This is a genomic window from Micromonospora sp. NPDC047730 (assembly GCF_043204765.1).
Lineage (GTDB): Bacteria > Actinomycetota > Actinomycetes > Mycobacteriales > Micromonosporaceae > Micromonospora.
In genome coordinates this window covers 316897-372434 of record NZ_JBIDCU010000005.1, presented here as the reverse complement: position 1 = coordinate 372434, position 55538 = coordinate 316897, and the positions used below count along the sequence as shown (strand labels likewise).

Annotated in this window: 53 protein-coding genes, 1 tRNA gene and 1 riboswitch (1 of these 55 running past the window's edge); of the genes, 20 read left to right on the top strand and 34 right to left on the bottom strand. The window is 74.3% G+C overall.

Annotated elements, in window-relative coordinates; all coding sequences use genetic code 11:
- On the bottom strand, window positions 1-436 hold the 5' portion of the coding sequence (locus tag ACGF5G_RS15805) for a sensor histidine kinase (RefSeq protein WP_393263329.1). 380 nt of this gene lie to the left of the window's left edge; the window shows 436 of its 816 coding nt (coding positions 1-436); it begins with the start codon at window positions 434-436; its stop codon lies beyond the left edge, outside the window.
- A 143-nt stretch (window positions 437-579) separates the two neighbouring features.
- Here ACGF5G_RS15805 and ACGF5G_RS15800 point away from each other — a divergent pair, with 143 nt between their 5' ends.
- The gene (locus ACGF5G_RS15800) at window positions 580-1272 is read left to right on the top strand and encodes an ABC transporter ATP-binding protein (RefSeq protein ID WP_393263193.1); all 693 of its coding nucleotides are present in this window, start codon (window positions 580-582) and stop codon (window positions 1270-1272) included.
- A complete protein-coding gene (locus ACGF5G_RS15795; RefSeq protein ID WP_393263192.1) occupies window positions 1269-3638 on the top strand; it encodes an ABC transporter permease in 2370 nt (789 codons plus the stop codon). The genes ACGF5G_RS15800 and ACGF5G_RS15795 overlap by 4 nt, the downstream gene beginning before the upstream one ends.
- Before the next feature lie 135 nt (window positions 3639-3773).
- Here ACGF5G_RS15795 and ACGF5G_RS15790 read toward each other — a convergent pair whose 3' ends face one another.
- From ACGF5G_RS15790 to ACGF5G_RS15765, 6 genes are all read right to left on the bottom strand, one after another.
- Window positions 3774-4685 carry a L,D-transpeptidase gene (locus ACGF5G_RS15790; RefSeq protein ID WP_393263190.1) on the bottom strand — a complete coding sequence of 304 codons (912 nt, stop codon included), beginning with the start codon at window positions 4683-4685 and terminating at the stop codon, window positions 3774-3776.
- An 88-nt stretch (window positions 4686-4773) separates the two neighbouring features.
- A complete protein-coding gene (locus ACGF5G_RS15785; protein WP_393263189.1) occupies window positions 4774-6222 on the bottom strand; it encodes an alpha-amylase family protein in 1449 nt (482 codons plus the stop codon).
- Between the two features lie 261 nt (window positions 6223-6483).
- On the bottom strand, window positions 6484-7770 hold the full coding sequence (gene serS / locus ACGF5G_RS15780; RefSeq protein ID WP_393263187.1) for a serine--tRNA ligase: 1287 nt from the start codon (window positions 7768-7770) through the stop codon (window positions 6484-6486).
- A gap of 208 nt (window positions 7771-7978) precedes the next feature.
- Window positions 7979-9055 carry a MerR family transcriptional regulator gene (locus ACGF5G_RS15775; RefSeq protein ID WP_393263327.1) on the bottom strand — a complete coding sequence of 359 codons (1077 nt, stop codon included), beginning with the start codon at window positions 9053-9055 and terminating at the stop codon, window positions 7979-7981.
- Window positions 9056-9182: 127 nt separating this feature from the next.
- Complete coding sequence (locus tag ACGF5G_RS15770) at window positions 9183-10364, bottom strand: saccharopine dehydrogenase family protein (protein ID WP_393263185.1); 1182 nt, start codon at window positions 10362-10364, stop codon at window positions 9183-9185.
- Entirely contained in the window at window positions 10357-10803 is a 447-nt protein-coding gene (locus ACGF5G_RS15765; RefSeq protein ID WP_393263325.1) for a hypothetical protein, read from the bottom strand. The genes ACGF5G_RS15770 and ACGF5G_RS15765 overlap by 8 nt, the downstream gene beginning before the upstream one ends.
- 232 nt (window positions 10804-11035) lie before the next feature.
- Here ACGF5G_RS15765 and ACGF5G_RS15760 point away from each other — a divergent pair, with 232 nt between their 5' ends.
- Window positions 11036-14086 (top strand): LuxR C-terminal-related transcriptional regulator, encoded by a 3051-nt coding sequence (locus ACGF5G_RS15760; RefSeq protein ID WP_393263183.1) that lies wholly within the window; start codon window positions 11036-11038, stop codon window positions 14084-14086.
- Between the two features lie 35 nt (window positions 14087-14121).
- Here ACGF5G_RS15760 and ACGF5G_RS15755 read toward each other — a convergent pair whose 3' ends face one another.
- The 5 genes from ACGF5G_RS15755 to ACGF5G_RS15735 form a co-directional block, all read right to left on the bottom strand.
- Window positions 14122-14670, bottom strand: a complete 549-nt coding sequence (locus ACGF5G_RS15755; RefSeq protein ID WP_393263182.1) for a DsbA family protein — start codon at window positions 14668-14670, stop codon at window positions 14122-14124.
- Window positions 14667-14825 (bottom strand): hypothetical protein, encoded by a 159-nt coding sequence (locus tag ACGF5G_RS15750; RefSeq protein ID WP_393263180.1) that lies wholly within the window; start codon window positions 14823-14825, stop codon window positions 14667-14669. The genes ACGF5G_RS15755 and ACGF5G_RS15750 overlap by 4 nt, the downstream gene beginning before the upstream one ends.
- A 127-nt stretch (window positions 14826-14952) precedes the next feature.
- Complete coding sequence (locus ACGF5G_RS15745; protein ID WP_393263178.1) at window positions 14953-15639, bottom strand: BON domain-containing protein; 687 nt, start codon at window positions 15637-15639, stop codon at window positions 14953-14955.
- A 186-nt stretch (window positions 15640-15825) separates the two neighbouring features.
- The gene (locus tag ACGF5G_RS15740; RefSeq protein ID WP_350707703.1) at window positions 15826-16233 is read right to left on the bottom strand and encodes a hypothetical protein; all 408 of its coding nucleotides are present in this window, start codon (window positions 16231-16233) and stop codon (window positions 15826-15828) included.
- Between the two features lie 162 nt (window positions 16234-16395).
- The gene (locus tag ACGF5G_RS15735; RefSeq protein ID WP_350707704.1) at window positions 16396-16539 is read right to left on the bottom strand and encodes a hypothetical protein; all 144 of its coding nucleotides are present in this window, start codon (window positions 16537-16539) and stop codon (window positions 16396-16398) included.
- 330 nt (window positions 16540-16869) lie between these two features.
- On the opposite strand from ACGF5G_RS15735, the gene ACGF5G_RS15730 reads away from it, so the two are divergent.
- Window positions 16870-17232, top strand: a complete 363-nt coding sequence (locus ACGF5G_RS15730; protein ID WP_393263176.1) for an STAS domain-containing protein — start codon at window positions 16870-16872, stop codon at window positions 17230-17232.
- A gap of 149 nt (window positions 17233-17381) precedes the next feature.
- Entirely contained in the window at window positions 17382-17849 is a 468-nt protein-coding gene (locus tag ACGF5G_RS15725; protein ID WP_393263174.1) for an SRPBCC family protein, read from the top strand.
- A 107-nt stretch (window positions 17850-17956) separates the two neighbouring features.
- On the opposite strand, the gene ACGF5G_RS15720 is transcribed toward ACGF5G_RS15725, so the two are convergent.
- The 4 genes from ACGF5G_RS15720 to ACGF5G_RS15705 form a co-directional block, all read right to left on the bottom strand.
- A complete protein-coding gene (locus ACGF5G_RS15720) occupies window positions 17957-19018 on the bottom strand; it encodes a coiled-coil domain-containing protein (protein WP_393263323.1) in 1062 nt (353 codons plus the stop codon).
- Between the two features lie 13 nt (window positions 19019-19031).
- Window positions 19032-19163, bottom strand: a riboswitch (cyclic di-AMP (ydaO/yuaA leader).
- 153 nt (window positions 19164-19316) lie between these two features.
- Window positions 19317-20234 (bottom strand): cation diffusion facilitator family transporter, encoded by a 918-nt coding sequence (locus ACGF5G_RS15715; protein ID WP_393263172.1) that lies wholly within the window; start codon window positions 20232-20234, stop codon window positions 19317-19319.
- 92 nt (window positions 20235-20326) lie between these two features.
- Window positions 20327-22444 (bottom strand): HelD family protein, encoded by a 2118-nt coding sequence (locus ACGF5G_RS15710; RefSeq protein WP_393263170.1) that lies wholly within the window; start codon window positions 22442-22444, stop codon window positions 20327-20329.
- A 146-nt stretch (window positions 22445-22590) separates the two neighbouring features.
- A complete protein-coding gene (locus ACGF5G_RS15705; protein ID WP_393263168.1) occupies window positions 22591-23526 on the bottom strand; it encodes an alpha/beta fold hydrolase in 936 nt (311 codons plus the stop codon).
- 147 nt (window positions 23527-23673) lie between these two features.
- Here ACGF5G_RS15705 and ACGF5G_RS15700 point away from each other — a divergent pair, with 147 nt between their 5' ends.
- Complete coding sequence (locus ACGF5G_RS15700; protein ID WP_393263166.1) at window positions 23674-24318, top strand: carbonic anhydrase; 645 nt, start codon at window positions 23674-23676, stop codon at window positions 24316-24318.
- 131 nt (window positions 24319-24449) lie between these two features.
- Here ACGF5G_RS15700 and ACGF5G_RS15695 read toward each other — a convergent pair whose 3' ends face one another.
- A complete protein-coding gene (locus tag ACGF5G_RS15695; protein WP_393263165.1) occupies window positions 24450-24779 on the bottom strand; it encodes a hypothetical protein in 330 nt (109 codons plus the stop codon).
- Between the two features lie 307 nt (window positions 24780-25086).
- Here ACGF5G_RS15695 and ACGF5G_RS15690 point away from each other — a divergent pair, with 307 nt between their 5' ends.
- Both ACGF5G_RS15690 and ACGF5G_RS15685 read left to right on the top strand, forming a co-directional pair.
- Entirely contained in the window at window positions 25087-25578 is a 492-nt protein-coding gene (locus ACGF5G_RS15690; RefSeq protein ID WP_350707719.1) for a DUF3145 domain-containing protein, read from the top strand.
- A gap of 76 nt (window positions 25579-25654) precedes the next feature.
- Complete coding sequence (locus tag ACGF5G_RS15685; RefSeq protein WP_393263163.1) at window positions 25655-27385, top strand: glycoside hydrolase family 3 protein; 1731 nt, start codon at window positions 25655-25657, stop codon at window positions 27383-27385.
- Window positions 27386-27390: 5 nt separating this feature from the next.
- Here the strand turns inward: ACGF5G_RS15685 and ACGF5G_RS15680 are convergent, their stop codons facing one another.
- Window positions 27391-28038 carry a lipoprotein gene (locus ACGF5G_RS15680; protein ID WP_393263161.1) on the bottom strand — a complete coding sequence of 216 codons (648 nt, stop codon included), beginning with the start codon at window positions 28036-28038 and terminating at the stop codon, window positions 27391-27393.
- 73 nt (window positions 28039-28111) lie between these two features.
- Window positions 28112-29014 (bottom strand): MerR family transcriptional regulator, encoded by a 903-nt coding sequence (locus ACGF5G_RS15675; protein ID WP_393263159.1) that lies wholly within the window; start codon window positions 29012-29014, stop codon window positions 28112-28114.
- Between the two features lie 88 nt (window positions 29015-29102).
- Between ACGF5G_RS15675 and ACGF5G_RS15670 the strand changes: the two genes are divergently transcribed.
- Complete coding sequence (locus ACGF5G_RS15670) at window positions 29103-29321, top strand: hypothetical protein (RefSeq protein ID WP_393263158.1); 219 nt, start codon at window positions 29103-29105, stop codon at window positions 29319-29321.
- Between the two features lie 55 nt (window positions 29322-29376).
- Here the strand turns inward: ACGF5G_RS15670 and ACGF5G_RS15665 are convergent, their stop codons facing one another.
- The 8 genes from ACGF5G_RS15665 to ACGF5G_RS15630 form a co-directional block, all read right to left on the bottom strand.
- Window positions 29377-30765 (bottom strand): acyl-CoA carboxylase subunit beta, encoded by a 1389-nt coding sequence (locus ACGF5G_RS15665; RefSeq protein WP_393263157.1) that lies wholly within the window; start codon window positions 30763-30765, stop codon window positions 29377-29379.
- Between the two features lie 61 nt (window positions 30766-30826).
- Window positions 30827-32053 (bottom strand): beta-ketoacyl-ACP synthase II, encoded by a 1227-nt coding sequence (fabF, locus tag ACGF5G_RS15660; protein ID WP_393263155.1) that lies wholly within the window; start codon window positions 32051-32053, stop codon window positions 30827-30829.
- 2 nt (window positions 32054-32055) lie between these two features.
- Complete coding sequence (locus ACGF5G_RS15655; protein WP_007072348.1) at window positions 32056-32295, bottom strand: acyl carrier protein; 240 nt, start codon at window positions 32293-32295, stop codon at window positions 32056-32058.
- An 84-nt stretch (window positions 32296-32379) separates the two neighbouring features.
- Window positions 32380-33324 carry a beta-ketoacyl-ACP synthase III gene (locus tag ACGF5G_RS15650; protein WP_357450886.1) on the bottom strand — a complete coding sequence of 315 codons (945 nt, stop codon included), beginning with the start codon at window positions 33322-33324 and terminating at the stop codon, window positions 32380-32382.
- Window positions 33321-34490 carry an acyltransferase domain-containing protein gene (locus ACGF5G_RS15645; RefSeq protein WP_393263153.1) on the bottom strand — a complete coding sequence of 390 codons (1170 nt, stop codon included), beginning with the start codon at window positions 34488-34490 and terminating at the stop codon, window positions 33321-33323. The genes ACGF5G_RS15650 and ACGF5G_RS15645 overlap by 4 nt, the downstream gene beginning before the upstream one ends.
- Before the next feature lie 78 nt (window positions 34491-34568).
- Window positions 34569-35915, bottom strand: a complete 1347-nt coding sequence (locus ACGF5G_RS15640) for a PucR family transcriptional regulator (protein WP_393263321.1) — start codon at window positions 35913-35915, stop codon at window positions 34569-34571.
- The gene (locus tag ACGF5G_RS15635) at window positions 35912-36580 is read right to left on the bottom strand and encodes a response regulator (protein WP_393263151.1); all 669 of its coding nucleotides are present in this window, start codon (window positions 36578-36580) and stop codon (window positions 35912-35914) included. The genes ACGF5G_RS15640 and ACGF5G_RS15635 overlap by 4 nt, the downstream gene beginning before the upstream one ends.
- Before the next feature lie 16 nt (window positions 36581-36596).
- The gene (locus tag ACGF5G_RS15630; protein WP_393263149.1) at window positions 36597-37787 is read right to left on the bottom strand and encodes a sensor histidine kinase; all 1191 of its coding nucleotides are present in this window, start codon (window positions 37785-37787) and stop codon (window positions 36597-36599) included.
- Window positions 37788-38001: 214 nt separating this feature from the next.
- On the opposite strand from ACGF5G_RS15630, the gene ACGF5G_RS15625 reads away from it, so the two are divergent.
- Complete coding sequence (locus ACGF5G_RS15625) at window positions 38002-38541, top strand: hypothetical protein (RefSeq protein WP_393263148.1); 540 nt, start codon at window positions 38002-38004, stop codon at window positions 38539-38541.
- Window positions 38542-38636: 95 nt separating this feature from the next.
- Window positions 38637-38978 (top strand): hypothetical protein, encoded by a 342-nt coding sequence (locus tag ACGF5G_RS15620; RefSeq protein WP_393263146.1) that lies wholly within the window; start codon window positions 38637-38639, stop codon window positions 38976-38978.
- A gap of 75 nt (window positions 38979-39053) precedes the next feature.
- On the opposite strand, the gene ACGF5G_RS15615 is transcribed toward ACGF5G_RS15620, so the two are convergent.
- A complete protein-coding gene (locus ACGF5G_RS15615; RefSeq protein ID WP_393263144.1) occupies window positions 39054-39704 on the bottom strand; it encodes a hypothetical protein in 651 nt (216 codons plus the stop codon).
- A 226-nt stretch (window positions 39705-39930) separates the two neighbouring features.
- On the opposite strand from ACGF5G_RS15615, the gene ACGF5G_RS15610 reads away from it, so the two are divergent.
- Complete coding sequence (locus ACGF5G_RS15610; protein ID WP_393263142.1) at window positions 39931-40572, top strand: copper resistance protein CopC; 642 nt, start codon at window positions 39931-39933, stop codon at window positions 40570-40572.
- A 76-nt stretch (window positions 40573-40648) separates the two neighbouring features.
- Here the strand turns inward: ACGF5G_RS15610 and gltX are convergent, their stop codons facing one another.
- The 3 genes from gltX to ACGF5G_RS15595 form a co-directional block, all read right to left on the bottom strand.
- The gene (gene gltX / locus ACGF5G_RS15605) at window positions 40649-42058 is read right to left on the bottom strand and encodes a glutamate--tRNA ligase (RefSeq protein ID WP_393263141.1); all 1410 of its coding nucleotides are present in this window, start codon (window positions 42056-42058) and stop codon (window positions 40649-40651) included.
- 85 nt (window positions 42059-42143) lie between these two features.
- Window positions 42144-43421: an MFS transporter gene (locus tag ACGF5G_RS15600; RefSeq protein ID WP_393263139.1), complete on the bottom strand. Its 1278-nt coding sequence runs from the start codon at window positions 43419-43421 to the stop codon at window positions 42144-42146.
- On the bottom strand, window positions 43418-44749 hold the full coding sequence (locus ACGF5G_RS15595) for a GH1 family beta-glucosidase (protein WP_393263137.1): 1332 nt from the start codon (window positions 44747-44749) through the stop codon (window positions 43418-43420). The genes ACGF5G_RS15600 and ACGF5G_RS15595 overlap by 4 nt, the downstream gene beginning before the upstream one ends.
- 187 nt (window positions 44750-44936) lie before the next feature.
- Here ACGF5G_RS15595 and ACGF5G_RS15590 point away from each other — a divergent pair, with 187 nt between their 5' ends.
- Together ACGF5G_RS15590 and ACGF5G_RS15585 are read left to right on the top strand one after the other, a co-directional pair.
- On the top strand, window positions 44937-45386 hold the full coding sequence (locus tag ACGF5G_RS15590) for an SRPBCC family protein (RefSeq protein WP_350707749.1): 450 nt from the start codon (window positions 44937-44939) through the stop codon (window positions 45384-45386).
- A gap of 149 nt (window positions 45387-45535) precedes the next feature.
- A complete protein-coding gene (locus ACGF5G_RS15585; protein WP_393263135.1) occupies window positions 45536-46237 on the top strand; it encodes an MBL fold metallo-hydrolase in 702 nt (233 codons plus the stop codon).
- A 73-nt stretch (window positions 46238-46310) separates the two neighbouring features.
- Here the strand turns inward: ACGF5G_RS15585 and aceE are convergent, their stop codons facing one another.
- Window positions 46311-49049, bottom strand: coding sequence for a pyruvate dehydrogenase (acetyl-transferring), homodimeric type (gene aceE / locus ACGF5G_RS15580; protein WP_393263133.1), 2739 nt, complete (start codon window positions 49047-49049; stop codon window positions 46311-46313).
- 222 nt (window positions 49050-49271) lie between these two features.
- On the opposite strand from aceE, the gene ACGF5G_RS15575 reads away from it, so the two are divergent.
- Window positions 49272-49676, top strand: a complete 405-nt coding sequence (locus ACGF5G_RS15575; RefSeq protein WP_393263131.1) for a YjbQ family protein — start codon at window positions 49272-49274, stop codon at window positions 49674-49676.
- Window positions 49677-49734: 58 nt separating this feature from the next.
- Here the strand turns inward: ACGF5G_RS15575 and ACGF5G_RS15570 are convergent, their stop codons facing one another.
- Window positions 49735-50319: an NADPH-dependent FMN reductase gene (locus ACGF5G_RS15570; RefSeq protein WP_393263129.1), complete on the bottom strand. Its 585-nt coding sequence runs from the start codon at window positions 50317-50319 to the stop codon at window positions 49735-49737.
- Window positions 50320-50413: 94 nt separating this feature from the next.
- On the opposite strand from ACGF5G_RS15570, the gene ACGF5G_RS15565 reads away from it, so the two are divergent.
- The 5 genes from ACGF5G_RS15565 (at window position 50414) to ACGF5G_RS15545 (ending at window position 54670) form a co-directional block, all read left to right on the top strand.
- A complete protein-coding gene (locus ACGF5G_RS15565) occupies window positions 50414-50896 on the top strand; it encodes a MarR family winged helix-turn-helix transcriptional regulator (RefSeq protein ID WP_393263127.1) in 483 nt (160 codons plus the stop codon).
- 51 nt (window positions 50897-50947) lie between these two features.
- Window positions 50948-53425, top strand: a complete 2478-nt coding sequence (locus tag ACGF5G_RS15560; RefSeq protein WP_393263125.1) for a transketolase C-terminal domain-containing protein — start codon at window positions 50948-50950, stop codon at window positions 53423-53425.
- A 110-nt stretch (window positions 53426-53535) separates the two neighbouring features.
- Entirely contained in the window at window positions 53536-53973 is a 438-nt protein-coding gene (locus tag ACGF5G_RS15555) for a DUF3052 domain-containing protein (RefSeq protein WP_357450928.1), read from the top strand.
- Window positions 53974-54050: 77 nt separating this feature from the next.
- On the top strand, window positions 54051-54518 hold the full coding sequence (locus ACGF5G_RS15550) for a peroxiredoxin (RefSeq protein ID WP_091104391.1): 468 nt from the start codon (window positions 54051-54053) through the stop codon (window positions 54516-54518).
- A gap of 80 nt (window positions 54519-54598) precedes the next feature.
- Window positions 54599-54670, top strand: a tRNA-Val gene (locus ACGF5G_RS15545).
- Between the two features lie 80 nt (window positions 54671-54750).
- On the opposite strand, the gene ACGF5G_RS15540 is transcribed toward ACGF5G_RS15545, so the two are convergent.
- On the bottom strand, window positions 54751-55538 hold a 788-nt coding region (locus ACGF5G_RS15540; protein ID WP_393263123.1), incomplete at its 5' end, for a peptidoglycan DD-metalloendopeptidase family protein.

Genomic DNA, 55538 nt, shown 5'->3' with positions numbered 1-55538 from the left:
ATGGGCTGAGCCTGCTCAGGCTGGGCTGCGGTGCCAGATCGGCTCCGTCCGTGCCATCGGCGCCGTCCGCCGGGGGTGCCAGCAGACCGAGCAGATGCCGCAGCTCGGTCATCGTGGTCCTTCCGGCGCCTTCCACTGCCGACAGCGCCGCTGCGGCCTCCTCGGGCATGGTCGCGAGCACCTCGCGTGCGGCGGCGGCCTGCACGATCATGAGGCTCACGTTGTGGCTGACGATGTCGTGCAGCTCCCGGGCGATGCGGGCACGTTCGGCGTCGACCGCGGTCCGGGCCGCGCTCTCCCGCTCCCGTTCAAGGAGCCAGCCCCGCTCCTCCAGCGCCCGACGGTGCTCGCGCCGGGCCCGGCCAAGTGCGATACCGAGCCATACCGCGGTCGCGCAGGCTGCGACGAGCGCGCCGACCAGCCACACCGCCCCCAATCCCACCCAAGAATCTTCGCAAACGCGGATCGGCGCCACATCATCCCCGGTGTCCAGCCGGGTACATCCCTGGGATGACAGCCCCGACGGTTTACATCCCGGGACCGACGGCCGGGCGCTACCCGCGGCCATAGCGTGCTGCCATGACCACTGACACCTGCGTCGTGCGGCTGGACAAAGTCCGCAAAGAGTACGGCGACACGACCGCCCTCGACGGCGTGTCGCTCGAGATCCGCACCGGTGAGGCGGTGGCGGTGATGGGCCCGTCGGGCTGCGGCAAGTCCACCATGCTGAACATGATCGCCGGGTTGGACCGGCCGACATCCGGGTCGGTGCGCGTTCATGACGAGGAGCTGGGCCGGCTGAACGAAACGAAGCTGGCGCTGTTCCGGCGGCACCGGATCGGCATGATCTTCCAGTTCTTCAACCTGCTCGACGACCTGTCGACGATCGACAACGTGGCGCTCGCCGCCCAGCTGACCGGTACCAAGGCGGGCCCGGCACGCAAGCGGGCCATGGAACTGCTCGACGAACTCGGCATCGCCGACCGGCGTAACGCGTATCCGGCGGCTCTCAGTGGCGGCGAGCGCCAGCGCGTCGCGGTGGCCCGGGCCCTGATGAACCGCCCGGCACTGCTGCTCGCTGACGAGCCGACCGGTGCCCTGGACAGCCGCTCCGGCGAGCAGGTGATGGACCTGCTGCTGGACCTCAACCAAATCGGACAGACCCTGCTCATCGTTACCCACGACGAGCGGCTCGCGACGCGGTGTGCCAGCCGTGTGGTCGAACTGGCCGACGGGCGGATCACCCGCGAACGCAGTCTGGAACGCGCATGAGTGCCGTGTGGCGGGCCTCGCGGGCCGCAGTCCGGCGACGCCGGGTGCAGACGTTCGTCATCGGCCTGGTCGTCCTGCTCTCCACCACGACGATCGTCGTGGCGCTGGCGCTGCTCGAGGCGTCCTCGGCGCCGTTCGACCGCGCCTTCGCCAGGCAGCAGGGGCCACACGCGATCGCCGTGTACGACCTCGCCAAGGTCAACGACGCGCAGCTCACCGGCCAGCGAACCGGCGTGGCGGCCGCGGCGGGACCGTTCGGGCAGGTAACGCTCGACCTTACCGAGGGCGGCGGGCCGGGCCCACGGGGTCCGCTGACCGTCGTGGGGCGCGCCGACCCGGGCGGCTCGGTGGACCGTCTCAACCTCTGGCAGGGGCGCTGGCCCACAGCCCCCGGCGAGATCGTCCTCAACCAGCCCGATCCCGGCGCCGACCCAAGGGGATTCCCGCCGGACAGCGGAGAAATGACCCTCGGCGGCAAGCGGTACACCGTCGTCGGCCGGGCTCACAGTCTCAGCCAGACCGCTGACGCCTGGGTGTCACCGGAACAGATGACCGCGCTGCACCCCACGTCGGCCCAGATGCTCTACCGGTTCACCGGTGACGTGTCGACGAAGCCCGCTGTCCACGCCGACCTGGCCGCCGTCACGGCCAGCCTGCCGGCGGGCGCGCTGATCGCCGCGCAGCCGTATCTCGTCGTCAAGGAGAAGGTCGCCTCGGACATCGGCGTGTACGTGCCGTTCCTCGCCACGTTCGGCATGCTCGGACTGATCGTCGCGGTCGTCATCGTGGGCAACGTGGTCAGCGGCGCGGTCGTTTCCAGCTTCCGGCACATCGGGATCCTCAAGGCGCTCGGATTCACACCACGCCAGGTTGTCGCCGTCTACCTCGTCATGGTGTCGGTACCCTCCCTCATCGGCTGTGTCCTTGGCACCGTCGTCGGCGCCCTCGCCGCCCAGCCGCTGCTGAGCGACGGGTTCCAGGGCCTCGGACTCGACGTCGGCATCAACGTCGGCGTCTGGATCTGGGCCGCCGGGCTGGGCGGCGTGCCGGCACTCGTCGCCCTGGCGGCGTTCGTGCCCGCCGTCCGGGCACACCGGCTGTCAGCCGCCGAGGCGATCAGCGCCGGCAGCTCCCCACGGACCGGGCATGGGACGCGGATCCAGCGCTGGCTCGCCGGTGTCCGGCTGTCGCGTCCGGTCACCCTCGGGCTGGGCCTGCCGTTCGCGCGACCGGGCCGGACCGCCTTCACCGTCGTGGCCGTCCTGCTCGGCGTGACCACCGTGACGTTCGCGACCGGGTTGGCCGACACGTTGACCCGGATCTCCACGATCGAAGACCGGGCCTCGGGACAGATCGGGGTCCGGCCGTCAGACGGCCGGACGCGGATCGCCCCCGAAGGTCAGCTGCCGCCCACGGGGCCGCAGGCCACCACCACTCGGACCGACGCCCAGGTCGAGCAGCTGCTGCGCGGGCTGCCGGACGTCGCCCGGGTCACCCCCGTCTTCAGACTGCCGGTCCCCGCCCTCGGGCAGACCCAGCCGCTGACCGTCAACTTCGTCCGCGGTGACTACTCGTCGATGGGGTACCAGGACGAGCTCACCGCCGGACGCTGGATGACGCGGGTGCACGAGACAGTCGTGCCATCGGAACTCATGCGTGAGCGCGGACTGAACGTCGGAGACAAGCTCACCCTGGAACTCGGCGGACGGCGGACGGTGCTGACCGTGATCGGCGAGACGATGGACGGCGCGCCCGGACCGCCCGGCATGTTCGTGGACTGGCGCGTCCTCACCGAACTCGCACCGGACCGCGCCGTCAAACCACACGAGGTGTACTACCAGGTCCAGCTCAAGACCGGTGGCAACGTCGCGGCGTACGTCGCCGCGGTCAAAGCGGCCGACCCGGGGATCGACGCGTGGGACACCTCCCAGCTCAGCGACTTCGCGGTGACCGTGATCGGCTTCTCGTCGGTGCTCTCGCTACTGCTGTCCACCGTCGCGGCCCTCGGCGTCTTCAACACGGTCGTGCTCAACGTCCGAGAACGCCGCCGCGACCTCGGCATGCTCAAGTCGATCGGGATGACGCCACGCCAGGTCGTCACGATGGTGCTGACGTCGATGGCCGTCGTCGGCGCGGCCGGCGGTGTGCTCGGCATCCCCCTGGGGATCGTCGCGCACAGGTACATCGTGCCGACCGCCGCCGACGCGGCCCGGATCGCCATCCCACACTCGGTGCTGGAGGTGTGGCAGGCGCCGACGCTCGCGCTCATGGCCCTCGCTGGCGTCGTGATCGCGCTCCTCGGTGCACTGGTCCCGGCCCGCGGCGCGGCCCGGCTCACGATCGCCGAGGTGCTCCACACCGAGTGAGCTGTCGGCTCGGGCCTCTGGACGCAGGTACGGCAGGCCCCGAGCTGACAGGGTCGGAATCAGGCAGTGGTGAACTTCTGCTACCGGAAGCGCTCGTCCGGACGGTTGCGTTCGGTGCGGGCGGCGTCGATGCCGTCAGGCCGTCGGGGGTGGGGTGGGCAGCTCGTCGACCACCACCACCTCGGTGCCGGGGCGCACCTCGGCCAGCAGTTTCCGCTGTCCGCTCTTGGTCAGCCGGATGCAGCCGTTGGTGGTCTTCTTGCCCAGCTCGCCGTCGTGGTACCAGCTGTGTATGCCGATGTGCGCCCCGCGCAGGCTGGCCGGCACCGACTCCGGGTCGTCGGGCACCGCGCCGAGGGCGAAGATGTCCACGCCCCCGTACACGTCCTGCGGCGGCGGGGTGCGGCCGAGGACGAAGGTCCGGCCCAGCGGGGTCTCCTGGCCGCGCTGGCCGAGGCTGATCTCCCAGGACTGGACGGCCTGGCCGGCGCGGTACCAGGTCAGCCGGTGCGGCCTGCGCTCGATCACGAGTTGGTCGCGCAGCGGCACGGTGGTGAAGCCGCCGGGCGGCAGCCAGGCGAGGGTGCGGTTGGCCGAGGGGAGCAGCACGGCCGTCCAGCCGGCGCGCCGCTGGGCGATCGGCATGGTCAGCTCGACGCCGTTGATGGTGGGGGCGAGGAAGGCCAGCGGCCGCCCGCCGGGGGCGGTGTAGGCGGCGATCTCGCGGGTCGGGTGCAGGCCCTCGGTCAGCGGCGTGGTGTCCAGGGTGTCCGGGTCGGCCGGGAATCCGGTGGGCGCCGGGTCGTAGTCGACCACCGGCAGGTCGTCGGGCGCGGGCGCGGCGACGGGCACCCGCTCCGGCGTCGGGGCCGCGCTGCTCGGCGCGGCGACGGTCGGCGTGGGCGGCGCGACGACCGGAGGTGCGGAGGGCGTGCGGTCGGGGGTCAGTGCCCAGCCCGTGGCCCCGACGGCCGCCAGCAGCAGGGGTACGCCCACGGCGACGGCCAGCAGGCCCGCCCGTCGCCGGATCATTCGGTCAAAACGCACAAAGTCACTGTAACGGGTGGGGGGCGACGAAGCCCCCGCCCTGGCCGGAAAGTCGACCGGGGGCGGGGGCCGTCGGTGGGGTGGCGGGTCAGCTGAGCCGGGCGCCGACGTGGATGGCGACGGCGTCGTGGGCGGGTATGTTCGCGGCGAACCAGCCGTTGCCGTCCACAGTGATCACCGGCCCGCTGCACGTGCCGTTGGCGAAGGTGCCGTGGATGACGTCGCAGTAGCGGCCGGCCGGCAGCCCGGCGTGGTAGGACCGGCCGGTGATCGCGTGGTCCTCGTCGTTGACCGTCAGATAGCCCTTGCCGGCGCGGCTGAAGGCGATGTGGTTGTTGCCGTTGTCGTACCAGTTGGCGACGCCGGCGCCCTCGGTGGCGTTGCGGAAGCCGACCATGTTGGCGATCACCGGCCAGCGGTGCTCGCACTCCCAGCCGGAGTAGCAGGTGGTGTCCAGGGTCCGGCCCGAGCCGTCCGAGGGCGGGCCCTGGTCGCGCTGGCTGAACGTGTAGCTCGACATGACCGTCGGGGAGCCGTACGGCCAGCCGAGCATGAACGCGTTGGCCAGCGCGTAGATGCCCCGGTCGCGGTAGGTCAGCACGCCGCCCACGTCGCGCTGGGTGTCGTGGTTGTCCACGAAGACCGCCGCCGAGCCGCTGGGCAGGTGCCCCCAGCCCTCGCCGAAGTTGCGCAGGTAGGCGAGCTTCTCGGAGCGGAAGACCCGGGCCAGGTCCTTGCCGTAGCGGAACTCGTGCACGTCGCCGTTGCCGGTGTACTCACCCGGCTGGATCGGCTCGCCGGCCCCGTGGATGACCTCCTGCACCAGGTACGCCGGGCGGGACAGCTTGCCCTTGATGGCGGCGATGTCGGCGGCCGGCATGTGCTTGCTGGCGTCCATCCGGAAGCCGTCGACGCCGAGCGAGAGCAGGTCGTTGAGGTAGCCGGCGATCCGCGTCCGGACGTAGTCCGACTCGGTCTTCAGGTCGGCGAGGTTGACCAGCTCGCAGTTCTGCACCTCCCAGCGGTCGTTGTAGTTGGCGATGTCGTCGCCGCCGTTGCGACCGCAGTGGTGGAAGTCCTGGGTCTGGTAGATCCCGGGGTAGTCGTAGTGGCCGTACGACGAGCCGGCCCAGCCGGTGCCGCCGTTGTCCTGCCCGGACATGTGGTTGACCACCACGTCCACGATCACCTTCACCCCGGCGGCGTGGCAGGCGTCGACCATCGACTTGAACTGGGCGCGGGTGCCCTTGCGGGACTCGATCCGGTAGCTGACCGGCTGGTAGGCCAGCCACCACTGCGAGCCCCGGACGTGTTCCTGGGGCGGGGAGACCTGGACCCAGCCGTAGCCCCTGGGGCCGAGGGTGGTCCCGCACTCGGTCGCCACCGAGGCCCAGTTCCACTCGAAGAGGTTGGCGATGACCTTCTTGCTGCCGGCCGGGGCCGCAGCCGCCGGGGGCGCCGTCGCGGCGGTGGGGACGATCAGGCCCGCGATCACGCCGAGGGCGACGATCGCCGACAGACGTCGACGTCTCTGCATCGGAGGACTCCTGACGGGGTGCGGGGGCGGGGCGGCGGCGGGCCGGGGGAGGGCCCGATGCTGCCGGAAAGTTGCAGCCCGGTCTGAAAGTTTCCGAAAGATTACAAGCGCGTTGCAGTGACTGTCAACGTATGCACATGCGTCACTGTGTTGTCGTGAAGTGAAGGGCAGCCGCGTCGTCCGTGCGGGCGGCACCGCGGCTCGCCACGGCCGAGTCGCCCCCGCCCGCGGCAGACGCGAGGCGGGGGCGAGGGCCGAAGGTCAGCGGGTCGGGGTGAGGCGGTCGGTGCCCAACCGGTCGCGGAGCACCTCCGGCACCAGCACCGAGCCGTCGGGCTGCTGGAACTGCTCCAGGATGGCCGGGAACAGGCGGCTGGTGGCCAGCGCCGACCCGTTGAGGGTGTGCACGAAGCGGGTCTGCTTGCCGCCCGGCTCCCGGTAGCGGATGGCCGCCCGGCGGGCCTGGTAGTCGCCGCCCCAGGAGACCGACGAGACCTCCTTGTACTTGCCCGTGCTCGGCATCCACACCTCGATGTCGAGGGTCTTCCGCATCGCGGCGCTGGCGTCGCCGGCCGACAGCAGGGTGCGCTGGTAGTGCAGGCCCAGCGCCTCGACCAGGCTCTCCGCGTGGCCGACCATCGCCTCCAGCGCGGCGTCGGCCTGCTCGGGCAGGGTGAACTGGAAGATCTCCACCTTGTTGAACTGGTGGCCCCGCACCGTGCCGCGCTCGTCCGAGTGTGAGCCGGCCGCCTCGCGCCGGTAGCACGGGGTGTAGGCGAACACCCTCAGCGGCAGCTTCGCGGTGTCCAGGATCTCGTCCTGGAACGCCCCGAGGATCGCGGTCTCCGCCGTGGGCAGCAGGAACTGCCCGCGCGGCGCGGACTGCCGGTCCAGGTGGTAGACGTCGTCGTAGAACTTGGGGAACTGGCCGGCGGCGAAGCCGGCGGTGTCCAGCAGCAGGTGCGGCGGGAGCAGGAACTCGTAGCCGGCCTCGATGTTCCGCTCGATCAACCAGTTGACCAGCGCCCACTCCAGCCGGGCGCCCAGGCCCGTGTACATCCAGAAGCCGGAGCCGCCGAGCTTCACGCCGCGCTCGTGGTCGACCAGACCCAGCGCGCGGCTCAGCTCCACGTGGTCGCGGACCTTCTCGATGGCCGGCGGCGCACCGAAGGTCTTGACGACCCGGTTCGCCTCCTTGCCGCCGCCGACCACGTCGTCGGCCGGGAGGTTGGGCAGCTCGCTCATCCGGTCGCGCAGCCGGGTCTGCACCTCGTCGAGCTGACTCTCCAGCTCGGCGAGCTGCTTGCGCTCGGCCTCCGGGGCGGTCACCTGCGGCTCGGTGCCGGCCCGCTTCGCCTGCGCGTAAGCGCGCGCCTCGGCCTTGCGGCGCTGCCGTTCGGCGTCGATCCCACTGATCAGGGCACGGCGTTCCTGGTCGAGCCGCTGGATCTCGTCCAGGGCGCGGGTGACCTCGGCGGGATCCAGTCGCTTCGCCAGCGCGGTCTCCACCGCCTCGCGATCCTTCCGGATCAACTCCATGTCGAGCATGCTGCTCCGTACGCCTCCGTCCGGACGTCAGGTGGACCCACCGATGCTACCGTCGCGGCCCGGTCGCGCCCCGGGCCGGGCCGGACACCGCCCGCCGCCCCCACGACCGCCCCGCGCGGCGCGACCCGCGAGCCCGACGTGCTCGCCCTCGTGTAAGGAAGGGTCCCTTGCAATCGCCAGGCGATTGCAAGGGACCCTTCCTTACACCTCAGAGCCGGATCGGCATCAGGATGGAGAAGGCGTCGGCGTCGTCGGGACGGCGGACGGCCAGCGGCGCGATCGGGCCGTCCAGCTCCAGCAGCAACTGCCCCGGGCCGGCGGCGTCGAGGGCCTGGAGCAGGTAGTCGCCGTTGACGCCGACCCGGAACGCGTCCTCCTTCCCGGCCAGCTCGTCGGCCCCGAGCAGCCGCACCCCGCCCCGGCCGTCCGGCCCGAGCACGGTCACGGCGAGCGGGGCGCCGTCGTGCCGCCGGCTGACGACGGGGGCGTCGGCGCTGGTCAGGGCCGACCGCAGGGCGGCGGCGTCGACCGTCAGCCGGTGCGCCGGCCCGTCGCCGGGGGCGGCGCGCAGCAGGCGGGCGTAGTCCGGGAAGTCGTACGGCAGGACGGCGGCGTCGACCGTACGGCCGGCGACGGAGACCGAGATCGTGCCGCCGGCCACGGTCAGGTGTGCCTCGAGGTTGCTCCCCGCGCCCGTGTCGAGCAGGGCCCGCGCCTCGTCGACGAAGGCGACGGGGGCGAGCACCCGCGCCGGCGGCCCGTCGACCCGGCCGGCCGCCCGGGCCAGGGCCATCCGGTGCCGGTCGGTCGCCACCAGCCGTACGCCGTCGCCGTCGGCGTCGAACAGCACGCCGGTCAGCACCGGCAGGTCGGGGTCGGTGCCGACCGCGAAGCGGACCGCGTCCACGGCGGCGGCCAGGTCGACACGGGACAGGACGAGGCGGGTGGCCATGGGGCGCTCCTCGGGATCGATCAGCGTACGGATCCGGGAGAGTTCGCGGCGGGCGTCGGCGAGGCCGTCCTCCAGGCGGCGCAGGTGCGCGTCCAGCAGGCGGTGCACCTCGGCGGGCGCGGACCGCAGCGCGGCGGCGATCTCGGCCACCGGCATGCCGACCCGGCGCAGCCCGGCCACCAGCCGGGCGGGCGCCACCTGGTCGCCGGTGTACCAGCGGTAGCCGGTGACCGGGTCGACCCGGGCGGGGGTCAGCACCCCGGCCGAGTCGTAGAACCGCAGGGCGCTCACGGTCAGCCCGCTGGCCCGGGCCAGCTCGCCGATGCTGCGCAGGTCGCTCTCCACGGCGGTGATCCTGTCGTCTCAACCTGGTCGAGGGTCAAGCCACCGACCGCCCGGGCCGCCGGTCGTGTCCGGCCTCGTCGCCGGTCACGTCGGCCGGTCGGTCGGGGCCCACGGGTCAGCGGGGCTCGTCGAGCACCCGGAACGTCATCCCGGCCCGCACCAGCCGGTCCAGCAGCGCGTCGCCCATCGCGGTCACCGGCGTGACCTGGCCCGAGGTGGCCGGCAGGTCGTCGGTGGCCAGGCAGAGCGCGGACTCGGCGAGCATCTTCGCCGTCTCGTCGTACCCGGGGTCGCCGCCGGCCACCTCGGTCAGCACGCGCCGGCCGCCGCCGGTGCCGACGAACCGGACCCGGAACCAGGACTTCGCCCGCTGCCGCGGCGTCGGCCCCTGCCCGGCGGCGAGCCGGCCGAGCAGCCAGCGCCGGGCCGGCGGCAGCTGCACCAGGCCGACCAGGCCACCCAGCCCGACCGCGCCCGCCAGCACCGTGGGTAGCCGCTTCACGGCGGCGAAGTGCCGGTAGCGGAAGTCCGGGCCGTACTCGGGGCGGGCGGCGGCGGAGCGGCGTACCACCTGCGGGTCGATGGTCGGCAGCGGCACCGTCCACATGCCCAGCGCCCTGTCGCGGCCGACCCGCCCGGGCACCGCGCGGGCCCGCCGCCCCGTCGGGCGCGGCTCGACCTGCCGGCGCTCGCGCGCCGCCCGGGACGTCTCGGCCCGCCGGGAGAAGGCGAGCAGCGCCGAGTGGTACGTGCCGGCGGAGAACCGCCCGCCCGCCCGGACGAAGCCGTCGACGGTGATCGGCACGCCGGCCGGCAGGTGCCTGAGCGTGAACCAGACGCCCAGGTCGTGCGGGACCGAGTCGAAGCCGCAGGCGTGCACCAGCCGCGCCCCGGTGCGCACCGCCTCGTCGTGGTGGCGCACGTACATCAGGTCGACGAACTCCGGTTCGCCGGTGATGTCCAGGTAGTCGGTGCCGGCGCGGGCGCAGGCGGCGACGAGCGGCTCCCCGTGGTGGACGTACGGGCCGACGGTGGTGGCCACCACCCGGGCGCTCTCGGCCACCGCCCGCAGCGAGGCGGCATCGGTGACGTCCGCGGTGAGCAGGGGCAGCCCGGCCAGGGACGGGTCGATCGCGGCCAGCCGGTCCCGGACGGCGGCGAGCTTGCCGGGGTTGCGCCCGGCGAGGGCCCAGCGCAACCCGGGTGGGACGTGGCGGGCGAGGTACTCGGCGGTCAGCCCGCCCGTGAAGCCGGTGGCCCCGAACAGGACGACGTCGTACGCCCGCTGCTCACGCATCCGCCGAGTCTGCCACCCACGACGCCGGTCGGTCGACGGCGGAGCGGTCCGCGCGGAGCACCTCGCCGGTCTCGGCGAGCTGCTTGACCTCCCGCAGCGCCTGGCGGATCAGCAGCCCCGGATCGTCGCCGACGAGGTGGGCGGCGAGTCCGGTGGGGGTCGCGCCGGCCAGCGGCCGCGCGGCCAGTTCCGTGCCCCGGCAGCCGGGCGCCGGGCGCAGCTCCACCTGCACCGCGCCGCCGAGCCGGCGCAGGGGCTCCGGCCAGCGTCCGCCGGGCAGCACCTCGCCGGGCGCGCGGTCGACGGTCACCACCTGCCAGCGCGCGGGCCGCGGGTCGGCTCCGGCCGCACGGGGACAGGTCCGTCCCTGCCGGCGTACGGCCAGCGCCCGCAGCGCCGCCCCGGCCGCCGTGGCGAGGGCGAGCCCGGCTCCGGCCATCCCCGCGATGCGTCCCACCGGTCCCTCCGTCCTCGCGCGTCCACCTCGGTGTCCTCCGTCCCACCGGCCCCCCGGGTCGCGCGCCGTCGGGCGCGGCCGGTCGCCCGCGTGCCACCAGGGTCGCCGTGGCCCGGGTGACGCAGGCTCCCCCCGAAGGGGTGAACCGGGCCCGGCCGGGTAACCGCCCGCCGCATGGCCTGGGGAGTGGACGCGTCCGTGGGGGTGGGGCCGGATGTCGGAGCACGTACGGGACACCGGGGTCGTCGCGGTCGCGGGCGGGCCGGCGGGGGCGCCGCTGCTGGCGTCCCGGCTGAGCCCGGCCGCGCCGCCGGAGCCGCTGCTGTTGCGGCCCCGGCTGCTGCGGGCGCTGGACGCGGGGACGGCCGGCCCGGTCACCCTGGTCTGCGCCCCGGCGGGGTGGGGCAAGACGACGCTGCTCGCCTCCTGGTTCCGGGCTGCCGGGGAGGCCGGGTGCCACCCGGGCCGGACGGGGGAGGGGCCGGTGACGGCCGCGGCCGAGGGCGCCCGGGACACGGTGGCGTCCGGCGCGAGCCCCGGCGACTTCGGCGCGGCGGAAGCCCCGGCGGGGCCCGTCCGGCCGTTGCCGGCGTGGGTGTCGGTGGAGGCCGGCGACGACGGGGACCGGCTCTGGTCCTACCTGGCGGCGGCGCTGCGCGCGGCCGCCGATCCCGCCGACGACGCGCCGGGTCCGCCCGTGCCCGACCGCTCGCCCCGCCCCGACCAGCTGGAGGTGCTGGCCGCGGCCCTCGCGGCCCGGGAACGGCCGGTGCTGCTGGTCCTGGACGACCTGCACCGGATCACCGACCCGGCGGCGCTGACCGGGCTGGACTTCCTGCTGCGCCACGCCGAGCAGCGGCTGCGGCTGGTGGTCGGCGCGCGTGGCGGGCTGCCGCTGGCCGTGCACCGGCTGCGGCTGGCCGGGGAGCTGACCGAGATCGGTCCCGAGGAGCTGGCCTTCACCGGCGACGAGGTTGCCGACCTGCTGACCGCGCACGGGGTGACGCTGCCGGCGGCCGGGGTGCGCCGGCTGCGGGAGCGGACCGGCGGCTGGCCGGCGGCGCTGCGGTTCGCGTCGCTGGCGCTGCGCGGGCAGCCCGACCCGGCCCGCTGGGCCGAGCAGTTCGGCGGCGACCAGCCGGATGTCGCCGGTTACCTGCGCGAGGAGGTGCTGGCCGGGCTGGCGCCGGAGGCCCGGGACGTGCTGCGGCGTTCCGCCGTGGCCGACGCGGTCTGCGCCGGGCTCGTCGACGCGCTCACCGGGCGGGCCGACGGCGAGCAGGCGTTGGCGGCCCTGGCCGGCGACGGCGGGCTGCTCCGCAGCGACGACAGCCGCCCGCCCTGGTACCGCTGCCACCCGCTGCTGGCCGACCTGCTGCGGGCCGAGCTGGGCCGGCTGCCCGCCGACGAGCTGCGCGACCTGCACCTGCGGGCGGCCGGCTGGTACGCCGACAACGGGCGGCCCGCCGACGGGCTGCGGCACGCGCTGGCCGGCGGGGACTGGGACCGGGCCACCGAGCTGTTCGTCACCCGCTGGCCGGAGCTGGTCCCGTACGACCGGGACGAGCCCGGGGGACCGGCGCCCGCCCCCCCGCCGCCGGAGGCCGTGCGGCGCGACCCGGAGCTGGCGCTCGCCTGCGCCGCCGAGCGCGCCGGGGCCGGGGACGCGACCGCGGCCACCGGGCACCTGCGCGCCGCCGTGGACGCCGCCCGGTCGCTGCCGGCGCCGCGCCGGGACCGGTTCCGTCGGCTGGTTGCCGCGCTGGAGGTCACCCTGGCCCGGTTGGCCGGCGACCCCGAGGCGGTACGCGCCGCCGCCGCCCGGCTGCTCGCCGGCCGCCCCGCGCCGGACTCGACGGTTCCGTCCTCGCGACCGGCGACCGGCGCTCCCGCGACGGACGCATCCCCGACCGGTGTGCCCACGACCGGCGTGCCGACAACGGGCGGGCTCATCGGCGGCCCGACCGGCGTGTCCGCGACGGGCGGGCCGACCGGTGTGTCCCCGACCGGCCGGGAGCGGCTGGGAACCGCCGCCTGGCCGCTCGCCCCGGGGCCGGCACTGCCGGTCGAGCCGCGCGGCGACGCCGTCGAGGACGCCGACGTGCGTGCCGTCGCCGGCACCGCGCTCGGGCTGGCCGACCTGGCCGACGGCGACCTGGCCGCCGCCGGGTCCGCCTTCGCCCGGGCGCTGGCGGCGGCCCGGGACGCGGGGCGGCCGCGTACCGAGCTGGTGTGCGCCAGCCGGGCGGCGCTCCTGCACGCCGTGCGGGGCGAGCTGCGGACCGCCGAGGCGCTGGCCCGGGACGCCCTGGCCATGCCGCCGTGCCGGGGCTGGTCGTGCCGGGAGGACTGTGCGCACGGGTACCTGGCGCTGGCCCTGGTCGCGCTGCACCGCGACCAACCCGAGGAGGCGGAGGCGCACCTGGCGCTGGCCGCGCCGGCCACGGGCGAGCCGACCGTGGCGGCGACGGCGGCGCTGTGCCGGGCGGGCCTGCTGCGGGACGCCGGCGACCTGCCCGGTGCGCACCGGGCGCTGGCCGAGGCCCGGGAGCGGCTGGCCGACCGGCCGCGGGCCGCCGAGCTGGCGTCCTGGCTGCTGGCCGCCGAGGCGGACCTGCGCGGCATCCGGGGCGACCTGGACACGGCCCGGCACCTGCTCGCCGACCGGGTCCGGGACGGGGCCGACCCGCCGCTGGCGATCGCGCTGGCCCGGGTGGAGCTGCGCGCCGGCGACCCGCGCGCCGCCGGGTATGTGCTGCCCGACTGGGAGGCGCCCGGGGCGGCCGACTGGCCGCTGCCCGTACGCCTGGACGCGGCGGTGCTGGACGCGGTGCTGGCGCGGCGGGCGGGCGACGACCGGCGGGCCGGACGGGTGCTGGAGCGGGCCCTCGACCTGGCGGGCCCGGAGGGATTCCGGCGGGCGTTCACCCGAGCCGAACCCGGGGTCCGGGACCTGCTCGCCGCCCACCTCGACGCGGGCACCGCCCACTGGCCGACCGTCAGCGACCTGGTCCGGGGCGCCGACACGCCGCCCGACCGGACTTCGGCGGACCAGCGCCCGGCGGCGCTGGACGAGCCGCTGACCGAGCGTGAGCTGACCATCCTGCGCTATCTGCAGAGCATCCTGTCCAACGTGGAGATCGCCGCCGAGTTGTCCCTGTCGGTCAACACGGTCAAGACCCACGTGCGCAACATCTACCGCAAGCTCGACGCCACCCGCCGCCGCGAAGCCGTCCGCCGCGCCCGCGACCTCCACCTGATCTGACTGGGAGGCTGGCCTGGTCCGCGTGGGCGGGTGGGTCAGGGGTTGGCGGCGGCGTCGACCGCGGCCAGGAGGTCCGCGAGGTCGTAGCCGGCGTCGTGGCGGACCCCGTTGACGAACAGCGTCGGGCTGGCCTCGACGCCGCTGCGGATGCCGCCGACGAAGTCCCGCCGTACCCGGTCGCCGTGCGCCTGCCGCTCCACCTCCGCGTTGACCTCGTCGGCGGGCAGGCCGAGCTGCGCGACGCCGAGCGACAGGTGCACCGGGTCGAGCTGGTCCTGGTGCTCGTAGAGCCAGTCGTGCATCGCCCAGAACCGTCCCCGCCGCCCGGCCGCCTCGCTGGCCTCGGCGGCGTGCTCGGCGTACGGGTGCATGTTGGTGATCGGGAAGTGCCGGTACGCCAGCCGCACCGTCTCGGCGCGCTGCCGTAGCACCTCCCGCAGGTTCTGGTACGCGGCCCCGCAGAACCGGCACTGGAAGTCGCCGTACTCGACGATCGTCACCGGCGCGTCCACCGGCCCGCGGACGTGGTCGTGCTCGGTCACCGGGGTCCGTAGGCGGGCGGTGACCTGCAGTGGTGTGGTCATCCGGTCGTCACCCGCCGATCCGTGCCGAGGCGCTCCGGCGCGAGCAGCCGGCCGTCGTCCGCCCGCCGGAGGCGTGCGGCGCCGGGCCGGGTGGCCGGCGGGCGGGACCCGGGCGCGGCGCGCCCGGCACGGGTCGACCCCTTCGGATCAGTCATGTCTCCCAGGCTGGCCCGGGGCGGGGTGAGGGCGGCTCACCCCGCCCGGGTGGTTCGGCCCGCGTGCCCGTCGGGCCACGTCGGAGGCCTCGCCGCCGGGGTCGGGGGCCGACCGGGGCACGGCGGCTCAGGCCAGCACGGGGGCGACCGCGATGTGGTTCTGCACCTCCCGGATGCCCGGGGCACACCAGGCGGTGCGTTCCACCTCCGCCCGCTCCGGCATCGAGTGGACCAGCCCGCCGAGCACCACCGTGTCGCCGTGCACCCGGACGGTGATCCGTTCCGCCTCGGTGGCCCGGTTGCGGGCCAGCGCGTCGACGATCCGGGCGGCCAGGGCGTGCCCGTCCGGCCGGATGGCGGGGCGGACGGTGATGCCGTTGCTGACCCCGCGTACGCCGGTCAGCCGGGCCACCGCCCGTTCGGCGGCGCGGCGCTGGTACTCCCAGTCCACCTCGCCGTGCAGCGTCACCCAGCCCTGCGAGACCGTCACGTCGAGCTGCTCCAGCGGGACGAAGGCGTCCCACTCCAGCGCGTGCCCCGCCGCCGCCGCGATGTCCGGGTCGGCGCGTTCGGCGCCGGTGCCGATGCGTACCGCGAGGTCGTTGGCGACCGCCCGGACGCGGGCGACCCGGTGCGCCGCCCGTTCGGCGGCCCACTTCTTGGCGTAGCTGTCGACCCGACCGGTCAGCGTGACCACGCCCTCGGAGACGGTCACGCCGATCTCGTGCGGTCGCACCCGGGGTTCCCAGGTCAGCTCGTCGAGGACGGCGGACTGGATGTCCTGGTCGGTACGGGTGATCGTCTCGATGGCCATCTGTCACTCCTCACGGGATAGCTGCCTGTGCACACGGGCCCGCCGGGACCGATCCTGGCGCGGGCGGGGGTGAGCGGCCCTCACCCGACCCGGGTGGCTGTGCCCTGTCCGGGAGGCAAGGCGCGGGCCCCGGCCGACCCTCAGGGGTCGACCGGGGCCCGCGGGGTGCCCGTAGGTCGGGGTGAGTCAGCCGTCGAGGCCGACGGGGGAGTTGGGACGGTCCACGTCGACGAACTCGATGTCGTCCGCCGCCCGGTCGTCCCGGCTGCCGGCGGCCCGCGCGGCGGTGCCGGCGGCCCAACCGATCGCCGCGCCGACCAGCGCGGCGCCGATCAACAGAGTCCAGGGCAGCGCGGGGCGGCGGCCGGCGAGCGCGTCGAAGGCCAGGGTGGCCCGGCGGCGCGCCTCGTCCGCCGCGGAGCCCACCAGGTCGCCGGCCTCGTCGGCGAGGCCGGAACCGCCGCGGCGGGCCGATCGGGCGGTGTCGCGGACGCTGTCGCCCGCGGAGCTGACCGCCGAGACCAGGTTCTGCCACGCCTGGTCCGCGATCCGCTCGGGCTTGCTGCGACGATCCAGCAGATTGGTACCGAACATGGTGGGTTACCTCCTCGGGCCGAAGCCGGCGGCCACTTCGGACTTCGACGTCTCACCGGCGCGTCATGGCTCGCTCGTTCCGCCTGTGCCCAACCGGACGCCTCCGCAAACCCGCGCGGGCGCGCGGCGAGCCCGGTCACCGGGCTGGGCCCTCGCCGTGCGTCAGCGGAGCGTGACCACCGCGGTCACGCCGCGCGCGAAGTCGTCGTCATCGTCGTCGTCATCGTCACCGCCGCCGAAGCCGCAGGCCAGCACGAGGGCCAGCAACGCGCCGACACCGGCCAGCGCGGCGAGTCTCCTGATCATCGATCGTCCTTTCGTCGTGGCGCCCGTTCTCCGGGCCGATGCTAGGCAGGACGGGCAACCCGCGGGCGGTAGCGGGGCGGGCCACGCCAGGAAGTTCGGGTGCCGGGCGGTGCCGGCGGGAGACGGCTACCCTGGGTCGGCGACGCGTCAGCGGCAGCTGATCGTTGGGTGAACAAGAAGTGAAAAGTCCGGATTAGGGCGACTTGGTGCGCCCTCATCCGCGAATTGCTCATCCCGAGGGGTGGCGACCGAGGCCGTCGGAGGAATACTCTCGGTCGCGGCCCGCGTACTGATGAGGCGCCCGTCGGACGGGCGAGTGGAGGTGCTCGCGTGAGCCTGTCGATCGTGAAGTCGGTTATGCCCGGTGGTGTCATCGAGATCGCCCCCAGGGGCGAGATCGACGTCGACACCGCATACGAGGTGCGCGAGGCGATCGCCGAGGTCCTGGCCAAGGGGCGCCCCAACCGGATCGAGCTCAACATGAGGCTCGTCACCTTCATCGACTCCGTCGGCATCAGCGCGATGGTCGCCGGCTTCCAGACCGCCGAGGTGAGCGGCGTCAAGCTCGTCGTCACCGAGCCGAGTCGGTTCGTGCACCGGCAGCTCTGGGTGACCGGCCTGCTCGGCCTCTTCGGCGCCCCCGAGCCCTACTACGCCGGCGCGCCCGCCCCCGAGGTCCTCCCCGGCGCCTGACCCGCCGGCCGGGGGTCCCGCCGGTGACTGGCCGACGGTAGTCGGGCGGGCGGATCGACGGCCGGCAAACGCGCGCGGAGCGCGGCGCGCCGTTGCCAGCGCGCCGCCGGTGCGCGACGATCGGGCGACGGCGACGGTGGGGAGACGGCGTGCTCAGGCGGGATTCCTTCAGCTACACCGTCCAGGCGCGCTGTTCGCTCGCCGACGCCGCGGGGTTGCTCGCGGACCCGGCCCGGCAGCAGGACCTGCACCCGCTGATCGCCCGCGTCCGCCGGGTGTCGCCCCGTCGCGGCGCGCGGGCCAGCTATCTCATCACCGACCGGCTGGCCGTCGGGCCGCTGCGCCTGCCGGTCACCTACCGGGCCGACGTCCTGGTCGACGGGCCGGACGAGATCGTCACCGTGGCGCGGCAGTGGCCGGCCACCACGGTGCGCAACCGGACCCGACTGCGGGCCGAGCCGGACGGCGTGGTCCGGATCGACGTCGAGATCACCCTCACCGCGCCGGTCCCGCTCTTCGGCTACGCCTTCCGCCAGGCGCGCGCCGCCCACCTGGGGCTGGCGGCCCGGCTCGGCGTCGCCCTGGGCGGGCACCCGCCGGAGTCACCGCCCGCCTGAGCCGGGCATCGACGACACGGCGACATGCCCGGCCGTCGGCCGGGGAGGTGGCGGTGGGAAGGCGGTCGGCCCCGGTGACCCGCGAGCGGGCCACCGGGGCCGGGACGTCAGTAGACCGACAGGTGCACGTGGTTGGTGTGGTCGCTGGACGGGTCGCCGTTGGCGCCGCTGTACGACTTCCATCCGCTGCTGGGCAGCCAGATCTGCCTGTACCAGATCACGTAGAGCACGGCGAGCCGGTCGGCGTTCTTGACGAAGTACGCCGCCAGGTTGTTGCCGTACGTCCTGTCGCCGCCGGTGGCGTCGCCCCCGAACCCGCTCTTCTGGGCCGCGAAGTCGCAGGCCCGGCCCTTGGGGTGCTCGCCGGAGCCGCCGGGGCGGTAGCAGGAGACGTAGCGGGTGAAGCCGGCCGCCTTGGCCTGGTTGAGCGCGTGCAGGGTGCGCGGGGTGATGCAGCCGTTGGCGGGGGTGGGGTCGTTGACGCTGCACGACTCGGACGGCCAGGACCCGTCGGAGTTGCGCGGCGCCGGCTTCGCCGTCGCGGTGGAGCTGCCGCCCGGCCCGCCGCCGCTCGACTGCGACCGGTTGGCCACCGTCAGCGCCCGCTCCGCCTGGTCCTTGCGCTTGGCCATCAGCGTGACCTGCTTGCGCTGCTCCCGGATCTCGCCGTCCAGGGCCAGCTTGGTGCGGGCGGCCTGGTCACGGGTCTCCTGGAGCTCGCGGAGCGCCCGGTCCTCGTTGGCGGCCACCGCGTCGAGAGCGGCGGCCCGGTCCATGAAGCCGTCCGGCGAGCTGCTGTTGAGCAGGGCGGACACCACCCCCAGCCGGCCGGTCCGGTAGGCCACCCCGGCGATCTCGCCGACCTTGCTGCTCCGTTCGGTCAGCTCGCTCTCGGTCGCCTTGAGCTGTGTGGCGAGCTGCTGCTGCCGTTTGACCGACGTGTCCAGCGCCCGCTTGGCGTCCAGGTAGCCCTTGCTGGCGGCTTCGAGCTGGGCCCGCAGGGCGGGCGTGCCGCCCTCCTGGTCCTGGCCGGGGGCTGCGGCGAGCAGGCCGGCCCGGGAGGCGGCCGCCGCGGGGGCGGTGGTGACCGGGGCGACCGCGGCGCCGAGGGTGAGCGTCACGGCGATCAGGGCCGCCAACCGGGCGGCGCGTCGTCGTACAGGTGCCATCACTGGCATACACGTGTCCTTCCGTCAGCCGCCGACCGGGTTAGCTGACGGGTTCGGGACGGAAGATCCCTACCGCTGACGCGGATGCACCCCACGAACTTGGTTCCCCGGTTCGCCCCGCCGGGCGATTAGGCGGCGGCCACCGCCGGCACCGGTGGGTGCCGCCTGGCGGAGGCCGGAACCGAGCCTACCGGTGCCGGTGTGACTGGTGTAGCACAGGTGACTGAGGGTGCCTGTCCGCTTACCGTCAAATCCGACATAAGTCAACAATACTCTCCCAGATTTAAGGCTGTGCTCATTACCACTCAACCGACCCGCAGGCCCCGGGAGACGCCCCCGGCTCGATCTGCAACGTCGCGTGCTCGATCTGGAAGTCCTCGTGCAGGGCCGTCCGGGCTGCGGTGAGCACCGCGCCGACCTCCGCGCCCGGCGCCATGGTCAGGTGCGCCGAGGCCACCTCCATCCCGGAGGTCAGCGTCCAGACGTGCAGGTCGTGCACCTCGGCCACGCCGGGCACGGCGGCCAGCCGGTCGTGCACCCTGGCGACCTCGAGGTGCTCCGGCGCGGCCTGCACCAGGATGCGCAGCGCGGCGCGCCCGAGCCGCCAGGTGCGGGGCAGGATGAACAGCCCGATGGCCACCGCGACCAGCGGGTCCGCCCACCACCAGTCGGTGACGGCGAGCAGCAGGGCCGCGCCGATCACGCCGAGTGAGCCCAGCAGGTCGCCCAGCACCTCCAGGTATGCGCCCTGCATGTTGATGCTCTCCTTCGCCCCGGACCGCAGCAGGGCGAAGGCGGCCACGTTGGCGAGCAGGCCGAGCACGGCGACCGCGAGCATCGGGCCGGCGAGCACCTCCGGCGGGTCGCCGAACCGGCGTACGGCCTCGACGACCACGTAGACCGCGACGCCGGAGAGCAGCACGGCGTTGGCCAGGGCGGCCAGCACCTCCAGCCGGTAGAGGCCGAAGGTGCGCTGCGGGTCCGCGCCGGCGCGCCGGGTCGCGGTGATCGCCGCGAGCGCCATGCCGATGCCGAGCACGTCGGTGAACATGTGCCCGGCGTCGCTCAGCAGGGCCAGCGAGCCGGTGCGGAAGGCGGCCACCGCCTCCACCACCATCAGGGCGCCGAGCAGCGCGAACGCCGCCCAGAGGCGGCCCCGGTGGCGGTGCGCGGCATTCGCGACCGACCCGTGGTGGTGGTCATGACCTGCACCCACGCGCCCACCTTCCGTCACCCGTCCGGACCCGGTTCAATCTATGCTCACATCGCAATGTGTGCAAGTGACTGCCCGGCGGCGGCCGGGACGACTCAGCCGGTCGGGTCGACGGTGGTCAGCCGCTGGGTGGCCCGCGACAGCGCGACGTAGAGCGTCCGTACGCCCGAACCCGGGTCGGTCCGGATCTCACCCGGGGCGACCAGGACCACGCCGTCGTACTCCATGCCCTTGGCCTCCAGGCTGGTCACCACCTGCAGGCGCGGCGCGCCCAGCCCGCCCAGCCACCCGGCCACCTCGTCCCGGCGGGGCACCGGCGTGATCACGCCCACGGTGCCCTCCACCTCGGCCAGCAGCGCCGTGGCCGCCGTCACCACGGCGGTCTCCAGCTCCGCCGGCGGCACCACCAGCTCGACCGGGTCGACGCCGGTGGAGCGCACCGCCCTGGGCAGCGGGAGATCCGGGTGCAGCCGGCGGATCTCGGCCGCCGCCACCGCGAAGATCTCCGCCGAGTTGCGGTAGTTCGTGGTCAGGGTGAAGTGGTGCCGCTTGCGCCGGCCCAGCGCCTGGTCCCGGGCCCGGGTCAGCTCCTCCGGGTCGCCCGTCCACGCCGTCTGCGCCGGGTCGCCCACCACCGTCCACGAGGCCAGCCGGCCGCGCCGGCCGATCATGCGCCACTGCATCGGCGAGACGTCCTGCGACTCGTCGACCACGACGTGCGCGTACTCCCGGTAGTCCTCCGGGCGCTGCCGCGCCGCCTCGCGGGCCGCGCGCTGCCGGTCGGCGAACGTGCTCAGCTCGCGGACCCCGCCGGCCAGCTGGAACGGGTCCCGCTTCGGCCGGGCCGGCTTCATCGGCTTGCCGAGCAGCGCGTCCAGCTCGTCCAGCAGCGCGATGTCGGCGATCGTCAGCCCGGCGCGGTCCAGGCTCCGGTACGCGTCGGTCAGCAGCCGGATCTCGGCGCCGGAGAGGATCCCGCCGGCGTACCGGCGCAGCCGGTCGGGGCGGGCCAGCCAGCCCAGCACGTGCCGGGGGTGCAGCCGGGGCCACCACGCCTTGAGGAACTCCCGGAACTCCGGCCGCTCGGCGACCTCGTCCTCGAACGCGCGCTGCTCGGGCAGCCGGCCGATGCCCAGCCGACGGGCCTGCGCCCAGAGCGCGGCGAAGACGCCGTCGAAGCCGGCGCGGCGCACCTCGTTGCGGCGGGCGCCCCGGGGCATCGCCCGCTCCCGGATGGCGTCCAGCTCGCGGCGGTCCAGCCGGAGCAGCTCGCCCCGGTAGAGCAGTCGCAGCTCGGCCGGGCCGTCCGGCACCGCGTCCCGGGCCGCCCGTTCCAGCACCCGGCGCATCCGCAGCGAGCCCTTGACCGCCGCCACGGCCGGCGGGTCGGTACGGGTGGCGCTCATGCCCGGGAACAGCGTGCCCAGCGAGTGCAGCGTGGCGGTGTCCTCGCCGAGCGAGGGCAGCACCGAGGCGATGTACTCGACGAAGACCGAGGACGGGCCGACCACCAGGATGCCGCCGCCGGCGTACCGGCTGCGGTCGGAGTAGAGCAGGTACGCGGCCCGGTGCAGGGCGACCGCCGTCTTGCCGGTGCCCGGGCCGCCGGAGACGATCGTCACCCCGGAACCGGGGGAGCGGATGGCCTCGTCCTGCTCCCGCTGGATGGTGGCGACGATGTCCCGCATGCCCCGGCCGGTGGCCTTCGACAGCGTGGCGAGCAGCGCGCCGTCGCCGACCACCGCCATGTCGGCGGGCGCGGCGGCGGGATCGAGCAGGTCGTCCTCGATCCGGGTGACCCGCTCACCGGAGGACTGGATCATGCGCCGCCGCACCACGCCCAGCGGCTCCGCCGGGGTGGCCTGGTAGAAGGCGGCGGCGGCTGGGGCCCGCCAGTCGACCACCAGGGTGGTCGCGTCCTCGTCCCGGATGCCGAGCCGCCCGACGTGCAGCACCTGCCGGTCGCGCAGGTCCAGCCGGCCGAAGACCAGCCCCTCGTGCTCGGCGTCCAGCACGTGCCGCCGCTGCGCGGCGTGGAACACCATCGCGTCCCGCTCGACCAGCGCCCCGAAGTTGCCGACCCGGGCGAGCCGGTAGCCCTCCTTCTCGGCGCGGACCGCCGACCGGCGCAGCTCGGCCAGTCGGGCGTACACCCGGTCGAGGTGCCGCTGCTCGACGGCGGTCTCCTGCGCCAGGGTGGTCTGGTCGGTCAACGGTCGCTCCTCCTGACGTGGGCGGCGGGCGGCGCGAACCGCGCGAACCACGCCAGGCCAACCGCAAGAGGGTACGGCCCGCGCGCAACCAGCCGCGCCTGAGGTGCGGGAAAGGAGCCCGCGTCACCCCGCCCGGCCGGCCCGCGTCACCCCTCGCGGGTGGTGGCGGGAGCGGCGGAGCGGGCGTCGTCGAGCACCTGGCCGAGCACGCCGCCCAGCGCCGCGTTGACCTCGGCGGGGCGTTCCATCATCAGCATGTGCCCGGCGCCCGGACAGACGGTCAGCTCCGTCGCCGGCAGCGCGGCGGCGATCGACTCGGCGCACGGCGGCGGGGTGAGCCGGTCCCGGTCGCCGACCAGCGCCGCCGCCGGCAGGTGGGCGAGCCGGGCGAGGGTGTCGAGCCGGTGCTGCGCCCCGATCGAGGCGCGGAACCCGCCGATCGAGCGGAGCGAGGCGCGGGCCACCGCCGAGGTGACCAGCCGGATGTCGTGCGGGTCGCAGCGGTCGCCGAAGAGCATCCAGCGGATGCTGGGGCGCAGGGCCCGCAGCAGTGCCCGGGGCGGCCGCCAGGACCCGCACCGGGCCAGCACGCCGGCCCCGGTGGTCTCGGCGAGCCGGATCAACCGGGCGATCCGGGGCGACAGGCCGTAGACGGTGTGCGTGTGCCCCTCGGCCGTCGTGGAGACGAAGACCAACCCGGCGGCGCGGGCGGCGAAGTGCTCGGGGTGCCGGTGCGCGTACTCCATGATCGTCATGCCGCCCATCGAGTGGCCGGCGAGCACCACCCGGCCGTCCGGGGCCACCTCGTCCAGCACCGCGGCCAGGTCGTCGCCGAGCTGGGCGAGGGTGGCGGTGGGCAGCGCCATGCAGCTCGACCGGCCGTGCCCGCGGGCGTCGTAGGTCACCACCCGTACCGCGGCGTCGAAGCGTTCCCGCAGGTCGGCGAGCTGCCGGTGCCAGGCCCGCCCGTCCAGCGTCCAGCCGTGCAGCAGCACCACGGTGACCTCGGCGTCGGCCGGCCCCGTCGCCTCGACGTGCAGCCGCACGTCGTCGGGAAGACGTACCTCGACGTGCTCCGGCATCGCCACCTCCCCAAGGCCGCGCTGGTCCGCAACACCGGGGATACCCGGTGGTAACACCGGCTACCCGTCATGACACCACGGCAACCGTGCCGGTGAGAAGATTCGCAACCCGGTCCGGGCGCCGGCCGGGCCGGCCAAGCTGGGGGCATGGGGTCGCCGCAGGCAACGCCGCCCGGGCCCGCGCCGGCCGGGCGGGCGGCCGGCGGCACACCCCGGGCCGCCCTGGCGGAACTGCTCGCCGGCAACCGCCGGTTCGTCAGCGGCCAGCCGATCCACGGCCACGACGTCACCGCCGCCGCCGCGGCGGCCTCCGGGGACCAGCAGCCGTACGCGGTGCTCCTCGGCTGCATCGACTCGCGGGTGCCGCTGGAGGCGATCTTCGACCAGACGTTCGGCTCGATCTGCGTGATCCGCACCGGCGGGCACGTGCTCGACCGGGCGGTGCTCGGCTCCATCGAGTACGTGGTCGGGGAGTTGGGCGTACCGCTGGTGGTGGTGCTCGGGCACGAGCGGTGTGGCGCGGTCGCCTCCGCCGTGGACGCGCTGCGCGGCGGACGGTCACCGGGCGGCGCGCTGGCGCACCTCGTCGAACAGATCGCCCCGGCGGTGACCGAGGTGGGCGTCGACGATCCTCGGGCGCATCCGCTGGCGGTCCGCCGGCACGTGCTGCGGACGGTGGCCGCGCTGCGCGCCGACGACCTGCTCGCCGGCCCCGTCGCCGCCGGCCGGCTGGCCGTGGTCGGCGCCCTCTACGACCTGGCCACCGGCGAGGTCGCCCTGCTCGAGGGGTGACGTGTAAGGAAGGGCCCCTTCCTAACGCAATGCGTTAGGAAGGGGCCCTTCCTTACACGTCAGGCGCGCGTGAAAAGGACCGCCCGCCGGGATGATCCCGACGGGCGGTCCAGGTGTCGCGTGGGGAGGGCTCAGCCCTCGAAGACGCCGGCCTCGACGAGGCGCTTCTCGGTGGCGTCCCAGCCGTCACCCGGGTGGGTGGCGTTGAGGTTGTTGAGCTCGGCCCGGATCTTCGCGGCGTGGCCGGCGGCGGCCAGCGTCCGGATCTCCTCGACGAAGGCCTCGGAGTCGGTGCGCAGGTGCGCGGTCTTGCCGTTGGTCAGGTTACGCACGTAGGCGTGCTTGCCGCCGTTGAGCGGGATGAGGTACTTGAACTCGCCCAGCACGCTGAGGGCGCCACCCTGGCCAGCCTGGCCGGCCCGGACTGACGCGCGCGCGGTCTTAGAGGTGTTGCTCGCCACGGAGGTACTCCTTGCAAGACGTACGGGAGGACGGAACGTCCGGGGGCTGTGCGGACGGCACCTGGTGAGTGGGCCCGCGGAAGATGTGCGCGGCACAGGCCGCCGATGGAACTGTACACGACCACGGTCCCTGGCTGGTCATCGCGTCTGGAGGGGTCAACGGCGGTCACCCGTCCGACTATTCCGACCGGCGAATTTTCCGATTCCCTGGCGCACCATCCGTCACAGCAGTCATCATGTGTTCCAGAAGCCACTCGGGTGATCGAGGTCGTAGGGGAAGACGCACCTCGCTCTCCGGGAGGTCACCGTGCCAACGCGTGGCGTCGTATACGTCCACTCGACCCCGCTCGCCGTGTGCTCACACGTCGAGTGGGCGATCGCGCGCGTCCTCGCCGCGCCGGTCAACCTGCAGTGGACGGCTCAGCCCGTAGACCCCGGCGCCCGCCGGGCCGAGTGCGGGTGGACCGGTCGTCCGGGGACGGGCGCCGAGCTGGCTGCTGCCCTCCGGCAGTGGCCCATGATCCGTTTCGAGGTCACCGAGGAGCCGAGCGCCGGCGCCGACGGCGAGCGCTTCATGTACGTCCCGGGGCGCGGCCTGTTCCGCGCGACCGTGGGCGCGGCCGGCGACATCCAGCTCGGCGAGGACCGGCTGCGCAGCCTGATGGCGGGCGCGCGGGCGCCGGAGGCCCTCGCGCACGCGCTCGACAAGGCGCTCGGCACCGCCTGGGACGCCGAGCTGGAGCCCTACCGCTACGCCGGCGACGGCGCCCCGGTGACCCTGCTCACCCGCGTCGGCTGACGTCCCACGTCCGACCGCGTCCCGACCCGTCGGCGGCGCGAAGGTCGGGTTGCCCCGATAAGGGTGAACTGGTGGGATGGGCCGCGTGTCGACTACCCCGCGACGTGTCGGCGTCGCGCTCGCCGCCCTGACCGCGCTGCTCCTCTCCGCATGCTCGGGGCCGGCGGACCGCCGCCCTGAGCCCGCGTCGACGAGCGCCGCGGCCACCCCGACACCCGGCGCGAGCCTGCCCGCCGCCGACCCGGCCGCCCGCGCCGCCGCCCTGGTCGGCACGCTCGCCGACGAGGACCTGGTCGGCCAGGTGCTGATGCCCTACGCCTACGGCGACTCGGCGACCCGGGTCTCGCCCGGATCGAAGGCCGGCAACCAGGCGCTCGCCGGGGTGGACACCCCGGCCGAGATGATCGCCAGGTACCGGCTCGGCGGGCTGATCCTGGTCGGCTTCAGCGCCGACGACCCGACCAAGGGCAACCAGGAGACCACCAACGTCGACAACCCGGAGCAGGTCCGCGGACTCACCACCGGCCTGCGCGAGGCCGCCGGTCGGCTGCCCGCCGGTCAGGCGCCGTTCCTGATCGGCACCGACCAGGAGTACGGCGTGGTCACCCGGATCACCGACGGGGTGACCCTGCTGCCCAGCGCCCTCGCCGCGGGCGCGGCCGGGAAGCCGGAGCTGACCGAGGCCGCCTGGCGGGCGGCCGGCACCGAACTCGCCGCGATGGGCATCAACCTCGACTTCGCCCCGGTCGCCGACGTGCTCGCCACCCGCAGCACCGTGATCGGCTCCCGGTCGTACGGGGCGGACCCGAAGGTGACCGCGGGGCAGGTGGCCGGCGCGGTCCGCGGGTTGCAGGCCGCGGGCGTCGCCGCGACCGTCAAGCACTTCCCGGGCCACGGGCACAGCGCCGCCGACTCGCACGAGGACCTGCCGGTGCTCGACCAGTCCCGCAAGGCGCTGGAGACCGGTGCCTGGCCGCCCTTCTCCGCCGGCATCGACGCCGGCGCGATGGCCGTCATGTCCGCCCACCTCGACGCCCGGTCGGTGGACCCGGGCACCGCGGCGACGTTCTCGCGCAAGCTGCTCACCGACGTGTTGCGCGGCCAGCTCGGCTTCCAGGGCGTGGTGATCACCGACGGGATGAACATGCCGCCGGCGAAGCGCTGGTCGCCGGGGGAGGCGGCGGTGCGCGCGCTGCAGGCGGGCAACGACCTGATCCTGATGACGCCGCACGTCGGCCAGGCGTACGACGGGCTGCTCGCCGCGCTCCGCGACGGCTCGTTGCCCCGGGCCCGCCTCGTCGACGCCGCGACCCGGGTGCTGACCATGAAGTTCAAGCTCGCCGACCGGCCCGCGCCCGAGCTGTCCACGCTGGGCGGCCCGGCGCACCGCAAGGCGGCGGCGGACCTGGCGGCGGCGGCCGTGACGGTGTTCCGGGGCGCCTGCGGCGGCGGGGTCCGGGGCCCGGTGACCGTCACCTCCTCCGGCGGGCGCGACCACACCCGGGCGGCGCTGACCGAGGCGCTCACCGCGGCCGGGGTCAAGGTGGTGCCCAGCGGCGGCACGGTGGTGCACCTGGTCGGGTACGGCGATGGCGCCGGCGACCTGCGCGCCGACGCCGCCGTCACGGTCGCCATGGACACCCCGTACGTGCTGGCGAAGGCGAAGTCACCGACCCTGCTGGCGACGTACTCGTCCAGCCGGGCGTCGATGACCGCCCTCGCCGGGGTGCTGGCCGGCAAGGCACGGCCGGAGGGTCGGTCCCCGGTACCGGTGCCCGGCCTGCCCGCCACCACCTGCGCCGGCTGACCGCCTCAGTCGCGGTTGATCCGGGCCGACTGCTTCACCAGCTGGTACGCCGGCAGCAGGTCCTCCGGGTCCGGGGCGTCCAGGCTCAACACGATCGGGCCGTAGAGGGAGGACAACGCGATGGCCCGGTCCGTGTCGCCGTCCGCCGTGTAGCTCACCTCGACGGCGTCGAGCGTGCCGGCCCGCAGCCGCCGGTACTGCGCGCCCGTCGCCTTCGGCGCGTACGCCTCGACGAAGTGCTTCAGGTGCTCCTCGGCGCCGCCGGCGACCCCGTCGACCCGCCACACCCGGAGGAACCCGAGTTCGCCGGTCGGCCGGGCGTCGAGTTCGCACAGCATCCTGGCCTTGCCGACGGTCGGCTCGCCGAACTCCGCCGAGCCCTGCACCGCCTCGACCTTCCACCTGGCCGGCAGCGAGAAGGTGATCGGCAGCTCGCAGGGCGTGCCCTTCTGGCCGACGGTGGTGCCGGCGGCCGCGGCGGCCACCTCGTCGTGCCAGGGTGGGCCGGGGGTCACCGGCGAGGCGGTGGTGCTCGGCGCGGCCGACGCCGACGGCGAGCCGCCGGCCGACGGTGTCTCCTTCGCGTCGGCGCAGGCGCCGGTCAGCGCGATCGTCAGCGCCGCGAGCACGGCGGTGCGGGTACGTCGTTCCATGTGTCCATTCCCCGTTGACGATGAGAGCCGGCCCATCGGAGCGGGGCGGACGGCCCGCGTCAACCCGGTTGACCTAGTGGGCCGCGCGCAGCGCGGCGACCAGCCACTCCACGGCCGGCACCGCGGGCGGGAACGGCTCCCGCCGGTTGAGCACGCCGATCAGCTGCCAGTACCGCTCCACCCGCCGGTCGGTGAAGGCGGCGATCCCGTCGGCCATCGCCCGGCGCTGGTCCGGCGTGAGCGTCGGGTCCACCATCTCGTCGAGCACCGCCCGAGCATCGGGCGACGCCGGGTCGATCCCGGCGGCCAGCGCCGCACGCGCCGGCTCGACCGACGGCATCGGCTCCGGCGGCGGCGCCGTCGCGTCGGCCGACCCGGCCACCGCCATCTCGCGTACCCGACGGCGGAAGTCCGGGTCGGCCACCAGTTCGGCCAGCTCCAGCCAGGCGTCCACCTCCTCGTCGGTGGGCTCGTCCGGCAGGTCCGCCGGCAGCGCCCGCATGGCCTGGGCCAGACCGGCACCCAGGTCGACGTCGACGCCGTCGAAAACCTCGGCCACGAAGTCGTCGATGATCCGCTGCCGCTCCCGGGCGGAGAGGCGGGCCAGGTCGTTCATGAGTCCCAACTCCTCGGTCGTACTGCCACGTCGGGTGACCGACCGCAGCACCGCCCGGCGCAGCCGCAGCGTCCGGATCTCCGCGTCCAGCGCCCGGACGTGCGCCTGCGCCACGTCCCGGACGGTGGACTGGCGGTCCACGATCCGGCGTACGTCGTCCAGGCCGATGCCCAGTTCGCGCAGGGAGCGCAGCAGCTCCAGCCGGGCCACGGCGGCCGCGTCGTAGAGCCGGTAGCCGCCCGGCGACCGGCCGGTCGGGGGCAACAGGTCCAGGTCGGACCAGAAGCGGATGGTCCGGACCGAGAGGCCGGTCCGCCGGGCGAGCTGCCCGATGGTGAACAGGTCGGTGCGGTCGTCCACGTCGAAGAGCCTCCTGTCTCCAGCCGCTGGAGAGTCAACCCGGAAACGGGCTCGCGGTCGCCCGCCGCGCCTGGCACGCTCTGCGCACATGGGAACGGCACAGGGTTTCGCGTACGCCGAGCGGTCGGACGGCACCGTGGTGATCACCCACCACGGGCGGGTGGCGGGCACGTTGCGCGGCGGCCGGGCGGCGGAGTTCCTCGCGGAGGTCGAGGACGACCCGCAGCTCGCGATGGCCCGGTGGACCGGCAACTACCGCCGGGGCAACGAGCGGACCGCCCGCCGGCACCCACGTAACCGGGGCTGAGCGACGCGAGGGGCCCGCGCTCGGGTGAGCGCGGGCCCCTCGACGGTACGTGCGACTACAGCGGGATGTTGCCGTGCGCGCCCCGGGCCGCCGGGGCGGCGGCGAGGGCCTCGGCGATGCGGCGACGGGTCTCGGCGGGGGTGATGACGTCGTCGACCACGCCGATCTCCAGGGCGCGGTTGACGCCGCCCGCGACCCGGGTCTGTTCCTCGATCAGCTGCGCGCGCAGCGCCTCGCGTTCCTCGGCGGGGGCGGCGGCGAGCTTCTTGCGGTGCAGGATGTTGACCGCGGCGCTGGCCCCCATGACGGCGACCTCGGCGTGGGGCCAGGCGAACACGGCGGTGGCCCCGAGGGAGCGGGAGTTCATCGCGATGTACGCCCCGCCGTAGGCCTTGCGGGTCACCAGGGTCACCCGGGGCACGACGGCCTCGGCGAAGGCGTGCAGCAGCTTCGCGCCGCGGCGCACCACGCCGTCCCACTCCTGGCCGAGGCCGGGCAGGTAGCCGGGCACGTCGACCAGCACGATCAGCGGCACGCCGAGGGAGTCGCACATCCGCACGAACCGGGCCGCCTTCTCGGCGCTGGAGGCGTCGAGGCAGCCGCCCAGGCGCAGCGGGTTGTTGGCGATCACCCCGACGGTGCGGCCGGCGAACCGGCCCAGGGTGGTCACCACGTTCGGCGCCCACTTGGCGTGCAGTTCCACCCCGGGAGCGTCCAGCAGCGCCTTGACCACCGGCTTGACGTCGTAGGCCCGGTTCGTCTCCACCGGCATCTTCGCCGCCAGGTTGTGGCCCTGGTCACCCTCCACCGCCACGTCGTCGGGCGACAGCCGACCCTGGCGTCCCAGCAGCGCGGCGAGCTTGCGCGCCTCGGCCAGCGCCGACTCGTCGTCCTTGCACGTCACGTGGACCACCCCGGAGCGGCGGCCGTGCGGCTCCGGCCCGCCCAGCCGCTCCATGTCGACCTGCTCACCGGTGACGCTGCGGACCACCTCCGGACCGGTCACGAAGATCCGTCCGGCCCCGCTCATGACCACGATGTCGGTCAACGCCGGCCCGTACGCCGCGCCGCCGGCCGCGGGCCCCAGCACCACCGAGATCTGCGGCACCCGCCCCGACGCGCGCACCATCGCGGCGAACACCTGACCCACCGCGTCCAGCGCCACCACGCCCTCGGCCAGCCGGGCCCCACCCGAGTGCCACAACCCCAGCACCGGCACCCGCTCCCGCACCGCGGTGTCGATGGCGTCCACGACGTGCCGGCACCCCTCGGTGCCCATCGCGCCGCCCATCCGCGTGGCGTCGGTCGCGTACGCGATCGCCGGCGTGCCGTCGATCTCGCCCCGCGCCCACAGGACGCCGGAGGTGTCCCGGGGCGTCATCAACCGCAACGAACCGGCATCGAACAGCGCCCGCAGCCGCAACTCCGGATCTCGGTGGTCCACGACGGGTGAAGTGTCCGCACCAACGGCGGTGGTGGTCACGTGAGCCTCCAAGGCTGTGGTCTCAGGCCCGCGTGAAGACGAGAGCCACGTTGTGCCCGCCGAAGCCGAACGAGTTGTTCAGCGCGGCGGGGATGTCCATGTGGCGCGCCTTGTTCGCGGCCACGTCCAGGGTGAGGCCCTCGTCCGGGTCGTCGAGGTTGATCGTCGGGGGCACGACACTGTCGCGGATCGCCAGGATGGTGGCGATCGACTCCAGCGCGCCCGCCGCACCCAGCAGGTGACCGGACATCGATTTGGTGGAGGACAGCACCGGGTGGTCGCCGAGCGCCTCGTGCAGCGCCTTGATCTCCGCCACGTCACCGACCGGGGTCGACGTGGCGTGCGCGTTGACGTGCGTGATGTCGGACCTGGCGACGTCCGCGTCGGCGATCGCCTTCGCGATGGCCCGGATCGCGCCCTCCCCCTCCGGGTGCGGCTGCACGATGTCGTAGCCGTCGGAGGTGATGCCGGCCCCGGCCAGGCGCGCGTACATCCGGGCTCCCCGGGCGGCGGCGTGGTCGGCGCGCTCCAGCACCAGGATGCCCGCGCCCTCGCCGAGCACGAAGCCGTCGCGGCCCTTGTCCCACGGCCGGGAGGCCCGCTCCGGCTCGTCGTTCCGCGTCGACATGGCCCGCATCGAGCTGAAGCCGGCGATCGGCAGCTGGTGGATGACCGCCTCGGTGCCGCCGGCCACCACCACGTCGGCGCGGCCGGCGCGGATCATGTCCAGGCCGAGCGCGATCGCCTCCGCACCGGTCGCGCAGGCGCTGGCCACCGAGTGCACCCCCGCCCTCGCGCCCAGCTCCAGCCCCACCCAGGCGGCGGGGCCGTTCGGCATCAGCATCGGAATGGTGTGCGGGGAGACCCGCCGCGGCCCGGACGCCTCCAGGATGTCGTCCTGGGCGAGCAGGGTCAGCGCGCCGCCGATGCCCGAGCCGACGCTGACGCCCAGCCGCTCCCGGTCCAGCCCGGAGTCGGCCAGGCCGGCGTCCGCCCAGGCCTGCTGCGCCGCGATGATCGCGATCGCCTCGGAACGGTCCAGCCGGCGCAGCTTGACCCGGTCGAGCAGGCCGGCCGGATCCACCGCGAGCTGGGCGGCGATCCGGACCGGCAGCTGCTCGGCCCACTCCTGGGTGAGGGCACTCACCCCGGAGCGGCCGGCGAGCATGGCGTCCCAGGTCGACGCGACGTCCCCGCCCAGCGGGGTGGTCGCGCCGAGCCCGGTGACGACGACGTCGGTGTGCGCCATGATCAGGACTGCGCCTCGATGTAGCTGACGGCGTCCCCGACGGTCTTCAGGTTCTGCACCTCGTTGTCCGGGATCTTGACGCCGAACTTCTCCTCGGCCGCCACCACGACCTCCACCATGGAGAGCGAGTCGACGTCCAGGTCGTCGGTGAAGGACTTCCCCTCGGCCACGTCGTCCGGGTTCACCCCGGCAACCTCTTCGAGGATCTCGGCGAGGCCGGCGGTGATCTCGTCACGGGTCATTGCGGTTTGGTTCCTCTCATCGGTTTCACTCGACGGCCGACGACGCCGGCCGTCACTCCCCGGCGCTGGCGCGCCGGAGGGGCTTCAGGGGCAGCGGACGACCTGACCGGCGTAGGTCAGGCCGCCGCCGAAGCCGAAGAGCAGCACCGGGGCGCCCGAGGGCACCTCCCGCCGCTCCACCAGCTTGGACAGGGCCAGCGGCACGCTCGCCGCCGAGGTGTTGCCGGACTCGACGATGTCCTTGGCGATGATCGCGTTCGGGATGCCGAGCCGCTTCACGATGCCGTCGATGATCCGGGCGTTGGCCTGGTGCGGCACGAAGGCGGCCAGCTCCGACGGGTCCACCCCGGCGCGCTCGCACGCCTGCCGGGCCAGCGGCGCCAGCTCGGTGGTGGCCCAGCGGAAGACCGACTGCCCCTCCTGCTGGATGTACGGGCGCCAGCCCTCGATGCGTACCGCGTCGCTCTTCTCCGGGGCCGAGCCCCAGACCACCGGGCCGATGCCGGCGGGCTCGTCCTCGGCGGTGGCCGTCACCACGGCGGCGCCCGCGCCGTCGGCGAAGATGATGCAGGTGGAGCGGTCCGTCCAGTCGACGATGTCGGAGAGCTTCTCCGCGCCGATCACCAGGGCGTTGCGCGAGGCGCCGGCCCGGACGGCGTGGTCCACCGTGCCCAGCGCGTAGGCGAAACCGGAGCAGGCCGTGTTGATGTCGTACGCCCCGGGCGCGGTGATGCCGAGCTTGGCGGCGACCCGGCAGGCGACGTTCGGGCTGCGGTCGACGGCGCTGCAGGTGGCAACGACGACCAGGTCGATGTCGGCGGCGGTGAGGCCGGCGTTGGCCAGTGCCTTGCCGGCGGCGGCGGCGGCCATGTCGGTGACCGACTCGCCGTCGGCGATCCGTCGGGTGACGATGCCGACCCGGTCGCGGATCCACTCGTCGCTGGTCTCCACCAGCTGCGCGATCTCGTCGTTGGTGACCACTCGGGAGGGCTGGTAGTGCCCCATGGCGAGGATCCGGCTGCCGGTCATGCGTGACCTCCGATGCGAACGAGCGGCTGGCCCGGCGCGACCGGGTCGTCGTGGTGGGCGAGCCACTCGGTGAGCACCCCGCTGGCGTGGGCGGGCACCTCGACGGGGCCCTGCCGGGTGGCGATGTGGCCGACGACCTGCCCGGTGTCGAGCGTGTCGCCCTCGGCGAGGCCCTCCGCCGGCTCGAAGGTGCCGGCCGACGGGGCCACCACCACGCGGAACTGCATGGTCGGCTCGTGGCTCGGCGCCATCCCGTGCCGGGCGATCAGGTCCCGTGCGGCGGGCAGGTCGTCCGGGGTGTTCAGGGTGACGATCTCCGGGAGGCCGCTCTCCTTGAGCTCCCGCTTGATCAGGCCCGCGAGGGTGCCCGCCGGGGGCAGCTCGATCACTCCGGTCACCCCGAGGTCGGCCAGCGTGCGCATGCAGAGGTCCCAGCGCACCGGCGCGGTGACCTGCCGGACCAGGCGCTGCACCATGTCGCGCCCGTGGTCGACCGCGGCGCCGTCGATGTTGGACAGCAGGATCCGGGTCGGGTCGGCGGGGGTGATCCCGGCGGCGACGGCGGCGAGCGCCGCCTCGGCGGGGGCCATGTACGGGGTGTGGAAGGCGCCGGCCACCTTGAGGCGGATCACCCGGGCCTTGGTCGGCGGCTCGGCGGCGAGCTTCTCCAGGCCCGCGACCGCGCCGGCGGCGACGAACTGGCCGGCGCCGTTGCGGTTGGCCGGGTGCAGCCCGTGCGCGGCGATCGTGGCGAGCACGTCGTCGGGCTCCCCGCCCAGCACGGCGGCCATCCCGGTCGGCTCCAGCGCGCAGGCGGCGGCCATCTCGCGGCCGCGTACGCCGGCGAGGGTGATCGCCGCCTCCGCGGGCAGCACCCCGGCGAGCGCCGCCGCGCCCAGCTCGCCGACGCTGTGGCCGGCGGTGACGGTGACGTCGTGCATCGGCAGGTGTTCGGCCGCGAGCAGCGCCGCCGCGACCAGCAGCGGCTGGGTGCGGGCGGTGTCCTTGATCTCGTCGGCGTCGGCCGCGGTGCCGAGGTGCACCAGGTCGACCCCGGCCATCGCCGACCACCACCGCAGCCGGGCCTCGGCGCCGGGCAGGTCGAGCCAGGGGGTCAGGAAGCCGGGTTTCTGGGAACCCTGGCCGGGAGAGAGTACGGCGAGCACGTCTATGACTCTCCCGGATACGCGCGGGTAGCGCTGTGCCGCCCTCGACCAAACCGCACTAGAACCTTTGGAGGGTTCCTACAAAGATCGGCGGTGATCGTCACCCGACTGTGATGTTTTCCTGACGGCTGGGGTCATTGTCTGGGTTGGGACCACCGGGACCACCGGGTCGAGCCGGCCGACGGTGAGCGCCACCTGGAGGGCGAACGCGTCCCGCGCGGTGAGCGGCGAGAAGCCGGTCACGTCGGCGATCCGCCGCAGCCGGTAGCGCACCGTGTTCGGGTGCACGAAGAGGGCGCGGGCGGCGCTCTCCAGCGTGCCGCCGGCCGCGAAGAACGCGTCGAGGGTCTCCAGCAACTCGCCACCCGCCCGCACGAGCGCGGCGTAGACGTCGTGCCGCAGCCGCCGGCGCGCCTCCGCGTCACCGGCCAGCGCGCGCTCCGGCAGCAGGTCGCCCGCCGGCACCGGCCGGGGCGCGGTCGGCCAGGCGGGGGCGGCCCGGAAGCCGGCCAGCGCGGCGCGGGCCGACTCGGTCGCCTCGTCCAGGCTCGGCACGGCCGGGCCGACCACCACCGGCCCGTCGCCGAACGCGCCGAGCAGCTTGACGGTGGCGGCGACGGGATCGGCGGCGCCCCCGAGCACGATGACCAGCCGGTCGCCGTGCACCCCGCCGATCACCTCCGCGCCAATGCGCCGGGCCTGCCGGTGCACGGTGTGCAGCACGGCGGAGACCTCGCCGCCGGGGGAGCGGCCGACCGCCACCGCCACCGGCGGGGCGTCCGCCCAGCCGAGCGCCGCCGCGCGGCTGGCCAGCACGTCCGGCGAGTCGCCCCGCAGCAGCGCGTCCACCAGCAACGCCTGCAACCGGGCGTCCCAGGAGCCGCGGGACTCGGCGGCCCGGGCGTACGCGCGGGCCGCGGCGAAGGCGATCTCCCGGGAGAACCGCAGCACCGCCTCGCGCAACTGCTGCTCCTCGCCCGGCGCGGCCAGGTGCGAGACCTGCTCCTCGACGACGTCGATCATCACCTTGATCAGCGCCACCGTCTGCTGGAGGCTGATCGAGCGGGCCAGCGCCTGCGGCGCGGTGGCGAAGACCTCGTCGGAGACCTCCTGGGTGCTGTCCGCCGTGCCGCCGCCGTCGCGCAGCCACTGCACCAGCGACCGGGCGCCGGCCTGGGCCACCAGCATCACCCAGGAACGGTGGTCGGCGGGCAGGTCGCGGAACCAGGGCAGGGCCTCGTCCATCCGGGCCACGCTGGCGGTGGCCAGCGCCCCCGCCGCCCGCTCGATCCGGCGCAGCGTGGCCGACAGCTCCGTACCGCCCGGCTCGCTCACCGCTCCAGCCTGACATGTCCCGACCTGGACCTTCACTCCGGGCGGCCCGCGCTCGGCGGTGACCCCGGGCGGGCCGGCGGGTCGGGTCAGGCGGGCGGGGGAGCGGGCAGCCCCAGCTCCTGGGCCAGGATGGCGGCCTGCACCCGGCTGCGCAGGTCCAGCTTGGCGAGGATCCGGCTGACATGGGTCTTGGTGGTGCTCTCCGCCATCGCCAGCCGGTCGGCGACCTGCTGGTTGGAGAGCCCGAGCCCGAGACAGGCCAGCACGTCCCGCTCCCGCGGGGTCAGCGCGTCCACCGCCGCCCGGGTCGCCCCGGAGGCGGCCGGGGCGGTCGCCGCGAACGCGGTGATCAGCCGGCGGGTCACCGCCGGGGCGATGAATCCCTCGCCCCGGGCGACCGTCCGCACCGCCGCCACCAGCCCCTCGGCGTCGGTGTCCTTCAGGACGAAGCCCGCCGCGCCGGCCCGCAGCGCGCCGAAGACGTACTCGTCGAGGTCGAAGGTGGTGAGCACGAGCACGTCGGCGAGCCGGTCGGCGACGATCTCCCGGGTGGCCGAGATGCCGTCCAGGCGGGGCATCCGCACGTCCATGACCGCCACGTCGGGCCGCAGCTCGCGGCACAGCCGGACGGCCTCCGCGCCGTCGTCGGCCTCGCCTACCACGGTGACGCCGGGCGCGCCGGCCAGGATCAGCGCCAGCCCGGCCCGCACCGCCGGCTGGTCGTCGGCGAGCAGCACCCGGATCACCTCGGCCATGACACGTCCCGTCCCCTCATGCCGCCTCACCCGTCGGCAGCTCCACCCGTACCCGCCAGCGGCCCTGCGCCGGGCCGGCGGCGAACCGCCCGTTGAGCAGCACTGCCCGCTCCCGCATCCCGACCAGGCCGGCCCCCGCGCCGCTCGGCGCGCCACCGCCGGCGCCCACCGGGTTGTCCACGCCCACCAATACTCCCGCCGGCTCGTACGCGACCAGCAGGTCGGCCTCGCCGCCGCCGTGCTTGAGCGCGTTGGTCAGCGACTCCTGCACGATCCGGTACGCGGCCAGGTCCACCCCGACCGGCAGCGGGCGGGGATCGCCGCGCCGGGTCACCCGCACCGCCAGCCCGGCGGCGCGAGCCCGGTCGACCAGCCCGTCGACCTCGCTCAGCCGAGCCCGGGTCGTCTCGTCCGTCGCGTCGACGGCCGGCCCGCTCTCCGCCGGCTCCCGGAGCAGGCCGATCATCTGCCGCATCTCCGCCAGGCCCTGCACGCTGTTCTCCCGGATCACCCGCAGCGCCGACTGGACCTGCGCCCGGTCGAGTCCCGGCACGGAGAGCACGGCCGTGGCGTGGATCGCCACGGCGCTCAGGTGGTTGGCGATCACGTCGTGCAGCTCCCGGGCCATCCGGGCCCGTTCCGCGCCGACCGCCTGCCGCCGGTCGAGCTCCACCAACCGCGCGGTCTGCTCGGCCCGGGCCCGCTCGGCCGCCGCCTGGTCCCGGTACTGCCGCACGCTGATCCCGGTGAGCACCGGCAGCACCCCGGCCAGCACCAACGGCATCCCGAGGCCCACACCCCGCCAGTCACCGGTCAGCAGCACCCCCGCCGCCGTGCCGAGCACGCTCAGCCCGACCATGACCCGCAGCAGCCAGCGCCAGGTCAGCGCCGAACCGAACACGCACGCGTCGTAGAGGACCTGGGTGTAGACGAGGACGGTCGCCAGCGAGCCGCCCATCGCGAGGTCGACCACCACCGCCACCGTGCCGAGGGCCAGGCTGGTGCGGGTGGCGACCCGGCGCAGGCCCACCGCCACGCAGGCAGCCGCCAGCGGCAGCAGGAACAGCGGCTCCGGCGGGCCCGGCTCCCAGGGCAGCTGCGGCTGCGTGCCCAGGGCGTACATGACCGCGCCGCCGGCCAGGGACGCGGCGGCGAGCATCAGGTCCCGGCCGGCGGTGCCGGGCCCGAGCCAGGTCGGCGCTCGCATGGCCCCGATCCCACCACACCGACCGCCGCCCGGGCTCCGACCGCCGGAGGAGCCCGCCCCGCCCTGCCCCCACCAAAAGATGTACGCCACCCGGCCCGGCCGGTGCCGGTGAGGGTGGGTCCGTCGAAGGAGGGAGGGAGATCTCGTCTTCGGCGGTGAGGGTTGCGCGTCCGGGGCGGGGCAGGGTGGTGGGCACGAACGGGGAGGGGTAGGAATGCTGCTGGGAATCATCGTCGCCTGCGAGATCGGGTTCTGGGTGGTGCTCGCCGCCGGGCTGGTCGCGCGGTATCCGCTGCGCCGGCCGCGGCTGGGGGCCGCGCTGCTGGTCTGCGTACCGCTGGTGGACCTGGTGCTGCTCGCGGCGAGCGCGCTGGATTTGCGGCGTGGCGCCACCGCGGACGTCACCCACGGCCTGGCCGCCGCGTACCTCGGCTTCTCGGTGGCTTTCGGGCACTCGATGGTCCGCTGGGCCGACCAGCGCTTCGCGCACCGCTTCGCCGGCGGCCCGCCGCCGGTCAAGCCGCCGCGGCACGGGTGGGCGCGGACCCGGCACGAGTGGCGGGAGTGGGGCAAGGGCCTGCTCGGGTGGGCGATCGCCTGCGCGCTGCTCGGGGCGGCGATCGTCTGGGTCGACGACGCCGAGCGGACCCGGGAGCTGACGAACTGGATCGGCAGGCTCTCCCTCGCCATCGTCATCTGGCTGGTCGCCTTCCCGGTCTGGGAGACGATCTTCCCGCGCCGGGCGCGGCGCTGACCCGGGTCCGGCTGCACGGCCCGTCGGTGCCGGCCAGTACGGTGACAGGGCACGTCGGGCGACCCCGGCGGGCGTGGCGAGCGTGAGGAGACCGGATGGCGCACGGGGAGGCCGAGCACGGCTGCGCCCAGGGTGAGCCCTGCCGGACGGGCCACCACGACCAGCCGGCGGCGGCCAAGCATCACCGCCGGCTGCCCGGCGGGTTCCCGGCCCATGCGCCGGAGCCCCCTGGCCGTGCGGCGGAGCGCGCCGACGAGGACGCCCCGGTGCCCCGGCAGCGTGCCGCCGAGGCGGCCCTGCCCGGCGAGGTCGAGCCGGCGGCGCCGCAGGGCTGCCGCAGCGACCTGCCCGGTTGGGCCGGCGCGCACCGGCACGGCCCGGTCCGCCCCCGGCACCGTGTCGTCCGCCGGGAGCGACCGCCACGCCGCTGGTGCTGACCCCACGGGCGGCCCACGACGGGCCGGTCGGGCGACGGCGGGCCTAGGGGCGGTGCGGGCGGCGGGGGCGGGCCGTCAGCGGGTGCGCCGGCGGACCAGCAGCGCGATCCCGGCGAGACCGGACGTGATCACCAGCACCACCGCCACGTTGAGCAGCAGCAGCCGCTGCAACTCGCCGAGCGCCTCGTCGATGCCCTTCGCCGGGTCGAGCGCGTCCTCCGGGATGACCCGCTCGCCGCCGCCGACGCCGCCGCTCACCGTGTCGAACTGCCGCTCCAGCGGCACACCGGCGGTGCGGAGCGTCTCCGACATGCTGAGCCGGCCGAGGAACCACCCCGCGGCGGTCTTGCGGGAGTCGGGCTGCTTGGCGGGCCGGTAGACCCGCGGACCGCCGACCGCCTTCGGGTAGAGGTCGTACGTCTGCTTCGGAACGTCGCCGGCGAACACCACGACCGTGTACTTCGGACCGAGGTCGGCCGCCTTCGGGCCACGGGCCTGCCCGGTGCGGCCGAGGAAGTTGACCTGGTCGATGACCGCCACGACGTGCGCCGGGTGGGCGTCGGCGTGCAGCCGCAGCGGCTCGGCCAGGCCCTCGCCGGTGATCTCCACGCCGGCGGGCGGCGGCTTCGGCGCCGCCTTCGCCGCCCCGGCGAGACCGAGCGACAGGACCGTCGCCGCGAGCCCGCCCGCCAGCACCGCGACCAGTCGCCGCATCGTCCGGACCATCGCCGCCTCCTCGCCCCGTTCGATGGATGGCTTGCTGCAGGTCACGCGTTGCCTGGCCGACGGAGTGACCGAACCCGCACACATCGGGTGCCCACTCTCAAGACTCCGCAGAACGTCGATCGGTTGCAGCTCGTGGAACAGTAATTGGAACTATCTGCGATCTGGGCCCGACAAATGAGCGGTAGCCGATGATCAGCGGGCGGATCGTACCTTTACGGAGGGGTTCATGGGGGGCAGGGTCCCACGTGCGGCGCGTACCTGGCCAGTGGTGGTCGGCGTGGCGCTCGGTGTGTCGCTGGCGCTGCCGGCCGCGCCGGCCGCCGCGCACAACTCGCTGACCGGCAGCGATCCGCGCAACGGTGCCCGGGTGGCCGAGGCGCCGACCCGGATCGAACTCCGGTTCCTGGCCAAGCCGGACCCGGGCACGACGAAGATCACAGTCACCGGGCCGGACAACGTGGTCGCGTCGGGCGGCCCGCCGACCTTCTCCGGCTCCCGGGTGAGCATCCCGTTCACCCCCGGCAGGGCGGGGCTGTACGTCGTCGGCTACCGGTTGGCGTCCAGCGACGGGCACCCGGTCTCCGGCGAGGTGCGGTTCACCCTCACCACCGGCACCCCCGCCGAACCGCCCCCGTCGACCGGTCCGACCGCGCCGGCGTCGGCCGTACCGTCGCCGACCGGCTCCGCGGCGCCGACCTCGGCCGCGCCCGTCCCGACGGGTGGCGGCGCGACGGCGGCTGCGGTGCCGACGGCCGGGCGGAGCGACGGCGCGGCGGGGCGGGGCTGGCTGTGGGCGCTCGGCGGCGCCGTGGCGCTGGCCGCCCTCGCGGCGGGCCTGCTGCTCCGCCGCCGCTCCGCCCGCCGCTGACCGTCACCGCCGGCCCGACAGGCCAGCGCCCGGGTCGGTCGGACCGGCCCGGGCGCTGACGGTACGGCTGCCGACGTCAGACGAGGCGGACCCGGGCGGCCCGCAGCCGGCTCAGGGTGCGCTCGCGGCCGAGCACCTCCAGCGACTCGAACAGCGGCAGCCCGACCGTGCGGCCGGTGACCGCGACGCGCACCGGCGCCTGGGCCTTGCCGAGCTTGAGGCCGCGCTCGGCGCCGACCGCCTCCAGCGTCGACTTCAGCGTCTCCGCGTCCCAGGACTCCAGCCCCTCGAAGGCCGCCGTGGCGGCGTCCAGCAGCTCCGCCGAGCCCTCCTTCATCGCCTTGGCCCAGGCGGCCTCGTCGACCAGCGGTGCGGCGAGGAAGAGGAAGTCGACGTTCGGCACGATCTCGCTGAGCACCGCGATCCGGGTCTGCGCCAGCGGGGCCACGGCCGTGAAGGCGTCCGCGTCGAACTCCTCCGGCTGCCACGGCGGCGGGGCGATCGTGCCGGTGCCGGTCAGCCACGGCCGGCAGGCCTCGACGAACTCCTCAACCGGCAGCGCCCGGATGTACTCGCCGTTGAACGCGCGCAGCTTCTTCTCGTCGAAGAACGCCGGCGAGGGGTTGACCTCCGCCAGCCGGAACTCCTCCTCGATCACCGACCACGGGACGATCTCCCGGTCGCCGGAGGGCGCCCAGCCGAGCAGCATCAGGTAGTTGCGCATCGCCGCGGCGAGGTAGCCCTCGTCCCGGTACGCCTCCAGGGCCACCTTGTCCCGCCGCTTGGAGAGCTTCTGCCGCTTCTCGTTGACCACCACCGGCACGTGCGCCCAGACCGGCGGCTTGACGCCGAGGGCGTCCCAGAGCAGCTGCTGCTTCGGCGTGTTGGGCAGGTGCTCCTCGGCCCGGATCACGTGGGTGATCCCCATGGTCATGTCGTCGACCACGTTGGCCAGCAGGAACACCGGCGAGCCGTCGCCCCGGGCGATGACGAAGTCCTCGATCAGCTTGTTCTCGAACGTCGGCTCGCCGCGGATCAGGTCGACCACCACGGTCGCGCCCTCGTCGGGCGTGCGGAAGCGCAGGGCGCGGCCCTCGCCGGGTGTCAGGCCGCGGTCGCGGCAGAAGCCGTCGTAGCCCTGGTACTGCGAGCCGGTGCGGGCCTGCACGGCCTCCCGGGTGCAGTCGCAGTAGTACGCCCGGCCCGACTCGTACAGCCGCGCGGCGGCGGCCCGGTGCTCGTCGGCGTACTGGGACTGGAAGTAGGGGCCCTCGTAGCTGCCGCGCTCAATGCCGATCCAGTCCAGCGCCGAGAGGATGCCCTCGGTCCACTCCGGCTTGTTGCGCGCCGCGTCGGTGTCCTCGATGCGGAGCACGAACACCCCGCCCTGCTGCTTGGCGTAGATCCAGTTCTGCAGCGCGGAGCGGGCGCCGCCGACGTGGAACATACCGGTCGGGGAAGGGGCGAAGCGTACACGTACCGTCACGCCCCCAGCCTACGGCGGCCCGCGACCGAGTTTGGAAGGGCCCCTTGCAATCGCCAGGCGATTGCAAGGGGCCCTTCCTTGCACCTCAGGGCACCGAGCGGATCTTCAGCACCAGGACGCTGCCCAGCACGGTGACCGCGGCGGTGACCGCGTAGAGCGCGGGGTAGCCGCCGAGGTGCACCACGAGTGGGGCGGAGATGGCCGGCCCGAGCACCTGCGGGGCGGAGTTGGCGATGTTGATGACGCCGAGGTCCTTGGCCCGGTCCGCGGCGGCCGGCAGCACCTGGGTGATGAGCGCGGCGTCGACCGACAGGTAGACCCCGTAGCCGGCGCCCAGCAGCAGCGCGGCGGCCACCGCGACCGGCCAGACCGGGGCGACGGCGAGCAGCAGCGCGGCGACCGCCATGATCCCGCCGGCGGTGATCACGAAGACCTTCCGCCGGCCGGTCCGGTCCGACAGTCGGCCGGCCACCACGGCGGTGCCCGCCAGGCCGGCGGTGTAGAGCAGGATCAGCACCAGCAGGCCGCCCTCGGGGTCGGCGTGGCGCACCTCGTCGGTGAGGAAGTAGAGCAGGTAGAGCGTGCCGAGCGCGTTGCCGAGCTGGACCAGGAACCGGGTGATCCAGGCCCAGCCGAAGTCGGGGTGGCGACGGGGCGAGACCCACATCGCGGCGAGCAGGGCGCGCGGTCGCAGCGCCGGGCGGTGCGCCCGGGGCAGCGGGTCGTCGGCGGTGAGCAGCGCGAACGGCAGGGACAGCAGCAGCATCGCCGCCGCCACCGCCAGGTAGCCGGCGGCGGTGCCGGTGACCAGGGCGGTGACCAGCACCACCCCGAGCACCAGCCCCAGCGCCTGGGGGATGCCGACCCAGCCGGAGACACCGCCCCGCTGGGCGACGGGCACCCGGTCCGGCACGGCGGCGGTCAGGCTGGCCAGCATCGCGTTGAAGCAGACCTGGGCCGCGACCCAGCCGAGCGCGACCCCGGCGACGGTGCGTTGCTGGGCCAGCAGCACCAGGGCCGCCGCGCCGAGCACCGCGCCGCCGGCGGTCCAGACGTGCCGGCGGCCGAACTCCCGCCCGGCCAGCCGCGGGCAGGTCCGGTCCGACAGCGCCCCGGCGAGGGGGTTCGCGAGCACCGCGGCGAGCGCGCCGAACCCGGTGACCACGGCGAGCATGCCCTCCTTGTCGGCCGGTGCGATCCGTTCCACCTGCTGCGGCAGCAGCACCTGGATCGGCGTGAAGAACGCCATCCAGACCCCGAGGTTCGCGGCGAAGACCAGCGCGACCCAGCTCCGGCGGACCGGCACGGTCGGTTCGGCGAGCGCCGCCGGCAGCGACCCGGGCGTCGGGTCGACGGTGGTCACGGCCGGCTGATCAGGTCGCGGAACCAGGCGTACGAGGACTTGGGCGTACGGGCCTGCGTGTCGAAGTCGACGTGCACCAGGCCGAAGCGCTTGGTGAAGCCCTCCGTCCACTCCCAGTTGTCCAGTAGGGACCAGACGAAGTAGCCGGTCACGTCCACGCCCTCGTCCATCGCGGCGCGCACCGCGCGCAGGTGCCCGTCGAGGTACGCGATCCGTTCCGGGTCGTGCACCCGGCCGTCGGCGTCGGGCACGTCGTCGTACGCGCAGCCGCTCTCGGTGACCTGGATCGGCGGCAGGTCGTCGCCGTACGTGCGGTGCAGCCAGCCGAGCAGCTCGCGCAGCCCGTCGGGGGCGACCGGCCAGTCGAACGCGGTGCGCGGGTACCCGTCCAGCGGCACCAGCTCGAACGGCAGCGGCGAGCCCTCGCCCGGGGCACGTACGCCGGTCGGGTTGTAGTAGTTGACCCCGAGCACGTCGATCGGGGCGGCGACGACGGCCAGGTCGCCGTCGCGCACCACGGTCTCGTCGAAGCCGAGCCCGACCGGGTAGCCGCGGCCGAGCAGCGGGTCGGTGAAGAGCCGGTTGTGCAACGCCTCGTACGCCGCGCCCGCCGCCCGGTCGGCGTCGCTGTCGCCGGCCGGCCGCACGGGCGAGTAGTTGTTGGCGATGGCGACCGGGCTCGTGGTGCGTGCCCGCAGCGCCGCGACGGCGAGGCCGTGCCCGAGGAGCTGGTGGTGGGCGACCGGGAACGCGTCGAGGAGCAGCGTCCGTCCGGGGGCGTGCTCGCCCGTGCCGTGGCCGAGGCTCAGGTGGATGAACGGCTCGTTGAGGGTGATCCAGAGCTTCACCCGGTCGCCGAGGCGGGCGGCGGTGGCGTCGGCGTACTCGGCGAACCGGTGGGCGGTGTCCCGGGCGAGCCAGCCGCCGGCGTCCTCCACGGGCTGGGGCAGGTCCCAGTGGAAGAGGGTGGCGACCGGGTCGATGTCGTGGGCCAGCAGGTCGTCGACCAGCCGGTCGTAGAAGTCCAGCCCGGCGGCGTTGACCGGACCGTCGCCCGTGGGCCGCACCCGGGGCCAGGCGACGGAGAAGCGGTACGCCGAGACGCCCAGCCCGGCCAGCAGCGCGACGTCCTCCGCGTGCCGGTGGTAGTGGTCGCAGGCCACGTCGCCGGTGCTGCCGTCGGCGACGCGGCCGGGGTCGTGGGCGAAGGTGTCCCAGATGGACGGGCCGCGCCCGTCCTCGCCGACGCCGCCCTCGATCTGGTAGGCGGAGGTGGACACTCCCCAGCGGAATCCGGCGGGGAACTCGGGCATCGCTGCGGTCGACATGCGCCCTCCCGTCGTACGTGAATCGTGCTCGCGACTCTAGGGGCCGGCCGGGCGATGCGCCATAGGCCGTACGACGCCGCAGCGCAATGGATTTCGGCGTGTCTTTTTCCGAACCCGTCCAGGTAAGTCCGAATTTGCGCATAGAGTGCCGATATCGTGGGATGTCCTCACTGGAGGAAAGACGGAAATGATCCTCGTGGAACGCAGTGCGCACGTGATGGCGCCAGTGGAAGCGGTCTGGAACGTCGTGCAGCGGGCCGAGCAGTTGCCGGCCTGGCTGGCGGGGGTCCGTGCGGCCGAGGTGCTCTCGGGAGAGGGCTTCGGGCGGCGACAACTGGTCCAGGCCGGCCGTGGCGCGGCGCATGAGGCCGAGGTGATCGCCTACCAGGAGCCGACCCTGATCGGCTGGCGCGAACGCGCCAAGGGCGCCGGTGCCCGGGCGGAGGCGCGCACCGAAATCTACGTCCAGCTCACCGCCGACGACGAGGAGGAGGGCGGGACGATCGTGCGGCTCATCGTCGTCCGGTGGCCCGCCGGTCCGGTCAAGGCCGCCCTGCTCCGCCTCGGCCTGCGCAGGGTCGGCGCCGACCTGGAGGACTCGCTCGCCCGGCTGACCGACCTGGCCGCCGTCGGCTGACCGGGCCGGTCCTGGCGTCGCCCGCGCGACGATGGTGGCCCGGTGTCCCCGCCAGGGACTCCGGGCCATCACCGGCTCCGCGTCACCCGGCGTTCTGCCGACGGCAGATGATCGTCGGAACGGCGGCCCCCGCTGCCTACGCTGGGAGGATGAGCAGCGAACGGCTCCGTCCCCGCCTGCACCGGATCCCCCTCGGCCGCTACCAGGCCTACCTCTGGGCCGACGACGACGGCGCGACCCTCGTCGACGCCGGTCCCGCCGGGTCCGGGCCGGCGATCGAGGCGGCCCTGCGCGGCCTCGGACTCGCCCCGACCGACCTGCGCCGACTGGTGCTCACCCACTTCCACGACGACCATGCCGGGGCGGCGGCGGAGGTGGCCGCGTGGGGTGGCGTGGAGGTCGTCGCGCACGCCCGGGAGGCGCCGGTGCTGCGCGGCGAGCGGCCCGGCCCGCCGCCCAACTTCACCGACTTCGAACGCGGCCTGCACGCCCAGGTCGCCGCCGGGCTCCCGCCGGCCCCGCCGGTGCGGGTGGACCGGGAGGTCTCCGACGGCGACGTGCTGGACTTCGGCGACGGCGCGCAGGTGCTCGCCGTGCCCGGGCACACCGACGGCAGCATCGCGGTTTACCTGCCCCGCCACCGCATCCTGTTCACCGGCGACGTGGCCGCCGAGTACGGCGGTGAGGTCATCTTCGGGGTGTTCCACCTCGACCGGGCCCGCACCGCCGCGGCGTTCCGTCGGCTCGCCGCGCTCGACTCCGACGTGGCCTGTTTCGGGCACGGCGAGCCGGTGCTGACCGGCGCCGGCGACCGGCTGCGGGCCACCGCCGCGACCCTCGCGGAGGGCTGACCGCCGCGTACGACGAAGGGCCCGACACGGTGTCCACCGTGCCGGGCCCGCACCCGCCAGTCCGGGGCGCGACCTAGCTGTCGCCGCCGGTCTCGCCGACCGGGGCGGCGTTGACGTCCTCGATGGCGTACTTCTTGGCCGCCTCGGCGGGGACGTTCGCCGGCACCACGCCGCGCAGGGCGAGCTGCCGCAGCGTCGCCACCGCCACGGACTCGGCGTCGACGTGGAAGTGCCGGCGCAGGGCGTGCCGGGTGTCGGACATGCCGAACCCGTCCGTGCCGAGCGAGGTGTAGTCCCCGGGCACCCAGCGGGCGATCAGGTCCGGCACCGCGCGCATCCAGTCGCTGACCGCGACCTTCGGCCCGTCGGCGTCGGCCAGCTTCCGCGCCACGTACGGCACCCGCTGCTCCGCGCCCGGGTTGAGCAGGTTGTGCTCCTCGCACTCCACCGCGTCGCGGCGCAGCTCCGTCCAGGAGGTCACCGACCAGACGTCGGCGGCCACGCCCCAGTCCTGGGCGAGCAGCTGCTGCGCCTTGAGCGCCCACTGCATGCCCGTGCCGGAGGCGAGGATGTTCGCCTTCGGGCCGTCGACCTGGGGGGCCGGAGCGTAGCGGTAGATGCCCTTGAGGATCCCCTCGACGTCCACGCCCGCCGGCTCGGCCGGCTGCAGGATCGGCTCGTTGTAGACCGTCAGGTAGTAGAAGACGTTCTCCTGGGCGTCGCCGTACATCCGGTGCAGGCCGTTTTCGAGGATGTGCGCGATCTCGAAGGCGAACGCCGGGTCGTACGCGACCACCGCCGGGTTGGTGGCGGCGATCAGGTGCGAGTGGCCGTCCTCGTGCTGGAGCCCCTCACCGTTGAGCGTGGTGCGGCCGGCGGTGGCGCCGAGCAGGAAGCCCCGGGCCATCTGGTCGGCGGCGGCCCACAGCCCGTCGGCGGTGCGCTGGAACCCGAACATCGAGTAGAAGATGTACATCGGGATCATCGGCTCGTCGTGCGTCGCGTACGACGAGCCCGCCGCGGTGAACGAGGCGACCGAGCCGGCCTCGTTGATGCCCTCGTGCAGGATCTGCCCGCCGATGGCCTCCTTGTACGACAGGAACAGCTCCCGGTCGACGGAGGTGTAGCGCTGGCCGTGCGGCGAGTAGATCTTCTGCGTGGGGAAGAGCGAGTCCATGCCGAAGGTGCGGGCCTCGTCCGGGACGATCGGCACCCAGCGCTTGCCGAACTCCTTGTCCTTCATCACGTCCTTGAGCAGACGGACGAAGGCCATGGTGGTGGCCACCTTCTGCTTGCCCGAGCCGCGCTTGACGTCGGCGAAGCGCTCCGGGCCCGGGATGGCCAGCCGCTTGCTCCCCGGCCGCCGGGACGGCAGGTAGCCGCCGAGCTGCTGGCGCCGCTCCTTGAGGTAGGCGATCTCGTCGGACTTCTCGCCCGGGTTGTAGTACGGCGGGAGGTAGGGGTTGTCCTCCAGCACCTTGTCCGGGATGTCCAGGTAGAGCCGGTCGCGGAAGGTCTTCAGGTCCTCCAGCGTCAGCTTCTTCATCTGGTGCGTGGCGTTGCGGGCCTCGAAGTGCGAGCCCAGCGTCCAGCCCTTGATCGTCTTGGCCAGGATCACGGTCGGCTGGCCGGTGTGCTCCATCGCCGCCTTGTAGGCCGCGTAGAGCTTGCGGTAGTCGTGCCCGCCCCGCTTGAGGTTCCAGATCTCGTCGTCGCTGAGGTCCTCGACCATCTTGCGGGTCCGCGGGTCGCGGCCGAAGAAGTGCTCCCGGACGTACGCCCCGGACTCCGCCTTGTAGGTCTGGTAGTCGCCGTCGGGCGTGGTGTTCATCAGGTTGACCAGCGCGCCGTCGGTGTCCGCCGCCAGCAGCGGGTCCCACTCGCGGCCCCAGACCACCTTGATGACGTTCCAGCCGGCGCCCCGGAAGAACGCCTCCAGCTCCTGCATGACCTTGCCGTTGCCCCGCACCGGACCGTCGAGCCGCTGGAGGTTGCAGTTGATCACGAAGGTGAGGTTGTCCAGCTCCTCGCGGGCGGCCACGCCGATCGCGCCGAGCGTCTCCGGCTCGTCCATCTCGCCGTCGCCCAGGTACGCCCATACGTGCTGGTCCGAGGTGTCCTTGATGCCCCGGTGGTGCAGGTAGCGGTTGAACCGCGCCTGGTAGATCGCGTTCAGCCCGCCCAGGCCCATGGAGACCGTGGGGAACTCCCAGAAGTCCGGCATCAGCCGCGGGTGCGGGTACGACGGCAGGCCGCCACCCGGGTGGGAGAGCTCCTGGCGGAAGCCGTCGAGCTGGTGCTCGGTCAGCCGCCCCTCGAGGAACGCCCGCGCGTACATGCCGGGGGAGGCGTGGCCCTGGTAGAAGATGTGGTCGCCGCCGCCCGGGTGGTTCTTGCCCCGGAAGAAGTGGTTGAAGCCCACCTCGTAGAGGGAGGCGGAGCTGGCGAAGGTGGAGATGTGCCCGCCGACGCCGATCTCGGGGCGCTGCGCCCGGTGCACGAGCATGGCCGCGTTCCACCGGACGTACGCCCGGATCCGCCGCTCCACGTGCTCGTCACCCGGGAACCACGGCTCGCGCTCCGGGGGGATGGTGTTGATGTAGTCGGTGGTGGTCAGCGACGGCACCCCGACCTGGCGCTCGCGGGCCCGCTCCAGCAGGCGCAGCATGACATAGCGGGCGCGCTTGGTTCCGCGCTCGTCGATGACACCATCGAGCGACTCGACCCATTCGCTGGTCTCTTCAGGGTCGATGTCCGGAAGCTGGCTCGGCAGACCAGCGGTGATCACCGGGCGCTTGCGTTCCGTAGCCACAGGCGTTCCCTCGGTTCTGTGTGGGATAGGTCTCTAGCGTCATCCTGCCCCCTGGTGGCACCCGCCGTCACGCCCACCGCCCCGAGACGCGACGCTGAACACAGGTACCCGCCAGTAACTTTCTGCGACCGGCGATCCACCAGTCGATCCGTCCGTCCATGTCCGGTCCGGTGGCGGGGACTCGGGCGGCGGTTGGTCACCCCCTCGGGCAGAATGCGTCGTATGCGCAGTGAGGTGATCACGGTCCAGACCGGGTCCCGGCCGGCCGTCCGGGACATCACGGCGGAGGCCGAGCGGTTCGTCGCCGGTCAGGGCGACGGCCTGCTGCACGTCTTCGTGCCGCACGCCACGGCCGGGCTGGCGCTCATCGAGACCGGCTCGGGCTCCGACGACGACCTGCTCACCGCGCTCGACGACCTGCTGCCCACGGACGACCGCTGGCGGCACCGGCACGGCTCGCCCGGCCACGGGCGCGACCACGTGCTGCCGGCGTTCGTCCCCCCGTACGCGACGCTGCCCGTGGTCGACGGGCGGTTGGCGCTGGGCACCTGGCAGTCGCTCTGCCTGGTCGACCCCAACGGCGACAACCCCACCCGGAGCGTCCGGTTCTCCTTCCTCCCCGGCTGACCGTCCCCGCCCCGCATCGGGGCAGGCGCGGTGCCGGGCGGGCCTTCCGCGCCGCCGGTCAGGCGGCGGTGGCGAGTTGGGTGACGCGGACGCGGGTGACCAGCGCGTCGAGCAGGCCGCGGAGCAGCGCCTCGGTGGTCTCGTCCTTGACGGTGCCGTCGAGGGCCAGCTTCTCGTGCGCGTTCGTCACGATGATCTCCGGCTTGCTCAGCACGGCCGAGTCGGTCCAGAGGAAGAGCTGCCGGAGCTGGAGCTGGGCCCGTACGGTGCCCATGCCGGTCGGCGCCGCGCCCATGATGGCCACCGGCTTGTGCGCCAGGGGCGACACCCACGAGGTGATCGGGAAGCTCGGCCGGGACGCCCAGTCGAGCGCGTTCTTGAGCACGCCCGGCACGCCGTAGTTGTACTCCGGGGTGGCGATGAGCAGCGCGTCCGCCGCCGCGATCCGCTCCCGCAGGTCCACCACGGGCGCGGGCGGCTCGGGCTCGACGTCCTCGCTGAAGGGCGGGATGGCGGCGAGGTGCTCGTACCGCTGGATGGTCATGCCCTCGGGGGCGAGGCGCTGCGCGGCCCGGATCAGCGCCGTGTTGAACGACGCGTCGCGCAGGCTGCCGGAGATGGCGAGGACCGAGAGGTCGGACATGCGGGAACTCCTCCGTCGGGTGCCCATCGCGATTTGCGTGAGCTGGTCAATAGTAGAGCTACTCAACTATTGAACCGCAAGTAGGATGTGAGGCATGGCGCAGCACACCGACCTCTCCACCCGACCCGCTCCGGGCGACCGCCCCGAGCTGGCCGGCGACGTGGTGCGCCGGATCATGCACGTCGCCTCCGCGATGCGGCACCACCAGGACGTGGAGGTCGCCGCGCTGGGGCTCACCCCCGCCGCCGCCCGGGCGCTGCACGAGCTCGACCCCGACCGGCCGCTGCCGGCCCGGGACCTCGCCACGGTCCTCGGCTGCGACCGCTCCAACGTGACCGCCCTGGTCGACAAGCTGGAGCAGGCCGGGCTGGTCGAGCGGCGGACCGACCAGGCGGACCGGCGGCAGAAGACGCTGGTGGTCACCGACGAGGGCCGGCGGGTGCGGGCCCGGGTGCGGCAGGTCATGTCGGACTCCCGACTGCTCGCCGGGCTCACCGTCGACGAGCTGGCGAGCCTGCGCGAGCTGGTGTGGAAGGTCTCCGACGGCGGCTGCCCCGAGTCGTGCGGCGACGCCTGAACCGTCCCGCGTCGTTCGTGTCCGGGTGGGCGAGTCGGGCGCTCGTCGGTAATGCTGTCCGACGTGACCACCCCGCAAGATCTCGACGACCGGTTCCGGGAGGCGCTGGCCGCGCTGGCCGCCCCGCACCAGCCGCGTGACCCGGCGCGGCCGGTCACCGACGGCGCGACGCTCACCGGCGCCCGGGTGCTGGACCTCTTCGACGCCCAGGTGACCAGCCGCCAGCTCGACCTGGCGGGGCGCTGGCTGCGCAGCTTCGGCGAGGGGTTCTACACGATCGGCTCCGCCGGCCACGAGGCGAACGCCGCGGTCGCCGCCGCCCTGCGCGCCACCGACCCGGCGCTGCTGCACTACCGCTCGGGCGCCTTCTACTGCGTCCGCGCCGGTCAGGCCGCCGCCGCCCGACCCGACCCGGCCGACCGGCCCGACCCGCCCACCGACGCCGACCCGGCACCCCCGGACGACGACGCCAGCCGCGCGGCCGGGCCCGGCCCGGAGGAGCCGGCCGACGCGTCGCCGACCGCCGGGGCCGCCGCGGACCGGCCGCTCCCCCCTGGGTACGCCGAGGCGGCCCGCGACGTGCTGCGGGGGATGGTCGCCTCCAGCCGGGAACCGGTCGCCGGCGGGCGGCACAAGGTCTTCGGCCGCGCCGACCTGGCCGTCGTCCCGACCACCTCCACCATCGCCTCGCACCTGCCCCGCGCCGTCGGGATGGGGCTGGCCGTGGAACGCCTGCGCCGGCTGGACACGGCCGGCCGGCGCGCCGGGGAGGGGGTGCGGGTCGGCAGCGGCGGTGGAGCGGCGCACGCCCCCTGGCCGCCCGACGCCATCGTGGTCTGCTCGTTCGGCGACGCCTCGGTCAACCACGCCAGCGCCACCGCCGCATTCAACACCGCCGGCTGGTACGACCACACCGGCCTGCGCATCCCGGTGCTCTTCGTCTGCGAGGACAACGGCCTCGGCATCAGCGTCCGCTCGCCGAAGGGGTGGGTGGAGACCGCGCTGCGGTCAAGGCCGGGCATCCGCTACTTCGCGGCCGACGGCGGCGACCTCGTGCGGGCGTACGAGGTGGCGGCCGAGGCGGCGGCCTGGGTCCGCCGGCACCGGCGCCCGGCCGTGCTGCACCTGTCGACGGTGCGGCTGATGGGGCACGCCGGCGCGGACGCCGAGACCGCGTACCGCGGCGCCGACGAGATCGCCGCCGACCTCGACCGGGACCCGCTGGTCGGCACCGCGCGGCTGCTGGTCGAGGCGGGCTTCGCGTCCGGCGACGAGCTGCTGGCCCGCTACGACCAGATCGGCTGGCAGGTGCGCCGGATCGCCGAGGAGGTGCTGGACGAGCCGAAGCTCGCCGCCCCGGCCGAGGTGGTGGCGCCGCTGGCCCCCCGCCGGCCGGTGCGGGTCGCCCGCGCGGTGGCGGACGCGGCGGCCCGGGCCAGCGGCCCCGGCGCCGGGGCGCGGGCGGAGGCGTTCGGCGGCAAGCCGCCCGAGCTGACCGGCCCGCTGACCCTGGCGCAGAGCATCAACGCCGCGCTCGCCGACGGGATGCTCGACCACCCGCAGATGGCCGTGTTCGGCGAGGACGTCGGGGCCAAGGGCGGCGTGTACGGGGTGACCAAGGGGCTGCGGGACCGGTTCGGCGCGGCCCGGGTCTTCGACACCCTGCTCGACGAGACCTCGATCCTCGGGCTCGGGCTCGGCGCCGGGCTGGCCGGGATGCTGCCCGTGCCCGAGATCCAGTACCTGGCGTACCTGCACAACGCCGAGGACCAGGTGCGCGGCGAGGCGGCGACCATGCAGTTCTTCTCGCAGGGGGCGTTCCGCAACCCGATGGTGGTGCGGGTGGCCGGGCTGGCGTACCAGGAGGGCTTCGGCGGGCACTTCCACAACGACAACTCGGTGGCCGTACTCCGGGACGTGCCGGGCCTGGTGATCGCGGTGCCGGCGCGGCCGGACGACGCCGCGCCCATGTTGCGCACCTGCCTGGCCAGCGCGGCGGTGGACGGCAGCGTCTGCGTCTTCCTGGAGCCGATCGCGCTCTACCACACCCGCGACCTCTACGCTGACGGCGACGGCGAGTGGCTGGCCCCCTATGCCGAGCCGGGCGCGTGGACCGGCGGGCACGTGCCGATCGGGCGGGCCCGGGTCTACGGGGTCGGCTCCGCCGAGGACGTCACGATCATCACGTTCGGTAACGGGGTGCGGATGTCGCTGCGTGCGGCGGCGGCCCTCGCCGACGAGGGGATCGGCGCCCGGGTGGTGGATCTGCGCTGGCTCGCCCCGCTGCCGGTGGCGGACATCATCCGGGAGGCCGCCGCGACCGGCCGTGTGCTGGTGGTGGACGAGACGCGCCGGTCCGGCGGGGTGGGCGAGGGGGTGATCGCCGCCCTGGTCGACGCCGGGTATGTCGGGGCGGCGCGCCGAGTGGCCGGAGTTGACTCGTTTGTACCATTAGGTCCGGCGGCGCGTCAGGTTCTGGTCTCCGAGGAAGCAATTACCCAGGGTGCCCGTACGCTGCTGGCACGGTAAATTCCGTTCCACCCGGTGCGCCACTTGCGCGGGGAGCCACAACTGTGTGGACTTGCCTGACGGCGTCGCACGACGTCGCCAGCAGGGATGAGATGAGGAGGCACGCGACAGTGAGCGCGACCGCTGGTCAGGCCGCCGACGGGGTACGCAGCCTGGCGGACCGGTTCGGGATCGAGCCGGGGATGGTCGTCATGGAGATGGGGTACGACGACGACGTCGACCAGGATCTCCGGGACGCCCTGACCGACCGCTGTGGAGAGCTGGTCGACGAGGACACCGACGAGGTGGTCGACGCGGTGCTGGTCTGGTACCGCGACGGCGACGGTGATCTCTTCGAGCTCCTCGTCGACGCCCTCGGCCCGCTGGCCGACAACGGTGTCGTGTGGCTGCTCACGCCCAAGGCCGGGCGCGAGGGGCACGTCGAGCCGAGCGAGATCGCCGAGTCCGCGCCCACCGCCGGCCTCCAGCAGACCTCGACCGTCAACGCCGGCCGGGACTGGAGCGGCGCCCGCCTCGTCCTGCGGCGCGGGGCCAAGGGCAAGAAGTAGGCGCCTCTGTGGCACCCGGCGGCGCCGCCGGGTGTGGCAGGCTGGTGCCCATCCGACCCCCATCCTGAGGAGTTCGCATGCCGATCGAGGTTGGCGCCGAGGCGCCGGACTTCGTGCTCAAGGACCAGAACAACCAGGAGGTCCGGCTCTCGGACTTCCGCGGCAAGCGGACCGTGCTGCTGGTCTTCTACCCGCTCGCCTTCACCGGCATCTGCCAGGGTGAGCTGTGCGAGGTGCGGGACAACCTCAACGAGTACGTCAACGACGACGTCCAGGTGCTCACCGTCAGCGTCGACTCGGTCTACGCCCACAAGATCTGGGCCGACCGGGAGGGCTACCAGTTCCCGCTGCTGGCCGACTTCTGGCCGCACGGCGCGGTCGCCCAGGCGTACGGCGTCTTCAACGACGTCGCCGGCATCGCCAACCGGGGCACCTTCGTCATCGACAAGGCGGGCGTGGTGCGCTTCGCCGAGATGAACATGCCGGGCGAGGCCCGTGACCAGCAGGGCTGGCGCAAGGCCCTGGCGGAGGCCGTCGCGGCCTGACCAACCGGGCACACCGTACGACCGGGCCGGCGGGTGGCAGGGTAAGCTTGCCAGCCTCCGGCCCGCCGCACGGGCGTTCCGGGCGCGTAGCTCAGTGGGAGAGCACTCGCCTTACAAGCGAGGGGTCGCAGGTTCGAAACCTGCCGCGCCCACCCATCACCACCAGGACCGACGCCGGCCCGAAGGGGCGCGGAGGCGCTGATGGCGAGGGCCAGCTCGCGCTCGGCGGCGGTCAGGTGACGTTGTCCGACGTCACGGACGCCCCGGTCGCGGGCTGCTCGCAGCCCGCGCCGAAGGTGTGCGCCACGGACTGGCCCCAGTCCGTCGAGTCGGCCTGCACCTGGAAGTGTAGGTGCGGTGCGGTCGATCGGCCCGTGTTGCCTGAGAGCGCAATTGCCTGCCCCTGCGTCACCTGGTCGCCCACGTTCACGAGCACACCGTTGGCCTGGATGTGGAAGTACCAGCTCGTGAAGCCGCCGGCGTGGCGGAGCCGTACGGCGTTGCCCCAGTTCTGCAGGCTCCCGTTCGGGAACGGGGTGTTGGCCGGAGTGGTCGGCTGGTTGGGGTCGTAGGTCGTTGTCTGGTTCTCCTGGAGCCACTCGACGGTACCTTCGCGGGCGGCGCGGATCTCGGTGCCTGCGGGCAGGTCGAAGTCGAAAGCCCAAGATTGGCTGCCATTGTGGGAGCCGGCGGGGTTGTTGTTTCCTTGTCCAACTCTGTGAGCGACCCCGCCCTTCCACGGGTACCGGTAGGCGCCAACCGGATCTTCGTCGAGGTCAAGGCACGCAATCCTGAGCCCCTGCTGGAAGTACGCGCCGTCCTCGGTCTTGAAGTCGACGACGTGTCGCCGCCAACTGCACCACTGGGTGCCGTCCCCCGGACGCCACACTCCGGCGAGCCGCCCGTTATCGGTCGTCAGAGTGCCGAGGCGCAGCCCTTGGGCGAAGTAGGTCCGATCCCGGGCAGCGAAGTCGTCGCCCGACATGCCCCAGTGGACCCATTGTGTGCCGTCGCCGGGGC

Coding starts and splice junctions, on each gene's coding strand:
- ACGF5G_RS15590 (WP_350707749.1), top strand. CDS start 44,937: ATGATCCTCGTGGAACGCAGTGCGCACGTGATGGCGCCAGTGGAAGCG.
- ACGF5G_RS15800 (WP_393263193.1), top strand. CDS start 580: ATGACCACTGACACCTGCGTCGTGCGGCTGGACAAAGTCCGCAAAGAG.
- ACGF5G_RS15650 (WP_357450886.1), bottom strand. CDS start 33,324: ATGACCGGCAGCCGGATCCTCGCCATGGGGCACTACCAGCCCTCCCGA.
- ACGF5G_RS15705 (WP_393263168.1), bottom strand. CDS start 23,526: ATGCCGGAGCACGTCGAGGTACGTCTTCCCGACGACGTGCGGCTGCAC.
- ACGF5G_RS15750 (WP_393263180.1), bottom strand. CDS start 14,825: ATGACTGATCCGAAGGGGTCGACCCGTGCCGGGCGCGCCGCGCCCGGG.
- ACGF5G_RS15740 (WP_350707703.1), bottom strand. CDS start 16,233: ATGTTCGGTACCAATCTGCTGGATCGTCGCAGCAAGCCCGAGCGGATC.
- ACGF5G_RS15770 (WP_393263185.1), bottom strand. CDS start 10,364: ATGCGTGAGCAGCGGGCGTACGACGTCGTCCTGTTCGGGGCCACCGGC.
- ACGF5G_RS15700 (WP_393263166.1), top strand. CDS start 23,674: ATGGGGTCGCCGCAGGCAACGCCGCCCGGGCCCGCGCCGGCCGGGCGG.
- ACGF5G_RS15565 (WP_393263127.1), top strand. CDS start 50,414: ATGGCGCAGCACACCGACCTCTCCACCCGACCCGCTCCGGGCGACCGC.
- ACGF5G_RS15615 (WP_393263144.1), bottom strand. CDS start 39,704: ATGGTCCGGACGATGCGGCGACTGGTCGCGGTGCTGGCGGGCGGGCTC.
- ACGF5G_RS15755 (WP_393263182.1), bottom strand. CDS start 14,670: ATGACCACACCACTGCAGGTCACCGCCCGCCTACGGACCCCGGTGACC.
- ACGF5G_RS15595 (WP_393263137.1), bottom strand. CDS start 44,749: ATGTCGACCGCAGCGATGCCCGAGTTCCCCGCCGGATTCCGCTGGGGA.
- serS (WP_393263187.1), bottom strand. CDS start 7,770: ATGCTCGACATGGAGTTGATCCGGAAGGATCGCGAGGCGGTGGAGACC.
- ACGF5G_RS15655 (WP_007072348.1), bottom strand. CDS start 32,295: ATGACCCGTGACGAGATCACCGCCGGCCTCGCCGAGATCCTCGAAGAG.
- ACGF5G_RS15765 (WP_393263325.1), bottom strand. CDS start 10,803: ATGGCCGGAGCCGGGCTCGCCCTCGCCACGGCGGCCGGGGCGGCGCTG.
- ACGF5G_RS15630 (WP_393263149.1), bottom strand. CDS start 37,787: ATGCGAGCGCCGACCTGGCTCGGGCCCGGCACCGCCGGCCGGGACCTG.
- ACGF5G_RS15745 (WP_393263178.1), bottom strand. CDS start 15,639: ATGGCCATCGAGACGATCACCCGTACCGACCAGGACATCCAGTCCGCC.
- ACGF5G_RS15795 (WP_393263192.1), top strand. CDS start 1,269: ATGAGTGCCGTGTGGCGGGCCTCGCGGGCCGCAGTCCGGCGACGCCGG.
- ACGF5G_RS15720 (WP_393263323.1), bottom strand. CDS start 19,018: ATGGCACCTGTACGACGACGCGCCGCCCGGTTGGCGGCCCTGATCGCC.
- ACGF5G_RS15680 (WP_393263161.1), bottom strand. CDS start 28,038: ATGGAACGACGTACCCGCACCGCCGTGCTCGCGGCGCTGACGATCGCG.
- ACGF5G_RS15635 (WP_393263151.1), bottom strand. CDS start 36,580: ATGGCCGAGGTGATCCGGGTGCTGCTCGCCGACGACCAGCCGGCGGTG.
- ACGF5G_RS15685 (WP_393263163.1), top strand. CDS start 25,655: ATGGGCCGCGTGTCGACTACCCCGCGACGTGTCGGCGTCGCGCTCGCC.
- ACGF5G_RS15585 (WP_393263135.1), top strand. CDS start 45,536: ATGAGCAGCGAACGGCTCCGTCCCCGCCTGCACCGGATCCCCCTCGGC.
- ACGF5G_RS15670 (WP_393263158.1), top strand. CDS start 29,103: ATGGGAACGGCACAGGGTTTCGCGTACGCCGAGCGGTCGGACGGCACC.
- ACGF5G_RS15625 (WP_393263148.1), top strand. CDS start 38,002: ATGCTGCTGGGAATCATCGTCGCCTGCGAGATCGGGTTCTGGGTGGTG.
- ACGF5G_RS15735 (WP_350707704.1), bottom strand. CDS start 16,539: ATGATCAGGAGACTCGCCGCGCTGGCCGGTGTCGGCGCGTTGCTGGCC.
- ACGF5G_RS15785 (WP_393263189.1), bottom strand. CDS start 6,222: ATGCAGAGACGTCGACGTCTGTCGGCGATCGTCGCCCTCGGCGTGATC.
- ACGF5G_RS15560 (WP_393263125.1), top strand. CDS start 50,948: ATGCTGTCCGACGTGACCACCCCGCAAGATCTCGACGACCGGTTCCGG.
- ACGF5G_RS15610 (WP_393263142.1), top strand. CDS start 39,931: ATGGGGGGCAGGGTCCCACGTGCGGCGCGTACCTGGCCAGTGGTGGTC.
- ACGF5G_RS15575 (WP_393263131.1), top strand. CDS start 49,272: ATGCGCAGTGAGGTGATCACGGTCCAGACCGGGTCCCGGCCGGCCGTC.
- ACGF5G_RS15570 (WP_393263129.1), bottom strand. CDS start 50,319: ATGTCCGACCTCTCGGTCCTCGCCATCTCCGGCAGCCTGCGCGACGCG.
- fabF (WP_393263155.1), bottom strand. CDS start 32,053: ATGGCGCACACCGACGTCGTCGTCACCGGGCTCGGCGCGACCACCCCG.
- ACGF5G_RS15620 (WP_393263146.1), top strand. CDS start 38,637: ATGGCGCACGGGGAGGCCGAGCACGGCTGCGCCCAGGGTGAGCCCTGC.
- ACGF5G_RS15760 (WP_393263183.1), top strand. CDS start 11,036: ATGTCGGAGCACGTACGGGACACCGGGGTCGTCGCGGTCGCGGGCGGG.
- ACGF5G_RS15550 (WP_091104391.1), top strand. CDS start 54,051: ATGCCGATCGAGGTTGGCGCCGAGGCGCCGGACTTCGTGCTCAAGGAC.